The organism is Kineococcus sp. GCM10028916 (assembly GCF_042674865.1).
Lineage (GTDB): Bacteria > Actinomycetota > Actinomycetes > Actinomycetales > Kineococcaceae > Kineococcus.
Genome location: NZ_JBHTFM010000013.1, coordinates 1 through 57,671 on the forward strand (window position 1 = coordinate 1; position 57,671 = coordinate 57,671).

52 protein-coding genes and 2 pseudogenes (1 of these 54 running past the window's edge) are annotated in these 57,671 nt (G+C 71.6%); 23 read left to right on the forward strand and 31 right to left on the reverse strand.

All coding sequences use genetic code 11. The annotated features are described in order from the left end of the window. Both ACFQ46_RS11430 and lexA read left to right on the forward strand, forming a co-directional pair. Positions 1–296, forward strand: a pseudogene (locus ACFQ46_RS11430) (methyl-accepting chemotaxis protein); the annotation flags it as partial. A gap of 236 nt (positions 297–532) precedes the next feature. After that, a complete protein-coding gene (gene lexA / locus ACFQ46_RS11435; protein ID WP_380259826.1) occupies positions 533–1,216 on the forward strand; it encodes a transcriptional repressor LexA in 684 nt (227 codons plus the stop codon). On the opposite strand, the gene ACFQ46_RS11440 is transcribed toward lexA, so the two are convergent. From ACFQ46_RS11440 to hflX, 3 genes are all read right to left on the reverse strand, one after another. After that, a complete protein-coding gene (locus tag ACFQ46_RS11440) occupies positions 1,191–1,874 on the reverse strand; it encodes an aspartate/glutamate racemase family protein (RefSeq protein WP_380259617.1) in 684 nt (227 codons plus the stop codon). The genes lexA and ACFQ46_RS11440 overlap by 26 nt on opposite strands. 31 nt (positions 1,875–1,905) lie before the next feature. After that, complete coding sequence (locus tag ACFQ46_RS11445; RefSeq protein ID WP_380259618.1) at positions 1,906–3,981, reverse strand: ATP-dependent DNA helicase; 2,076 nt, start codon at positions 3,979–3,981, stop codon at positions 1,906–1,908. Positions 3,982–4,077: 96 nt separating this feature from the next. Further along, positions 4,078–5,631 (reverse strand): GTPase HflX, encoded by a 1,554-nt coding sequence (gene hflX / locus ACFQ46_RS11450; RefSeq protein ID WP_380259619.1) that lies wholly within the window; start codon positions 5,629–5,631, stop codon positions 4,078–4,080. Between the two features lie 107 nt (positions 5,632–5,738). On the opposite strand from hflX, the gene ACFQ46_RS11455 reads away from it, so the two are divergent. Further along, on the forward strand, positions 5,739–6,347 hold the full coding sequence (locus ACFQ46_RS11455) for a class I SAM-dependent methyltransferase (protein WP_380259620.1): 609 nt from the start codon (positions 5,739–5,741) through the stop codon (positions 6,345–6,347). On the opposite strand, the gene dapF is transcribed toward ACFQ46_RS11455, so the two are convergent. Both dapF and miaA read right to left on the reverse strand, forming a co-directional pair. Beyond that, entirely contained in the window at positions 6,331–7,254 is a 924-nt protein-coding gene (dapF, locus tag ACFQ46_RS11460; protein ID WP_380259621.1) for a diaminopimelate epimerase, read from the reverse strand. The genes ACFQ46_RS11455 and dapF overlap by 17 nt on opposite strands. Then, positions 7,251–8,204: a tRNA (adenosine(37)-N6)-dimethylallyltransferase MiaA gene (gene miaA / locus ACFQ46_RS11465; RefSeq protein WP_380259622.1), complete on the reverse strand. Its 954-nt coding sequence runs from the start codon at positions 8,202–8,204 to the stop codon at positions 7,251–7,253. The genes dapF and miaA overlap by 4 nt, the downstream gene beginning before the upstream one ends. 27 nt (positions 8,205–8,231) lie before the next feature. Between miaA and ACFQ46_RS11470 the strand changes: the two genes are divergently transcribed. After that, positions 8,232–8,561, forward strand: coding sequence for an antitoxin (locus ACFQ46_RS11470; protein ID WP_380259623.1), 330 nt, complete (start codon positions 8,232–8,234; stop codon positions 8,559–8,561). 138 nt (positions 8,562–8,699) lie between these two features. Here ACFQ46_RS11470 and miaB read toward each other — a convergent pair whose 3' ends face one another. Next, on the reverse strand, positions 8,700–10,199 hold the full coding sequence (miaB, locus tag ACFQ46_RS11475) for a tRNA (N6-isopentenyl adenosine(37)-C2)-methylthiotransferase MiaB (RefSeq protein WP_380259624.1): 1,500 nt from the start codon (positions 10,197–10,199) through the stop codon (positions 8,700–8,702). A 130-nt stretch (positions 10,200–10,329) separates the two neighbouring features. Here miaB and ACFQ46_RS11480 point away from each other — a divergent pair, with 130 nt between their 5' ends. The 4 genes from ACFQ46_RS11480 to ACFQ46_RS11495 are packed head-to-tail and all read left to right on the forward strand — an operon-like array spanning position 10,330 to position 13,613. Then, entirely contained in the window at positions 10,330–11,115 is a 786-nt protein-coding gene (locus ACFQ46_RS11480) for an amino acid ABC transporter ATP-binding protein (protein ID WP_380259625.1), read from the forward strand. A gap of 29 nt (positions 11,116–11,144) precedes the next feature. Continuing rightward, the gene (locus ACFQ46_RS11485) at positions 11,145–12,050 is read left to right on the forward strand and encodes a glutamate ABC transporter substrate-binding protein (RefSeq protein WP_380259626.1); all 906 of its coding nucleotides are present in this window, start codon (positions 11,145–11,147) and stop codon (positions 12,048–12,050) included. 28 nt (positions 12,051–12,078) lie between these two features. Further along, entirely contained in the window at positions 12,079–12,729 is a 651-nt protein-coding gene (locus ACFQ46_RS11490; RefSeq protein WP_380259627.1) for an amino acid ABC transporter permease, read from the forward strand. Further along, positions 12,726–13,613, forward strand: a complete 888-nt coding sequence (locus tag ACFQ46_RS11495) for an amino acid ABC transporter permease (RefSeq protein WP_380259628.1) — start codon at positions 12,726–12,728, stop codon at positions 13,611–13,613. Before ACFQ46_RS11490 ends, ACFQ46_RS11495 begins: the two co-directional genes overlap by 4 nt. A gap of 60 nt (positions 13,614–13,673) precedes the next feature. On the opposite strand, the gene ACFQ46_RS11500 is transcribed toward ACFQ46_RS11495, so the two are convergent. From ACFQ46_RS11500 to recA, 3 genes are read right to left on the reverse strand one after another with little or no spacing between them, the layout of a single operon-like run. Then, positions 13,674–13,967, reverse strand: a complete 294-nt coding sequence (locus ACFQ46_RS11500) for an antibiotic biosynthesis monooxygenase family protein (protein ID WP_328291980.1) — start codon at positions 13,965–13,967, stop codon at positions 13,674–13,676. Positions 13,968–13,977: 10 nt separating this feature from the next. Next, positions 13,978–14,499 carry a regulatory protein RecX gene (locus ACFQ46_RS11505; protein ID WP_380259827.1) on the reverse strand — a complete coding sequence of 174 codons (522 nt, stop codon included), beginning with the start codon at positions 14,497–14,499 and terminating at the stop codon, positions 13,978–13,980. Further along, positions 14,496–15,548, reverse strand: a complete 1,053-nt coding sequence (recA, locus tag ACFQ46_RS11510; protein ID WP_380259629.1) for a recombinase RecA — start codon at positions 15,546–15,548, stop codon at positions 14,496–14,498. Before recA ends, ACFQ46_RS11505 begins: the two co-directional genes overlap by 4 nt. A 1,190-nt stretch (positions 15,549–16,738) precedes the next feature. On the opposite strand from recA, the gene ACFQ46_RS11515 reads away from it, so the two are divergent. After that, positions 16,739–17,725, forward strand: coding sequence for an SMP-30/gluconolactonase/LRE family protein (locus ACFQ46_RS11515; protein WP_380259828.1), 987 nt, complete (start codon positions 16,739–16,741; stop codon positions 17,723–17,725). Next, entirely contained in the window at positions 17,722–18,243 is a 522-nt protein-coding gene (locus tag ACFQ46_RS11520; RefSeq protein ID WP_380259630.1) for a DinB family protein, read from the forward strand. The genes ACFQ46_RS11515 and ACFQ46_RS11520 overlap by 4 nt, the downstream gene beginning before the upstream one ends. A 1-nt stretch (position 18,244) precedes the next feature. On the opposite strand, the gene ACFQ46_RS11525 is transcribed toward ACFQ46_RS11520, so the two are convergent. Continuing rightward, a complete protein-coding gene (locus ACFQ46_RS11525; RefSeq protein ID WP_380259631.1) occupies positions 18,245–18,472 on the reverse strand; it encodes a DUF3046 domain-containing protein in 228 nt (75 codons plus the stop codon). A gap of 55 nt (positions 18,473–18,527) precedes the next feature. Here ACFQ46_RS11525 and ACFQ46_RS11530 point away from each other — a divergent pair, with 55 nt between their 5' ends. Together ACFQ46_RS11530 and ACFQ46_RS11535 are read left to right on the forward strand one after the other, a co-directional pair. Then, positions 18,528–23,279 carry an ATP-dependent helicase gene (locus ACFQ46_RS11530; RefSeq protein WP_380259632.1) on the forward strand — a complete coding sequence of 1,584 codons (4,752 nt, stop codon included), beginning with the start codon at positions 18,528–18,530 and terminating at the stop codon, positions 23,277–23,279. 3 nt (positions 23,280–23,282) lie between these two features. Continuing rightward, entirely contained in the window at positions 23,283–24,170 is an 888-nt protein-coding gene (locus ACFQ46_RS11535) for a DNA-formamidopyrimidine glycosylase family protein (RefSeq protein ID WP_380259633.1), read from the forward strand. A gap of 262 nt (positions 24,171–24,432) precedes the next feature. On the opposite strand, the pseudogene ACFQ46_RS11540 reads toward ACFQ46_RS11535, so the two are convergent. The 6 genes and pseudogenes from ACFQ46_RS11540 to ACFQ46_RS11565 all read right to left on the reverse strand — a co-directional run. Then, positions 24,433–24,666, reverse strand: a pseudogene (locus ACFQ46_RS11540) (helix-turn-helix domain-containing protein); the annotation flags it as partial. A 118-nt stretch (positions 24,667–24,784) separates the two neighbouring features. Then, positions 24,785–25,282 carry a CinA family protein gene (locus ACFQ46_RS11545; RefSeq protein ID WP_380259634.1) on the reverse strand — a complete coding sequence of 166 codons (498 nt, stop codon included), beginning with the start codon at positions 25,280–25,282 and terminating at the stop codon, positions 24,785–24,787. Next, a complete protein-coding gene (pgsA, locus tag ACFQ46_RS11550; protein WP_380259635.1) occupies positions 25,279–25,866 on the reverse strand; it encodes a CDP-diacylglycerol--glycerol-3-phosphate 3-phosphatidyltransferase in 588 nt (195 codons plus the stop codon). Before pgsA ends, ACFQ46_RS11545 begins: the two co-directional genes overlap by 4 nt. Positions 25,867–25,868: 2 nt before the next feature. Continuing rightward, a complete protein-coding gene (gene rimO, locus ACFQ46_RS11555; RefSeq protein WP_380259636.1) occupies positions 25,869–27,329 on the reverse strand; it encodes a 30S ribosomal protein S12 methylthiotransferase RimO in 1,461 nt (486 codons plus the stop codon). A 51-nt stretch (positions 27,330–27,380) separates the two neighbouring features. After that, positions 27,381–28,151, reverse strand: coding sequence for an NYN domain-containing protein (locus ACFQ46_RS11560; protein WP_380259637.1), 771 nt, complete (start codon positions 28,149–28,151; stop codon positions 27,381–27,383). Between the two features lie 78 nt (positions 28,152–28,229). Then, a complete protein-coding gene (locus tag ACFQ46_RS11565; protein WP_380259638.1) occupies positions 28,230–31,025 on the reverse strand; it encodes a DNA translocase FtsK 4TM domain-containing protein in 2,796 nt (931 codons plus the stop codon). A gap of 146 nt (positions 31,026–31,171) precedes the next feature. Here ACFQ46_RS11565 and ACFQ46_RS11570 point away from each other — a divergent pair, with 146 nt between their 5' ends. Together ACFQ46_RS11570 and ACFQ46_RS11575 are read left to right on the forward strand one after the other, a co-directional pair. Beyond that, positions 31,172–32,272, forward strand: a complete 1,101-nt coding sequence (locus tag ACFQ46_RS11570) for a heparan-alpha-glucosaminide N-acetyltransferase domain-containing protein (RefSeq protein WP_380259639.1) — start codon at positions 31,172–31,174, stop codon at positions 32,270–32,272. Then, positions 32,269–33,480: an AAA family ATPase gene (locus ACFQ46_RS11575; protein ID WP_380259640.1), complete on the forward strand. Its 1,212-nt coding sequence runs from the start codon at positions 32,269–32,271 to the stop codon at positions 33,478–33,480. Before ACFQ46_RS11570 ends, ACFQ46_RS11575 begins: the two co-directional genes overlap by 4 nt. Before the next feature lie 2 nt (positions 33,481–33,482). Here ACFQ46_RS11575 and ACFQ46_RS11580 read toward each other — a convergent pair whose 3' ends face one another. Beyond that, positions 33,483–34,190 (reverse strand): hypothetical protein, encoded by a 708-nt coding sequence (locus ACFQ46_RS11580; protein WP_380259641.1) that lies wholly within the window; start codon positions 34,188–34,190, stop codon positions 33,483–33,485. Positions 34,191–34,232: 42 nt separating this feature from the next. Here ACFQ46_RS11580 and ACFQ46_RS11585 point away from each other — a divergent pair, with 42 nt between their 5' ends. Further along, the gene (locus ACFQ46_RS11585; RefSeq protein WP_380259642.1) at positions 34,233–35,291 is read left to right on the forward strand and encodes a tetratricopeptide repeat protein; all 1,059 of its coding nucleotides are present in this window, start codon (positions 34,233–34,235) and stop codon (positions 35,289–35,291) included. A 35-nt stretch (positions 35,292–35,326) separates the two neighbouring features. Here the strand turns inward: ACFQ46_RS11585 and ACFQ46_RS11590 are convergent, their stop codons facing one another. The 3 genes from ACFQ46_RS11590 to ACFQ46_RS11600 form a co-directional block, all read right to left on the reverse strand. Further along, on the reverse strand, positions 35,327–37,012 hold the full coding sequence (locus ACFQ46_RS11590) for a ribonuclease J (protein WP_328291997.1): 1,686 nt from the start codon (positions 37,010–37,012) through the stop codon (positions 35,327–35,329). Next, positions 37,009–37,983 carry a 4-hydroxy-tetrahydrodipicolinate synthase gene (dapA, locus tag ACFQ46_RS11595; protein ID WP_380259643.1) on the reverse strand — a complete coding sequence of 325 codons (975 nt, stop codon included), beginning with the start codon at positions 37,981–37,983 and terminating at the stop codon, positions 37,009–37,011. Before dapA ends, ACFQ46_RS11590 begins: the two co-directional genes overlap by 4 nt. Before the next feature lie 102 nt (positions 37,984–38,085). Further along, positions 38,086–38,763, reverse strand: a complete 678-nt coding sequence (locus ACFQ46_RS11600) for an HAD-IA family hydrolase (protein ID WP_380259644.1) — start codon at positions 38,761–38,763, stop codon at positions 38,086–38,088. 44 nt (positions 38,764–38,807) lie between these two features. On the opposite strand from ACFQ46_RS11600, the gene ACFQ46_RS11605 reads away from it, so the two are divergent. Next, entirely contained in the window at positions 38,808–40,604 is a 1,797-nt protein-coding gene (locus tag ACFQ46_RS11605; RefSeq protein WP_380259645.1) for a TIM barrel protein, read from the forward strand. Here the strand turns inward: ACFQ46_RS11605 and ACFQ46_RS11610 are convergent. After that, positions 40,601–41,512: an NADP-dependent oxidoreductase gene (locus ACFQ46_RS11610; protein WP_380259646.1), complete on the reverse strand. Its 912-nt coding sequence runs from the start codon at positions 41,510–41,512 to the stop codon at positions 40,601–40,603. The genes ACFQ46_RS11605 and ACFQ46_RS11610 overlap by 4 nt on opposite strands. Positions 41,513–41,568: 56 nt before the next feature. Continuing rightward, entirely contained in the window at positions 41,569–42,213 is a 645-nt protein-coding gene (locus ACFQ46_RS11615; protein WP_380259647.1) for an HAD family hydrolase, read from the reverse strand. Between the two features lie 145 nt (positions 42,214–42,358). On the opposite strand from ACFQ46_RS11615, the gene ACFQ46_RS11620 reads away from it, so the two are divergent. Further along, a complete protein-coding gene (locus ACFQ46_RS11620) occupies positions 42,359–43,078 on the forward strand; it encodes an FkbM family methyltransferase (RefSeq protein WP_380259648.1) in 720 nt (239 codons plus the stop codon). Further along, positions 43,075–43,683: a hypothetical protein gene (locus ACFQ46_RS11625; RefSeq protein ID WP_380259649.1), complete on the forward strand. Its 609-nt coding sequence runs from the start codon at positions 43,075–43,077 to the stop codon at positions 43,681–43,683. The genes ACFQ46_RS11620 and ACFQ46_RS11625 overlap by 4 nt, the downstream gene beginning before the upstream one ends. A gap of 1,182 nt (positions 43,684–44,865) precedes the next feature. On the opposite strand, the gene ACFQ46_RS11630 is transcribed toward ACFQ46_RS11625, so the two are convergent. The 8 genes from ACFQ46_RS11630 to ACFQ46_RS11665 all read right to left on the reverse strand — a co-directional run bounded on the left by ACFQ46_RS11630 (position 44,866) and on the right by ACFQ46_RS11665 (position 52,306). Then, positions 44,866–45,456, reverse strand: coding sequence for an acyl-CoA thioester hydrolase/BAAT C-terminal domain-containing protein (locus ACFQ46_RS11630; protein ID WP_380259650.1), 591 nt, complete (start codon positions 45,454–45,456; stop codon positions 44,866–44,868). A gap of 84 nt (positions 45,457–45,540) precedes the next feature. Continuing rightward, positions 45,541–45,966, reverse strand: a complete 426-nt coding sequence (locus ACFQ46_RS11635; protein WP_380259651.1) for a hypothetical protein — start codon at positions 45,964–45,966, stop codon at positions 45,541–45,543. A gap of 17 nt (positions 45,967–45,983) precedes the next feature. Next, positions 45,984–46,424, reverse strand: a complete 441-nt coding sequence (locus ACFQ46_RS11640) for a hypothetical protein (RefSeq protein ID WP_380259652.1) — start codon at positions 46,422–46,424, stop codon at positions 45,984–45,986. Positions 46,425–46,426: 2 nt separating this feature from the next. Further along, a complete protein-coding gene (gene dapB, locus ACFQ46_RS11645; RefSeq protein WP_380259653.1) occupies positions 46,427–47,167 on the reverse strand; it encodes a 4-hydroxy-tetrahydrodipicolinate reductase in 741 nt (246 codons plus the stop codon). Further along, complete coding sequence (locus ACFQ46_RS11650; RefSeq protein ID WP_328292010.1) at positions 47,164–48,549, reverse strand: pitrilysin family protein; 1,386 nt, start codon at positions 48,547–48,549, stop codon at positions 47,164–47,166. Before ACFQ46_RS11650 ends, dapB begins: the two co-directional genes overlap by 4 nt. Before the next feature lies 1 nt (position 48,550). After that, positions 48,551–50,791 carry a polyribonucleotide nucleotidyltransferase gene (locus ACFQ46_RS11655; RefSeq protein ID WP_380259654.1) on the reverse strand — a complete coding sequence of 747 codons (2,241 nt, stop codon included), beginning with the start codon at positions 50,789–50,791 and terminating at the stop codon, positions 48,551–48,553. 216 nt (positions 50,792–51,007) lie between these two features. Then, on the reverse strand, positions 51,008–51,277 hold the full coding sequence (gene rpsO / locus ACFQ46_RS11660) for a 30S ribosomal protein S15 (protein WP_328292012.1): 270 nt from the start codon (positions 51,275–51,277) through the stop codon (positions 51,008–51,010). A gap of 90 nt (positions 51,278–51,367) precedes the next feature. After that, on the reverse strand, positions 51,368–52,306 hold the full coding sequence (locus ACFQ46_RS11665; protein WP_380259655.1) for a bifunctional riboflavin kinase/FAD synthetase: 939 nt from the start codon (positions 52,304–52,306) through the stop codon (positions 51,368–51,370). Between the two features lie 61 nt (positions 52,307–52,367). On the opposite strand from ACFQ46_RS11665, the gene pgi reads away from it, so the two are divergent. After that, a complete protein-coding gene (pgi, locus tag ACFQ46_RS11670; RefSeq protein WP_380259656.1) occupies positions 52,368–54,053 on the forward strand; it encodes a glucose-6-phosphate isomerase in 1,686 nt (561 codons plus the stop codon). A gap of 57 nt (positions 54,054–54,110) precedes the next feature. After that, entirely contained in the window at positions 54,111–54,257 is a 147-nt protein-coding gene (locus ACFQ46_RS11675; RefSeq protein WP_328292015.1) for a hypothetical protein, read from the forward strand. On the opposite strand, the gene ACFQ46_RS11680 is transcribed toward ACFQ46_RS11675, so the two are convergent. Continuing rightward, positions 54,241–55,164 (reverse strand): sugar-binding transcriptional regulator, encoded by a 924-nt coding sequence (locus ACFQ46_RS11680; protein ID WP_380259657.1) that lies wholly within the window; start codon positions 55,162–55,164, stop codon positions 54,241–54,243. The genes ACFQ46_RS11675 and ACFQ46_RS11680 overlap by 17 nt on opposite strands. Before the next feature lie 131 nt (positions 55,165–55,295). Between ACFQ46_RS11680 and xylB the strand changes: the two genes are divergently transcribed. The 3 genes in view from xylB to ACFQ46_RS11695 are tightly spaced (at most 28 nt apart) and all read left to right on the forward strand, a layout consistent with a single transcriptional unit that may run on beyond the window. Next, on the forward strand, positions 55,296–56,786 hold the full coding sequence (gene xylB, locus ACFQ46_RS11685) for a xylulokinase (RefSeq protein WP_380259658.1): 1,491 nt from the start codon (positions 55,296–55,298) through the stop codon (positions 56,784–56,786). Beyond that, complete coding sequence (locus ACFQ46_RS11690; RefSeq protein WP_380259659.1) at positions 56,773–57,540, forward strand: GolD/DthD family dehydrogenase; 768 nt, start codon at positions 56,773–56,775, stop codon at positions 57,538–57,540. Before xylB ends, ACFQ46_RS11690 begins: the two co-directional genes overlap by 14 nt. Positions 57,541–57,568: 28 nt before the next feature. Then, a protein-coding gene (locus ACFQ46_RS11695; RefSeq protein ID WP_380259660.1) for a zinc-binding dehydrogenase crosses the window boundary here: on the forward strand, positions 57,569–57,671 show its start. It continues 926 nt past the right edge of the window; only the first 103 of its 1,029 coding nucleotides appear in the window; the start codon lies at positions 57,569–57,571; its stop codon lies beyond the right edge, outside the window.

The window sequence follows — 57,671 nt, forward strand, 5'->3', positions numbered from 1 at the left end:
CGGCGGAGGCGGCTTCGGCGATCGCGGAGATCACCGAGGTCATCGCCCGCATCGACGGGTTGCAGGCCACGATCGCCGCGGCGGTGGAGGAGCAGTCGGCGACGACGTCGGAGATGGTGCGCAACGTCACCGAGGTGTCTTCGGGGAGTCAGGAGATCGCGTTGAACATCTCCGGCATCGCCGCTGCGGCGGATCAGACCACGGCGGGGGCGACCCACACGGCCACCACCGCCGGAGAGGTCTCGCGCACCGCCAACGAACTCAGCGAGCTCGTCAGCCACTTCACCCTCGCCTGATCCACCCCCCCTCCGGACCCACCGGCGCCGTCCCGCACCCCGCGGGGCGGCGTCGTCCGGTGGTGCCCTCGACACGCCGGTTCGAACACGTGTTTGATCCTCGCCCCCCGGGTGACTACCGTGACGTGGATCGGACCCCAGGACGGGGCCCGGTCGTACGACTCACGCGGAACGACAGGGAGAGTGACGTGGCCGACGTGCTGGACGGATCCGGCGACACCGGACAGGTGGCGCCGATGGCCTCGGTCCACCACTTCCCCGACGGTCCCTACGGCCGCGACGGACTCACCCACCGCCAGCGTCGGGTGCTCGCCGCCATCCAGGAGTGCGTCGAGCAGCGGGGTTACCCGCCGAGCATGCGAGAGATCGGTCAGGCCGTCGGCCTCACCAGCCCCAGCAGCGTCGCGCACCAGGTGAAGACCCTCGAGAAGCTGGGCTACCTGCGCAAGGACCCGCGCCGTCCGCGGACCCTCGAGGTCGTCTCGCCGGCGTCGGCCCGCGGCACCATCGACGGGTTCGAGGCCACCGCGGCCGACGGCCGCCCGCGTCCGCGCTACGTCCCGGTCGTCGGCCGGATCGCCGCCGGTGGCCCGATCCTCGCCGAGGAACTGGTGGAGGACGTCTTCGCGCTCCCCGCGCAGCTCGTCGGCGCCGGTGAGCACTTCATGCTCAAGGTGGTCGGGGAGTCGATGATCGACGCCGCCATCTGCGACGGCGACTGGGTGGTCGTGCGCCAGCAGCCGACGGCCGAGAACGGCGACGTCGTGGCCGCCATGATCGACGGCGAGGCAACGGTGAAGGTGCTGCAGCGCAAGGACGGTCACGTCCAGCTGATGCCCCGCAACCCCCTCTTCGCCCCGATCGACGGCGACGAGGCGACGATCCTCGGCAAGGTCACGGCCGTGCTGCGAAGCCTCTGAGCGAGGTCACCAGTTCGACGGCCGCCTCGATCGCCAACCGGGGCGAGGTGAGGACCGGCACGTGCAGGTCGCGCAGCAACGGCGCCGCGTCGACCATGCTCGCCTGGGCCAGGACGACGACGTCCACGGGCGGGTCGAGCGCCCGCACCTGGGTCCGGACGGCCTCCGCGACCCCGGTCGTGTAGGTCAGGACGTCGCCGGACTCGAAGGACGAGAAGGTGTCCGGGCAGCGGACCTCGATCAGCTGCACGGCCCGACCGGTGGTCTCCGCGCACTCGCGCAGCAGCGGCAACACGGTCGCCGCGGCCTCGTCCAGCGAGCTCACGACCGCGATCCGCCGCCCGGCCAGGACGGCGGCCTCGGCCATCGGGCGGTCGACCCGGACGACGCGCAGACCCATCTCGGCACCGACGGCCTTGGCCGTGGGGCCGACGGTCGAGCAGGTGCAGACGACGACGTCCGCGCCCTCCCCCACCAGTCGGCGCAGCCGGTCGGCCAAGGCCGGACGGACGCTGTCGATCCCGCGGTCCCGCGCCGTGGTGAGCAGGCCCGTGTCGACGAGGTGACGGTCGGCGACGGTGTCGTCCCGCTCGTTCAGGAGATCGCGGAAGGCGCGCACGTGGGCGTGCGCGGTGTGCAGGAAGCCGACGGTGGCCACCTCACGAGCATGCCACCCCGGACGCACGGCGTCAGCCACCGCTACCCAGACGCCGCAACGCCTCCAGCACGGTGGGGGTCGAGGTGGTGGACCAGAAGTCGGGCAGGCTGTCGCGCAGGAACCCGCCGTAGCGGGCCGTCGCGAGCCGCGAGTCGAGCACCGCGACGACACCGCGGTCACCGGTGGCCCGGATCAACCGCCCCGCCCCCTGGGCGAGGCGCACCGCGGCGTGGGCCGCCGAGACGGACACGAACCCGTTGCCGCCGGCCGCGTCGACGGCCCGCGCGCGGGCCGACATCAGCGGGTCGTCGGGTCGGGGGAAGGGGATGCGGTCGATGACGACGAGGGAACAGCTGGGTCCCGGCACGTCGACGCCCTGCCACAACGACATCGTCCCGAACAGCGAGGTCGCGGGATCGTCGGTGAAGTCCCGGACGAGCTTGGGCAACCGGTCGTCGCCCTGGCAGAGGATCGGGGTCCCCAGTCGCTTGCGCAGCGCCTCGGCGGCCTCCTCGGCTCCCTTGCGGCTGGAGAACAGCCCGAGGGTCCGTCCCCCGGCCGCCTCGACCAGCGCGGCGAGCTCGTCGTAGACGGCGTCGGTGGAACCCGCCCGGCCCGGCGGCGGCAGGTGCCGGGCGACGTAGAGGATCCCCTGCTTCGGGTAGTCGAAGGGGCTGCCCACGTCGACCCCCGTCCACGGCGTCTTCGAGCCCTTCTCCCCCTTGAGGCCGAAGGCACCCGCGACGGGGTCGAAGGAGCCACCGAGGGTCAACGTCGCCGAGGTCGCGACGACGGTGCGTTCGGCGAACAGCTTCTCCCGCAGCAGACCCGCCACCGACAGGGGCGCGATGTGCAGGGACGGCGCACGGGAGGCCGGGCCGAAACCCGCGGTCACCCAGGCGACGTCGTAGCTGTCCTGGGCGCCCCGGCCGACGTCCTCCGCGAGGCGCTCGGCGACGGAGAACACGTCCTGGACCGCCGCCCGGGCCAGGTGACGCGCCCCGCGGGACTCGGCGTCCTCCTCCTTGCCCTGCCCCTCGGAGGCGTCCTTGAGGTCGCTCAGCGCGGTCCGGGCCGCGTCCCGGACCGCGACGACGGCGTCGGCGAGCTGGTCCGGCCAGCGGTCCAGGCGCCCGGGGGGCGCGTCCTCGAGGGCGGCCTCGAGGGCGATCGCCGCGTCGTCGAGGTGTTCCGAGACGATCCCGGCGGACCGGCGCAGCCGACGCGAGGCCGCGTGCAGCACCGAGGCGGACAGTTCCGCCGTCGCGACCGCCGTCACCCGGTCGGCCAGCTCGTGGGCCTCGTCGACGACGAGGACGTCGTGCTCGGGCAGCAGCTGGCCCCCGCTCTCGAGGGCGTCGATGGCCGTCATGGCGTGGTTGGTGACGACGACGTCGACGGTGCGCGCGCGGGCCCGGACCCGTTCGGAGAAGCACTCGGCCGCAACGGGGCAGCGCTGGGACCCCAGGCACTCGCGGGCGGAGACCGAGACCTGCTTCCAGGCCCGGTCGCTGACCCCGGGGTCGAGCTCGTCGCGGTCGCCGCTCGTGGTGGTCTCCGCCCACTCGCGCAACCGGACGACCTCGCGGCCCAGCCGGCCGTCAGCTCCGGCGGAGGAGTCGGTGGTGGGCGCGGCGATGTCGAAGAGCGCGCCCTCGTCGGTGGGGAAGCCGCCGTCGATCTTGTTGCGGCAGAGGTAGTTGGACCGCCCCTTGAGGAGCTCCCAGGTGGGTTCGCGGTGCAGTTGCGGGGCGATCGCCGCGGCCAGGCGCGGCAGGTCGCGTTCCACGACCTGGGCCTGCAGGGCGAGCGTGGCCGTCGTGATGACCACGCGGCGGTCGGCGTGCACGGCGTGCGCGACGGCGGGCACGAGGTAGGCCATCGACTTGCCGGTACCGGTGCCGGCCTGGACGAGCAGGTGGCGCCGGGTGCGGATCGCGTCGGTGACCGCCTGGGCCATCCGCGCCTGCCCCTCGCGGCGCTGACCGCCGAGGGCGTCGACGACGACGTCGAGCAGGTGGGCGGCTTCGGGACCCTCGACCTCGGTGGTGGCGTCGGTGGTGGTCTCGGCGCCGGTCTCGGTGGGGGTGTCGGTCGAAGCGCTCACGGGACCATCCTCCCCCGAGCCGGACCGGGTGAGGGTCACCGTCCACAGCGCGTCGCGGTGGCGACGCGCTGTGGACGGTGCGGTGTCACACCGCGGCTAGGCGGTGCGGGACAGCTTGTACTGCTCGAGCTCGGCCGCGAGTCGCGGCCGCACCCGGGCCAGCAACCGGGTCCCCTCGGCGGTGTGCTCCTCGGAGAGCACCTGGCCGGTGGTGTGGACCCGGTTGACCAGCTCACCGCGGTCGTAGGGCACGACCACGTTCATCTCCACGTCGGGCACCGGCAGCATCGAGGAGACGCGGGCGAGGAGCTCCTCGATCCCCTCCCCGGTGCGCGCCGAGACCGCGATGGAGTTCTTCTCCTTGCGCAGCAGGCGCTGCAGGACCTCGGGGTCGGCCACGTCGGCCTTGTTGATCGCGACGAGCTCCGGGACGTCCTGCGCGTTCACGTCCGCCAGGACGCTGCGCACGGCGGCGAGCTGGCCCTCCGGGTCCGGGTGCGACCCGTCGACGACGTGCAGCACGAGGTCGGACTCCGCCACCTCCTCCAGCGTCGAGCGGAAGGCCTCGACGAGCTGGTGCGGCAGCGAACGGACGAACCCGACGGTGTCGGCCAGCGTGTACGGCCGCCCCTCGGGCGTCTGGGCCCGCCGGACCGTGGGGTCCAGCGTCGCGAACAGGGCGTTCTCGACGAGGACACCCGCTCCCGTGAGCCGGTTCAGCAGCGAGGACTTCCCCGCGTTGGTGTAGCCGGCGATGGACACCGACGGCACCGCACGGGCGTGGCGCAGCGAGCGCTTCTCGTCGCGCGCCGTCCCCATGCCCTTGATCTCGCGGCGCAGCTTGGCCATCCGGTTGCGGATGCGGCGACGGTCCAGCTCGATCTTCGTCTCACCGGGACCACGGGAACCGATCCCCGCACCACCGGCGACCCGACCACCGGCCTGGCGCGACATCGACTCACCCCAACCGCGCAGGCGCGGGAGCAGGTACTCGAGCTGGGCGAGCTCGACCTGCGCCTTGCCCTCCCGGCTCTTGGCGTGCTGGGCGAAGATGTCGAGGATGACGGCCGTCCGGTCGACGACCTTCACCTTGACGATGTCCTCGAGACCACGACGCTGCGAGGCGGACAGCTCACCGTCGCAGATGACGGTGTCGGCCCCCTCCGCGGCGACGAGGTCGGCGAGCGCCGCGGCCTTGCCGGAGCCGAGGTAGGTCGCGACGTCGGGGGTGGCCCGGCGCTGCATGACGCCCGCGAGGACGTCGGACCCGGCGGTGGCGGCGAGGGCGGAGAGTTCCTGCAGCGAGACCTCGGCCTCGGCCCGGTTGGAGTCCGCGCTGGACCAGACGCCCGCGAGGACGACCCGTTCCAGGCGCAGCTGCCGGTACTCGACCTCGGTGACGTCGGTGAGTTCGGTGGAGAGACCCGCGGCCCGGCGCAGGGCCCGGCGGTCGGCGAGGTCGAGCTGCTCGCCGTCGAAGCTGGAGTGCTCGTCCGTCTCCTCCGCCGGCGCGTCCCCGTTGTCACCGCCAGGGCCGTCGTGTCCCCGCAGGATCCGGGCGATGGCCCGGTCGAACTCGCGGTCGCGTTCGCTGGTGGTGTCTTCGGGTTCCGCGGACTCCGGTGTCGCGGAAGCGGGACGGTTGTTCATGGACCTCCTCGGTCGTTGCGTCGTGGTGCGCCACGTCGGGTGACGCACCCAGCGTGACATTCAACGGTGCGAGCGGCGAGGGTATTTCAGCCCGTACCCTCTCGGGCGTGTCCCCCGAGCACTACTTCTCCGCCCAGCCCGCGACCGCCGACGAACGGCGTGAGCTCGACGTGTGGCTGGCCGGGCGCGAGCTGAGCGTCACCACGGCGCGCGGGGTGTTCAGCGCGGACCACGTCGATCAGGGCACGTCCGTCCTGCTGCCGCTGATCGAGGACGACGACGCCCCCGGGGACGTCCTCGACCTCGGCTGCGGGTGGGGCCCGATCGCGCTGTCGCTGGCCCTGCAGCGCCCCCACCAGGTGGTGCACGCCGTGGACGTCAACGAGCGGGCCCTGGACCTGGTGCGGCTCAACGCGTCGCACCTCGGGGTGACGGTGCGGGCGAGCCTGCCCGACGACGTCGACCCGGACCTGCGGTTCACCGAGATCTGGTCGAACCCGCCGATCCGCGTCGGCAAGGAGGCGCTGCACGAGCTGCTGCTGCGCTGGTTGCCGCGCCTGGCCCCCGGTGGTGTCGCGCACCTGGTGGTGCAGAAGAACCTCGGCTCGGACTCGCTGCACGCGTGGCTGGAGTCCGGGGTGCTGCCCGGGACGAGCACGACCCGCACGACGACGTCGAAGGGGTTCCGCGTCCTGTCCGTCAGGCCGTCAGGCTGAGGGAGAGCACGCCGGTCGCGACGAGCTCGGCCGGTCCGGACAGCCAGACCGTGCCGCCGGTGAGGGTGGAGTCGGCGCCGACGGTGACGACGAGCGTTCCGCCCGGGACGTCGACGCGCCACACCGCGGGCGCCCCCTCGCCGGCCCAGGCCCGGACGGCGAGCGCCGCCGCGCAGGCGCCAGTGCCGCAGGAGCGGGTCTCCCCCGAGCCGCGTTCGTGCACGCGCATGGTGATCTCGGCGATGTCGGGCACGTCGTCGCCGGTGATGTCGAACGCGGTGAGCGGGACCACGAGTTCGACGTTGGTGCCCTGCGCCGGGACGGGCTCCACCACGGGGGCCGAGGTGAGGTCGGCGGCGGCGAGCTCGTCCTGCTCGGCGAGCGCGACGACGGTGTGCGGGTTGCCGAGGTCCACGGAGAGCGCGGGACGGGCGACCCCGTCGAGGCCGGCGATGTGGACGAGGGCGTCGGCACCGCGGTTCAGCGCCCGTTCGCCACCGGTCAGCTTCCAGGCGCCCATGTCGGCGGTCCACTGGCCGTCGAGCTCACGGCGCAGCCGCTTCACCCCCGCCCGGGTCGCGACGTCGAACCAGCGTCCGTCGCCCGCGTCGGCCGGCAGCAGACCGTTCTGCAGCAGGAACTCCGCGAAGACGCGGATCCCGTTGCCGCACATCTCCGCGATCGAGCCGTCGCTGTTGCGGTAGTCCATGAACCACGCGGCCGCCCCGGAGGGGTCGCGGACGGCCCGGATCAGGCCGTCGGCACCGATCCCGGCGCGGCGGTCGCAGATCGCGGCGACGAGGGCGGGGCTCGGGTCCCACGAACCGTCGGGGTCGGCGACCAGGACGAAGTCGTTCTCGGTGCCGTGGCCCTTGGTGAAGGCCAGTCCCTCTCGCGGTTCGCTCACGCGGGCGATGCTACGGGGAGCAGCTGCAGCACCCGGCGGGCGAGGTCGCCCGGGTCGGCCCCGTCGGGGGCCTCCAGCCAGTGCACCCGGGGGTCGCGACGGAACCAGGACTCCTGCTTGCGGGCGAAGCGGCGGGTGAGTCGTGCCGTGAGCTCGCGGGCCTCGTCCTCGGTGGTCTTCCCGTCGAAGGCGTCGAGGACCTGCGCGTAGCCCAGCGCCCGGCCGGCGGTCAGTCCCTCCCGCAACCCCCGCCCCTCCAGCGCGCGGACCTCCTCGACGAGTCCGGCGGCCCACATCCGCTCGACGCGGGCGTCGATGCGGGCGTCGAGCTGCTCCCGCGGGACGGCGAGGCCGATCTGGAGGGCGGGTTCGAGGTAGGTCTGCTCGGGCAGGGACGCGGCGAAGGGCCGGCCGGTGATCTCGCCGACCTCCAGTGCCCGCACGATCCGTCGGCCGTTGCCGGGCAGGATCTTCGCCGCGGCGTCGGGGTCGCGGTCGGCGAGGTGGGCGTGCAGGGTGTGCGGGCCGAGGGCCTCGAGCTCGGCCTCCCAGCGGGCGCGGACGACAGGGTCGGTGCCGGGGAAGCGCAGGTCGTCCAGGGCGGCCCGGACGTAGAGGCCGGAGCCGCCGACGAGCACGGGGACGTGACCGCGGTCGCGGACCTGCGCGAAGGTGTCCCGCGCCTGCCCCTGGTACGTCGCGACCTCAGCGGTCTGGGTGACGTCGAGGACGTCGAGCAGGTGGTGGCGCACACCCTGCATCTCGGCCCCGGTGAGCTTCGCGGTACCGATGTCCATCCCGCGGTAGAGCTGCATGGCGTCGGCGTTGACGACCTCCCCGCCGCCCTCCCCGCCGCCCTCGAGGAGCTGGGCCAGCGCGACCCCGACGTCGGACTTGCCCGAGGCGGTGGGACCGGTGATCGCGATCAGGGGAACGTTCGACTGGCCCACGCGGTCATGGTGTCAGAGGGTGGGTGGATGGGAACCATGGACTTCCTCAAGGGCAAGATCACCGAGGCCACCGAGCAGGCCAAGGACGTCGCCGAACAGGCGCTCCACAAGGCCGGCGGGTTCGCGGCCGAGCACTCGGGCAAGGCCGAGGGGGCCATCGGCAAGGCCGGTGAGTTCGTGAACGCCCGGACCGACGGCAAGTACGCCGACAAGGTCGGCAAGGTCAGCGACCTCGCGCGCAAGGGGGTCGACCGGGCCGCCGACCAGGCGCCGCCGTCGTCGCTGCCGGGCGGCGGCACCCCGATGAGCGGGGGGACGAGCTCGGTCGGGACCCCGATGACCGGGCCCGTGCGATGACCATCCCCACCCCGCCGCTGCCCACGCCGACCCCGCCGAGCCCGGTCCCGCAGCCGGGCGCGCCGGGGGAACCGATCCCGGACCCGGCACCGATGCCGCTGCCCGAACCGGAACCCTCGGCCCCGCCGGCGAAGTAGCTCAGTGCACCCGCAGGCTGGGAAGCCCCAGGCTGACCGGCCGCGGACCCGTCTCCTCGGGTTCCGGCCGGGCCTGGCGGGACTCCCACGCGTCCCCCGCCCGGGTGCGGCGGACGGCGAAACCACGCAGCTCGTCGGCCTCGAGGTAGTGCGGGGCACCGCGCGTGACGGTGACCGTCGCGACGTCGCCCGGTCGTGGTGCCTGCGTCCCCTCCGGCAGCGCGAAGTGCACGAGGCGGTTGTCCGGGGCGCGACCCGAGAGCCGTTGCGTCGCAGCGTCCTTGCGACCCTCACCCTCGGCGACGAGGACCTCGAGGGTGCGTCCCGCCTGGGCCTGGTTGTCCTCGTAGGTGATCCGGTCCTGCAGCGCGGTGAGGCGTTCGTAACGTTCCTGCACGACCTTCTTGGGGATCTGGTCACCCATCGTCGCGGCCGGGGTCCCCGGTCGCGGCGAGTACTGGAAGGTGAAGGCGCTGGAGAAGCGGGCCTGCTCGACGACGTGCAGCGTCTGCTCGAAGTCCTCCTCCGTCTCCCCCGGGAACCCGACGATGATGTCGGTGGTGATCGCGGCGTCGGGGATCTTGGCCCGGACCCCGTCGATGATCCCGAGGAAGCGGGACTGGCGGTAGGACCGGCGCATCGCCTTGAGCACGCGGTCGGAACCGGACTGCAGCGGCATGTGCAGGCTCGGCATGACGTTCGGCGTCTCCGCCATCGCGTCGATCACGTCGTCGGTGAAGCTCGAGGGGTGCGGGCTGGTGAACCGGACCCGCTCCAGGCCCTCGATCCCGCCCGTGGCGCGCAGCAGCTTGCCGAAGGCGAGCTTGTCGCCGAACTCGACGCCGTAGGTGTTCACGTTCTGACCCAGGAGGGTGACCTCGAGGACGCCTTCACCGACGAGGGCCTCGATCTCGGCGAGGACGTCGCCGGGGCGGCGGTCCTTCTCCTTGCCGCGCAGGGCCGGGACGATGCAGAAGGTGCAGGTGTTGTTGCAGCCCACCGAGATGCTGACCCAGGCCGCGTAGGGCGACTCGCGCCGGGTGGGCAGCGTGGAGGGGAAGACGTCGAGGGACTCCAGGATCTCGACCTGGGCCTCGGCGTTGTGGCGGGCCCGCTCCAGCAGCACCGGCAGCGCGCCGACGTTGTGGGTGCCGAAGACGACGTCGACCCAGGGCGCCTTGCGGACGATCTCGCCGCGGTCCTTCTGCGCCAGGCAGCCGCCGACCGCGATCTGCATCCCCGGGCGACGTTCCTTCACCGGGGCGAGGTGGCCGAGGTTGCCGTAGAGCTTGTTGTCCGCGTTCTCGCGCACCGCGCAGGTGTTGAAGACGACGACGTCGGGCTCGACCGGTGCAGCGCCGGCCTCGTCGAAGCGCACGTAGCCGGCGTCCTCCAGCAGCCCCGACAACCGCTCCGAGTCGTGGACGTTCATCTGACAGCCGAACGTGCGCACCTGGTACGTGCGGGCGGGGCTGGGCTGGGTTTCCGTCGTCGTGCTCATCACGCCTCAGTCTAGGTCTCCGTCCAGGTGACGCGTGGCGCGTCGACCGGGGTCACTTTCGGATCACGATGTCGCCGCCGCGGTGCGGGATCTGTGGGCAGACTGCGCGCCTCCTGTACGGTCCAGCGGCATGAGTGACCACGCGCAGGCCCCTCAACCGTCACCGCGCCCGTCCGGACGCCGCCCTCTCGTCGTCCTCGAGGGGGTGCAGAAGCACTTCGGCGCCCTGCACGTGCTGAAGAGCATCGACCTGACGGTCGCCGAGGGCGAGGTCGTCGTGGTCATCGGACCCTCCGGGTCCGGCAAGTCGACGCTGTGCCGCACGATCAACCGGCTCGAGACCGTCGACTCCGGCCGCATCACCATCGACGGCAAGGACATCCCGGCCGAGGGGAAGGACCTCGCCCGGCTGCGCGCGGACGTCGGGATGGTCTTCCAGTCCTTCAACCTCTTCGCCCACAAGACGGTGAAGGAGAACGTGACCCTCGGACCGGTGAAGGTGCGGGGGAAGTCCGCCGCCGAGGCGGGCAAGCGCGCCGACGAACTCCTCGAGCGGGTTGGCCTGGCCAGCCAGGGCCCGAAGTACCCGGCCCAGCTGTCCGGTGGCCAGCAGCAGCGCGTGGCGATCGCCCGCGCCCTGGCCATGGACCCCAAGGTCATGCTCTTCGACGAACCCACCTCGGCGCTCGACCCCGAGATGATCAACGAGGTCCTCGACGTCATGACCGGTCTGGCCAAGGACGGCATGACCATGGTCGTGGTGACCCACGAGATGGGTTTCGCCCGTCGGGCCGCGGACCGCGTGGTCTTCATGGCCGACGGCGCGATCCTCGAGGACACCGACCCCGAGACGTTCTTCACCGCGCCGAAGCACGAACGCGCCCAAGACTTCCTCTCGAAGATCCTCACCCACTGATGAGCACCACACACCAGGAGGCACCACCCATGAGGAACTTCCGCACCGCAGCCCTCGCCGGCGTGGCGACCACCCTGCTCGCGCTCACCGCCTGCGGAGGCGGTGGCGAACTCTCCGAGGAGGGGGCCGCCGACCAGCCCACGGCCGAGGCCAGCGCCAGCTTCGAGGCCGGCACCAAGATGGCCACGATCTCCGAGGCCGGGAAGATCAAGATCGGGACGAAGTTCGACCAGCCCGGTTTCGGCCTGGCGAACCTGGAGAACGTCCCCGAGGGTTTCGACGTCGACGTGGCCGAGCACATCGCCGCCAAGCTCGGGATCGCCCCGGACGCCATCACCTGGGTCCCCTCCCCCAGCGCCCAGCGCGAGGACCTGATCGCCAACGGCGAGGTCGACCTGGTCGTCGCGACGTACACGATCAACGACAAGCGCAAGGAACGCATCACCTTCGCGGGGCCGTACTACGTCGCGGGCCAGCAGATCATGGTGGCCAAGGACAACTCCACCATCACCGGTCCGGAGTCGCTCAAGGCCAACCCCGACCAGAAGATCTGCTCGGTCACCGGTTCGACGCCGGCCGAGAACATCCGTCAGTACCTGGCCGACCCGAGCCAGCTCGTCGAGTTCGCCGGTTACAGCGACTGCGCCGACCAGCTGAAGAACGGCCAGGTCGCGGCGGTCACGACGGACAACGTCATCCTCACCGGCCTGGTGGCCAAGTCCGACGACGCGTTCAAGCTCGTCGGGGAGCAGTTCACCGAGGAGCCCTACGGCATCGGCATCACCAAGGGCGACACCGCGTTCTGCGAGTTCATCAACGAGACGCTGAGCGAGATGTCCGAGTCCGGTGACTACGAGAAGGCCTGGAACGCGACGGCCGGGAAGTACGAGGGCACCGAGGTGCCGACCCTGCCCACCGCCGACGCCTGCGTCTGATCCTCGACACTCCCGGAGGGCGGTCCCCGTGGACCCCGTGATCGACAACCTCGATCTGTACGCCGCAGGGTTCCTCAGGTCCCTGGGCCTGGCCGCGTGGGCCGCGCTCGGCGCCCTCGTCCTGGGCACCGTGCTGGCCGTGTTCCGGGTGAGCCCGGTCCCCGTCCTGCGCGGCGTCGGCGCCACCTACGTGACGCTGCTGCGGAACACCCCGCTGGTCATCGTGCTGTTCTTCTTCGTGTTCGGGGTCCCCGCGCTGGGCATCAACGCCTCGAACTACACGCTCGCGGTCTGCGGTCTCATCGTCTACACCGCGTCGTTCGTCTGCGAGGCCGTCCGGTCGGGGATCTCCACCGTGCCGACCGGGCAGGCCGAGGCGGCCCGGGCCATCGGACTCCCGTTCGGCCTGAGCCTGACCCAGATCATCCTCCCGCAGGCGATGCGGGCGGTGGTCCCCCCGGTCGGCAACGTCATCATCGCGATGATCAAGAACTCCGCCGTCGCCGGCGCGATGGGCGTCGGCGGCGACCTGTTCAGCGTCTACGCCCGGCTCTCCAGCGCGCAGGGTCTGGCCCGGCTGCCCGTCATCACCGGGATGGCCATCGGCTACCTCGTCCTGACCCTGGCCGCCGCCCTGCTGCTGGCGATCGCCGAGCGACGCATGGCGGTGGCCCGGTGAGCGCCCCGACCGCGGTCCTCTTCGACACCCCCGGGCCGGTCGCGCGTCGCCGGACCCGGATCGGCAGCATCGTGGCGGGGGTCCTGCTGCTCGCGACGATCGCGCTGGTCCTGGTCCGGATGCAGCAGCAGGGGCAGCTCACCCCGGAGAAGTGGGGTCCGCTGGTCGACCCCACGAACACGGACTTCGCCCCGGTCTGGCGACTGCTGCTCCCCGCCTGGGGCGTGACCCTGCGGGTCGCGGCCGTGGCCGTCGTCGCCTCCATCGTCCTGGGCCTCGTGATCGGGGCGCTGCGGTTGCTGCTGCCCCGGGGCCCCCGCATCCCGCTGATCGCCGTGATCGAACTGCTGCGCGGGTTGCCCGTCGTGGTGACGATCCTCTACGTCGACATCCTGCTGCGGACCCTGAACGTCCACCCCGGCTCGTTCTGGGTCCTGGTCGTCGGGCTCACGCTGTACAACTGCGTGATCATCTCCGAGATCGTCCGGGCCGGGATCCAATCCCTCCCCCGGGGTCAGGTGGAGGCGGGGCTGGCCATCGGCCTGACCCGCGGCCAGGTCATGACGCAGATCCAGCTGCCGCAGGGCGTCCGGGCCATGCTGCCGGCGCTGATCAGCCAGCTCATCGTCGTGCTCAAGGACACCGCCCTCGGCAGCGTGGTCCTCGTCTCCCTGGGCGACGTCGGGGAGATCGCGGGACGACTGCGACAGGTCCTGGACAACTCGATCCAGACCTACTTCGTCGTCGGGCTGATGTTCGTCGTCGTCAACCTCCTGCTGGACCTGTTGGCCCGCCGGGTGCAACGACGGCTGTCCACGGGGCGCCGCACGGCGGCGACGGTGGAGATCGCCCAGGGACGTCAGGCTACGGGAGCCGCGTTCTGAGGACCCGGGAACGACGAAGGCCCGTCCCCACCCGGGGACGGGCCTTCGTGGTGTCTGCCGTCAGATGTCGTCGCGCACGGTGTACAGCGTGAGCTTGCGGTCCGCGACGATCGTCCCGAGCCGGGACGCACCCTCAGGGGTCTGCCGGAACGCGCGGTAGGCGTTGTCGTTCTCGACGGACTCCCAGCGCTCAACGATGGAGACGTGGGTCTCGTCGGCGTCATCGATGAGGACCTCGCAACCGAGGTTGCCCTCGAAGGCGCGGGTGGCCTCGAGGGTCTCGGTGAGGATGGCGGGAGCGTCGGCGACGTTCTCGGCCTTGATGGTCAGTTCCAGGATGGCGATGGTGGTCACGCGCCGGAGGCTACGCCTCGCCCTGGATCTCCTCACGCACGACCCGCACCACGACGTCCGAGGGGAAACCCCGCCGCGCCAGCATCCCGTACAGACGGCGTTCCCGGACTGCCCGTTCCAGCCCGCGCATCGCGCCCGCCTTGCGCTGCACCAGAGCCCGAGCGGCCTCGACCTGAGACGCGTCGTCCACGGCCTCGAGGGCCCCGGCCGCGGTCTCGTCGTCGACGCCCTTCATCCGCAGTTCCTGGGCCAGGGCTCGACGGCCCCGTCCACTGCTGCGGGAGTGCACCCAGCCCTCAGCGAAGGTCTTGTCGTCGACGAGACCGACCTCCTCGAAGCGGTCGAGCACCTCGAGCGCGACCTCGGCCGGGACCTCCTTCGCCGCGAGCTTCTCGGCGAGCTGGGCCCGGCTGCGCGGTGCCCCCGTCAGTTGCTGCAGGGCGATGGTGCGGGCGACCTCGTGCGGGTCGGCCTCCCGGTCCGGGTTCTCGTCCGGACCGGGGGGGACCTGTTCTCGGGACCGACGGCTCAGAAGTCGACCTTCTCCTCGACGGCGGCCGCGTCCTCGGCGGGCGCGTCCATGCGGGCGCCGATGCCGAGCTTCTCCTTGATGCGCTTCTCGATCTCGTCACCGAGGTCGGGGTTGTCGCGCAGGAAGGCGCGGGCGTTCTCCTTGCCCTGGCCGAGCTGGTCGCCCTCGTAGGTGTACCAGGCCCCGGACTTGCGCACGAACCCGTGCTCGACACCGAGGTCGATGAGGCCACCCTCGCGGGAGATGCCGAGGCCGTAGATGATGTCGAACTCGGCCTGCTTGAACGGCGGGCTGACCTTGTTCTTCACGACCTTGACGCGGGTGCGGTTGCCGACGGCGTTCGTCCCGTCCTTCAGCGTCTCGATGCGGCGCACGTCGAGGCGGATCGAGGCGTAGAACTTCAGCGCCTTGCCGCCCGTCGTCGTCTCGGGCGAGCCGAACATGACGCCGATCTTCTCGCGCAGCTGGTTGATGAAGATCGCGGTGGTGCCGGAGTGGTTCAGCGCACCGGTGATCTTGCGCAGCGCCTGCGACATCAGGCGGGCCTGCAGGCCGACGTGGCTGTCACCCATCTCGCCCTCGATCTCGGCCTTCGGCACGAGGGCCGCGACGGAGTCGATGACGATGATGTCGAGGGCGCCGGAGCGGATCAGCATGTCCGCGATCTCCAGCGCCTGCTCACCGGTGTCCGGCTGGGAGACCAGCAGCGCGTCGGTGTCGACGCCCAGCTTGGCCGCGTAGTCCGGGTCGAGGGCGTGCTCGGCGTCGATGAAGGCGGCGATGCCGCCGGCCTTCTGGGCGCTGGCGACGGCGTGCAGGGCGACGGTCGTCTTGCCCGACGATTCCGGGCCGTAGATCTCGACGACGCGCCCGCGGGGCAGACCGCCGATGCCGAGCGCCACGTCCAGGGCGATGGAGCCGGTCGGGATGACCTCGATCGGGGGCCGGACGTCGTCGCCCAGCCGCATGACCGAGCCCTTGCCGAAGTTCTTGTCGATCGCGGCGAGGGCGGCATCGAGGGCCTTCTCGCGGTCCGCAGGAGCGGGCATGTCTCCACCTTGTGGTCTGGGTTCCAACTGACTCGGGGAACGCTAGGACAGACCTCCGACACGACCCCCGAACGACGAGGAGGACTGTGGACGGAGGAGCCTGACGAGCCCCCTGTGGACACGTCGATGCTATCCGTACAGGTGTTCGATCCCAACTCGACGAGACCTCGGCGTGTCGGGGTGCGTCTGCCCAGAGGCCTGGAGGTGCGCGGGTGATCGCCGTGTCGGAGGTGCTCCGCAACCACGCCTCCGCCGCCGGCGCCGGGGACTGGCTGGAGGCCCTCCCGGAGCTGCTCGCCCAGCTGGAACGTCAGTGGGGCGTCACCGTCGGCCGCCCGTTCACCGGGGCCACCGAGGCCTACGTCGCGGAAGCGACCACCACCGACGGGCGACCGGTCGTGCTCAAGGTCCTCCTCCCCCTCGGGGAGAGCGAGGCCCGCCACGAGATCGGCGTGCTCCGCCTGGCCGGGGGCCGGGGGATGGTCGCCCTGCTGCGCGACGACCCCGCCGCGGGGGCGCTGCTGCTGCCGCGACTGGGCCCACCGCTGCACGCACTGGGTCTGCCCACCGCGACCCGCCACGACGTCCTCTGCGACACCGCGGCCCGGGTCTGGCGTCCGGCGCCGGGGTCCGGGCTCCCGACCGGCGCCGACCGCGCCCGCCGGCTCACCACGTCGATCACCACGGCGTGGGAAGCCCTCGGACGGCCCTGCTCGGAGCAGGCGCTCGACCACGCCCTCCGCTGCGCGCGCCGGCGCGAGGCGGCCCACGACGACGAGCGGGCCGTGCTGGTCCACGGCGACGTGCACCAGCTGAACGCGCTCCAGGACGGCCGACGGTTCACCCTCGTCGACCCCGACGGCCTGCTGGCCGAACCCGAGTGCGACCTCGGGACGGTGATGCGGGGCGATCCCGTCGACCTGCTGCACGGGGATCCGCACGAACGGGCCCGGCGCCTCGCGGCCCGGACCGGCCTGGACCCCACGGCCGTCTGGGAGTGGGGGGTGGTCGAGCGGGTGGCGAGCGGCCTGCACTGCACCGCGCTCGAACTGCAGCCGCTGGGACGCCAGACCCTGCTGGCCGCCGAGGCCGCCACCCAGCACGACCGGACGACAGGCGGTCTCCGGAGCGGGTCCGCCGGGTCCCACGCCGGTCCGGCTCCGCGAGACGGGATCACTAGGCTGCCGCTCGTGACGCAGACGTCTCCCACGATCCTCGACCCGCGCGGCGCCGACCTCGTCCCCGCGGGCGCCACCCTCGAACGCCTCGGCACGGGCAGCACGTGGGCCGAGGGCCCCGTCTGGCTGCCGGGCGAGAACGCTCTCCTCTTCAGCGACATCCCCGGTGACCGGATCATGCGCTGGGACGAGAGCGCCGGCACCGAGACCTCGGGAGGGGGCGGCCTCACCGTCCACCGGGAGGGCGTCGAGTTCACCAACGGCCGCACCCTCGACCGCGAGGGGCGGGTCGTCGCGTGCTCGCACGGCCGCCGGGCGATGGAACGCACCGAGCCCGACGGCACCACCACGATCCTGGTGGACCGCTTCGGGGACAAGCGGTTCAACTCCCCCAACGACGTCGTCGTCGCCTCCGACGGGGCGGTCTGGTTCACCGACCCGCCCTACGGGATCACCGTGGCCGTCGAGGGCCACGAGGGGTTCCGGGAGTACGGCGACAACTTCGTCTTCCGCTTCGACCCGGCGACCGGGGACCTGCGGGTCGTCGTGACCGACGTCGAGGAACCCAACGGGCTCGCCTTCTCCCCCGACGAGTCGCTGCTCTACGTCGCCGACACCTCTGCGGCCCCCACCCCCGGCAACGGCGACCACCGCCTCATCCGGGTCTACGACGTGCTCACCGGGATCACGGGTGGCCGCGGCCCGCAGGCCGTTCCCGGCGGACCCGTGGTGAAGAACGGCCGCGTGTTCGTCGAGGTCGACCGCGGTCTGGCCGACGGGTTCCGGGTCGACACCGCGGGGAACGTCTGGACCTCCAACGGTGACGCCGTGACGGTCTTCGCCCCCGACGGCACCCGGCTGCTGGAGGTCGTCGTCGGCGAGGTCGTGGCCAACGTCTGCTTCGGCGGGGCCGACGGCACCGACCTCTTCGTCGCGGCCTCGACCAGCGCCTACCGGCTGCGGACCAACGCCGTCGGCGCCGGGCTGTGGTGGCTGTGACGTACACGGCACCGCCCGCTCCGGAACGCGTCGAACCGCCGGAGATCGGCGACGAGCGCGCCACCGTCGAGGGGTTCCTGGAGTACCACCGCACCACCTTCGCCCGGAAGCTGGAGGGCCTCACCGCGGAGCAGCTGCGCCGCCGCGCCGTGGAGCCGTCGTCGCTCTCGCTGCTCGGGCTGGCCCGTCACCTCGCCGAGGTGGAGCGCACCTGGTGGCGCGACCGGGTCGCCGGCGAGGACGTGACCCCGGTGACGTACTCCGACGACAACCCCGACGGCGACTTCGACGACGTGGGCACCGCGGACCCCGAGGCGGACCTCGCCTGGCTCCTCGAGGAGCAGGACCACGCGCGGCGGATCCTCGCGCAACGCTCGCTCGAGGACGTGTGGGAGCACCCGGGACGGCCCGACAAGACCGTGCGCTGGGTGCTGACCCACGTGCTGGAGGAGTACGCCCGCCACAACGGCCACGCCGACCTCCTGCGCGAGCGGATCGACGGCTCCGTCGGCGAATGAGTCAGGTGCGGCGCTTGGTGCGGCGGTCCCGCCCCAGGCGGCGCTCCTGCGGGACGTCGAGGGCGTCGCAGAGGGCCAGCCAGATCTCCTTGGGCTCGACCCCGGCGTCCAGCGCCTCCTTCGCGGTGCGGTCCTCGAGCACCAGCAGGTGGTGGTCGGCCGCCAGCGAACGGCCGTAGGCGGCCCCGAACTCGTCCTCCACCAGGATCCAGAACTCGCTGACTCGCATGGGCGACAGGGTGCCATGAGGGGCACGTGTCGGAGGTGGGTGGTCGAATGACGAGATGAGCCCGGAGCAGCACCACGACCTCACCCCCGACGAGGTGCTGGGCCGTTTCTCCGAGGCGACCCGGGCCTGGTTCACCGGTGCGTTCGCCGCGCCGACACCGGCCCAGCTCGGGGCCTGGGACGCCGTGAGCCGCGGGCAGCACGCCCTCGTCGTCGCCCCCACCGGATCGGGCAAGACGCTGTCCGCCTTCCTCTGGGCCCTCGACGGTCTCGCCGCCGAGGCCGTCCCGGAGGACAAGGACCACCGCTGCCGCGTCCTCTACATCTCGCCGTTGAAGGCACTGGCCGTCGACGTGGAACGCAACCTGCGCTCCCCGCTGACCGGCATCCGGCAGGCCGCCCAACGCCTCGGCCTGCCCGTGCCCGACGTGCGGGTCGGGGTCCGGTCCGGGGACACGCCGGCCGAGGAACGCCGCGGGTTCACCCGCACGCCCCCGGACGTCCTCATCACGACCCCGGAGTCGCTGTTCCTGCTGCTGACCTCGAAGGCGCGCGAACAGCTGCGCGGGGTCCGCACCGTCGTGCTCGACGAGGTCCACGCGATGGCGGGATCCAAACGCGGTGCCCACCTGGCGATCTCGCTGGAACGTCTCGACGCCCTCGTCACCGCGGCCGGCGGGGAACCCACCCAGCGGGTCGGGTTGTCGGCGACGGTCCGCCCGGTCCAGGCGGTGGCCGAGTGGGTCTCCGGCGGCCGCCCGGTCACGATCGTCCAACCCCCCTCGACGAAGGAGTTCGACCTCAAGGTCGTCGTCCCCGTCGAGGACATGAGCCAGCTCGACGCCTCCGGTCGCGGTGCGGAGGACCCGGACGACCTCAGCGGCCAGGCCGCGGGGAACCCCCGCCGGGCCAGCATCTGGCCGCACGTCGAGGAACGCATCGTCGACCTCGTCGCGGGGCACCGCTCCACGCTGGTGTTCGCGAACTCGCGCCGGTTGTCCGAGCGCCTCACCGCCCGCCTCAACGAGATCTGGGACGAACGCCTGAACCCCGAGGAGGCCGAGGGGGCCACTCCGGTGGGCGTCCCCCCGGCCGAACTCATGGGCCAGGCCGGGCAGAGCGCCGGCGCCCCCGCGATCCTCGCCCGCGCCCACCACGGCTCGGTGTCGAAGGAACAGCGTTCCCTCATCGAGGAGGACCTCAAGGCGGGCCGCCTCCCCGCCGTGGTCGCCACCTCCAGCCTCGAGCTCGGCATCGACATGGGCGCCGTCGACCTCGTCGTGCAGGTGGAGTCCCCGCCCAGCGTGGCCAGCGGTCTGCAACGCGTGGGCCGCGCCGGTCACCAGGTCGGCGCGGTCTCGCGCGGGGTCCTGTTCCCCAAGTACCGCGGGGACCTGCTGCAGACCGCCGTGGTCGTCGAACGGATGCGCGACGGGCGGATCGAGGAACTGCACGTCCCCTCCAACCCGCTCGACGTCCTCGCCCAGCAGATCGTCGCGATGGTCGCGATGGACGAGTGGACCGTCCCCGACCTCCTCGCCCTGGCCCAGCGGGCCGCACCGTTCGCGACGTTGTCCCGCGCCGTGCTGGACGCCGTCCTGGACATGCTGTCCGGCCGCTACCCCAGCGACGAGTTCGCCGAGCTCCGACCCCGGCTGGTGTGGGACCGCGTGACCGAGACCCTCACGGGACGCCCCGGGGCGCAACGGCTCGCGGTCACCAGCGGCGGGACGATCCCCGACCGCGGGTTGTTCGCGGTGTTCCTGGCCACCGGCGAGGGCCCGGGGCGCCGGGTCGGGGAACTCGACGAGGAGATGGTCTACGAGTCCCGCGTCGGCGACGTCATCACCCTCGGCTCCTCGGCCTGGCGGGTCGAGGACATCACCCACGACCGCGTCCTGGTCACCCCCGCCCCCGGACAGCCGGGCCGGCTCCCGTTCTGGCACGGCGAGGCCCTGGGCCGCCCCGCGGAACTCGGGCGGGCCCTCGGCGAGTTCGTCCGCGAACTCGGCGCGCTGGACGGCGGGTTCGCCGGTGAACCCGCGAAGGACCGCGTGAAGGCCGCCGGCCTCGACGACTGGGCCACCGGCAACCTGCTCGCCTACCTGGGCGAGCAGCTCGAGGCGACCCGCCACGTCCCCGACGACCAGACGATCGTGGTGGAACGCTTCCGCGACGAGCTCGGGGACTGGCGGATCTGCATCCACTCCCCCTTCGGCGGTCAGGTCCACTCCCCCTGGGCGCTGGCGCTGGGCGCGCGGATGCGCGAGCGGTTCGGCGTCGACGTGCAGGCCATGCCCGCCGACGACGGGATCGTGCTGCGTCTGCCCGATCTCGACCTCCCCGACGGTCAGGCTCCCGACGTCGCCGACCTGGTGGCGCTGGAGGCGAACGAGGTCGCGGAACTCGTGACGGCCGAGATCGGTGGCTCGGCGTTGTTCGCCTCCCGGTTCCGGGAGTGCGCGGCCCGCGCGCTGCTGCTGCCCCGGCGCCAACCGGGCAAGCGCCAGCCGCTGTGGCAGCAGCGGCAGCGCGCCGCGTCGCTGCTGCAGGTCGCGAGCCGGTTCCCGAGCTTCCCGATCGTCCTGGAGACGGTGCGGGAGTGCCTGTCCGACGTCTTCGACGTCACGGGCCTGGAACGCCTCATGACCGACCTCGCGGCCCGCAGGGTCCGCGTCGTCGAGGTCGAGTCGAGCCAGCCCTCGCCCTTCGCCCGCGGCCTGATGTTCGGCTACGTCGCGCAGTTCCTCTACGAGGGCGACTCGCCGCTGGCGGAACGCCGCGCCGCGGCGCTCGCCCTCGACCCGAGCCTGCTCGCGGAACTGCTGGGCCGGGGCGAGGGCGCCGCGTTGCGCGACCTGCTCGACCCGGAGGCCGTGCAGCGCACCGAGGACGAACTGCAACGCCTCGTCCCCGAACGACGGTGTTCCGACGCCGAGGACGTGGCCGACCTGCTCCGCGTCCTGGGTCCGCTGACGACGGCCGAGGTGGTCGAACGCAGCGGGCGCGCCGAACCCGGGACCGAAGAACCGGTGGTGCTGCCCGACGGCGAGGTGGCCCGCTGGCTGGTCGCCCTCGAGGACGCCCGCCGGCTGATCCGGGTCCGGATCGCCGGCGAGGAGCACTGGGCCGTCATCGAGGACTCCGGCCGGTTGCGCGACGGGCTGGGCACCCCGCTGCCGGTGGGGATCCCCGAGGCCTTCACCGAACCCGTCGCCGACCCGTTGGCGGAGTTGTTCGGGCGGTTCGCCCGCACCCGCGGGCCGTTCACCGTGCTCGACGCGGCCGCGCGCTTCGGCGTGGGTCGGGCCGTGGCGCACGACGCGTTGCGCCGGTTGCAGACCAGCGGCCGCGTCGTCGAGGGCGAACTCCGCCCCGGGGGAACCGGTCTGGAGTTCTGCGACGCCGACGTCCTGCGCATCCTGCGCCGACGCTCGCTGGCCGCGTTGCGGGCCGACGTCGAACCCGTCCCGCCGCGCGACCTCGCCCGGTTCCTCCCGGCCTGGCAGGGCGTCAGCACCGGTCTGCGCTCCCGCCTGCGCGGGGTCGACGGTGTGCTGCGGGCCGTGGAGCAGCTCGCCGGTGCCGTGGTGCCCGCGAGCGCCGTGGAGCCGCTGGTGCTCTCGGCCCGGGTCGAGGGCTACCGGCCGGCGATGCTGGACGAGCTGACCGCGGCGGGTGAGGTGGTGTGGTCCGGTCACGGCAGCCTGCCCGGTGACGACGGCTGGGTGTCGCTGCACCCGGCGGACCTGGCGCCGTTGACGTTGCCGGACCCGGAGGACTCCGAGATCGAGGTCGACACCGAGGTGCACCGCGCGGTGCTGGAGGCGTTGGCCGGCGGTGGCGCGTACTTCTTCCGCGCGCTCTCGGACGCGGTGGGCTCCACCGACGACCCGGGTCTGACGAGTGCGCTGTGGGACCTGGTGTGGGCGGGACGGTTGACCAACGACACCCTGGCCCCGTTGCGGAACCGGCTCGCGGGGAAGGGGGCCCACAAGCCCCGGGCGACCGCGCCCCGCTCCCGCTACGCCCGCCCCGCACGGGGGCTGCGCGGGACCCGTGTGGAACTCCCCTCGCGCAGCGGGCCGCCCTCGGCCGCCGGCCGGTGGTCGCTGCTGCCGGAGATCGAGGCCGACGCGACGGTCCGCGCGCACGCCAGCGCCGAGGTGCTGCTGGACCGGCACGGGGTGCTGACCCGCGGCGCCGTCGCGAGCGAACGGGTCCCGGGGGGCTTCTCCGCGGTGTACCGGGTGCTGGCGGCGTTCGAGGAGGCCGGCCGGGCCCGGCGCGGGTACTTCGTCGAGGGTCTGGGTGCCTCCCAGTTCGCCACGACGGGTGCGGTGGACCGGTTGCGGGACAGCGCCCGTCCCGTCGGGGGGTCGAGCCCGTCCCAGCGTCGCGACGCGCGCAAGGACGTGGGGCCGGGGGCCGTCGTGCTGGCGGCGACGGACCCGGCGAACCCCTACGGGGCGGCGCTGCCGTGGCCGGAACGTCCGGAGGTCACCGCGGGCGTCACGGGGCACCGTCCGGGGCGGAAGGCAGGTGCGCTGGTCGTCGTCGTGGACGGTGACCTCGTCCTCTACGTCGAGCGGGGTGGTCGCTCGGTGCTGTCCTGGACCCAGGAGCTCGAGGCGTTGCAGCCCGCGGCGGACGCGCTGGCGTTGTCGGTGCGCGAGGGGGTCCTGGGGAAGTTGACGGTGGAGAAGGCCGACGGCAGCGGAGTGCTGGCCGCGGACTCCCCGCTGGGGGCCGCGCTGGAGTCGGCCGGGTTCCACGCGACCCCCCGCGGGTTGCGGATCAGGACGTGACCCGTGCCCGAGGGTGACGTCGTCTGGCGCACGGCCCGGCGCCTGCACCGGGCGCTGGCCGGGCGTGAACTCCTGGCCAGCGACCTGCGGTGGCCGAGCCTGGCGACGGTGGACCTGTCGGGTCGGCGGGTGCGAGAGGTCGCGAGCGCCGGGAAGCACATCCTGACGCGGGTGGAGGCCGGTGGTGACGACCCGCCCGTGACCCTGCACAGCCACCTGCGGATGGAGGGTTCCTGGTACGTCGAACGGACCGGTGACCCGGGCGGTCGGCGCTCGGCGTCGGGGATCCGGGCGGTGCTGACCACGTCGGAGTGGACGGCGGTCGGGCACAAGCTGGGGATGCTCGACCTGGTCCCGAGCGACCAGGAGGACGACCTCGTCGGTCACCTCGGTCCGGACCTGCTGGGGCCGGGCTGGGACGCCGCCGAGGCGGAACGCCGCTTGCTGGAGCGCCCCGACCGGGAAGTCGGCGCGGCACTGCTCGACCAGCGCGTCCTCGCGGGGGTCGGGACGTTCTACCTGGCCGAGGCCTGCTTCCTGGCGCGGGTGACCCCGTGGTCGCCGGTGTCCGCGCTGGAGGACCCCACGCAGTTCGTCGCGCTCGTGCACCGGCTGCTGGACCTCAACAAGGACCGCGCGGACCAGGTGACGACGGGTGACCTGCGCCGGGGCAGGCAGAACTTCGCGCACGCCCGTTCCGGGTTGCCGTGCCTGCGGTGCGCGGGAACCGTCCGGGTCGCCCCCATCGGCACCCCGCCGCAGGACCGCACGGCCTTCTACTGCCCGGGCTGCCAGCGCGGGCCGGCCCCGACGGACGACGGCCGACCGCAGCGCCCGTTGGGGAGCTCCGGCCGGCCGGGGTCGGCGCGCACGTACCGCACGCGTCGCTAGATCAGGCGGCGCTGACCAGACGTCGGCGCAGGATGAGTTCGAGCTCGTCGGGCAGGCCTTCGAGCTCGACGGCGAACTCGCTGCCGGACTCCTCGGTCAGTCCGCCGAGGGCGGAGTCGAGGGCGTGGTCGACGAGGGTGTCCAGCTCGCTGTCCTCGACCGGCGCGTCGGGGACGGCCTCGACGACGGGGACGGTCGGCTCGACCGCGGGGGTGGGCACGATGCCTTCGGCGGCGTAGCGGCGGGCGACCGTGGAGACGCCCTCCTCGCGGGCGATGCGACGGGTGACCTCGCCGAGCAGCTGCGAGAGCGGCACGTCGAGGGCGGTGCAGATGGAGGCCAGGAGCTCGCTGGAGGCTTCCTTCTGACCGCGTTCGACCTCGCTCAGGTAGCCCAGCGACACCCGGGCGGTGGAGGACACCTCACGCAAGGTCCGCTGCTGACCGCGCCGTTCGTCACGCAGAACATCACCGATCGTCCGGCGGAGCACGACCATGCGGCGGCCTCCCTCAGGGAGTCGAACTGGCGCGAGGTGGCTGCCAGTAGTGGAGTCACTACCGTACCCCGCCCGGGGCTTGAGGGTCGTGGTGGGAGCAGAGTTGCGCACGTCAGACTCAACTCCCGACGGGACGCGTGTGTTCCGCGAGGGCCGAGAGGATCTCGTCCAGCGCCGCGGCCACCACTCCCGCCCGCACCGCCGGCCGGTCCCCGGGGACCAGCAGCCGCACGTGCCGGGCACCACCCTCGATCCAGTCCGCGGCGATGCCCACGAAGGCCGTCCCGGCCGGGAACCCGTCCGCCGGGCCCGGACCGGCGACCCCGGTGGTGGCGATCCCGACGGCGGCCCGCAGGCGCGAGCGCGCCCCGCGGGCCATCTCCTCGGCCACGAAGCCGTCGACGGGCCCGGTGCGCGCGAGGGCGGCCGCGTCCACCCCGAGGACCTGCGCCTTCAGCTCGGTCGCGTAGGCCACGACCCCGCCGCGCACGACCGCGGAGGCCCCGGGGACGTCCACGAGCGTCGCGCAGAGCAACCCACCGGTGAGCGACTCGGCGGTGGCGATCGTCGTGCCGGCCGCGATCAGCGCGGCGACCACCTCGGGCGCGGAGGTCACCGGCGCAGCAGCTTCGCCCCGGCCACGAAGTAGGCCCAGGCGCTCCAGAGGGTCAGCACGACCGCGACCCCCATGACCGCGGTGCACAACGGGTCCCACGCGGCGGGCAGGGGCAGCACGAAGAGGCCCACGGCGATGGTCTGGACCACCGTCTTGATCTTGCCGCCCCGGGCGGCGGGGATGACCCCGCGCCGGATGACGATGAAGCGCAGCAGGGTGACCAGCAGTTCGCGGGCCAGGACGACCACGGTCATCCACCACCAGAGCCGGCCCTGCAGCGACAGGACGATCAGCCCGGCGCCGATGAGCGCCTTGTCGGCGATGGGGTCGGCGATCTTGCCGAAGTCGCTCACCACCTCCCAGCGACGGGCCAGGTGCCCGTCGTAGCGGTCGGTGATGCTGGCGGCGACGAAGACGGCCAGCGCCGCGGCGCGCCAGCGCCAGTCGGTGCCCCCGTCCATCGCCAGGAACCAGACGAAGACGGGGACGAAGACGATGCGCAGGACGGTCAGGGCGTTCGGCAGGTGCATCTTGTGCCACCCGTGGGAAGAACCGACCTGCCCCTCGACGCTCGTCTTGCTCATGGTCAGACCGTAGCCCTCACCAGCGGTTCCGCCAGCAGGTCCGCCCCGGCGACGCCGGTCACCCGGGCGGTCACCAGGTCTCCCACGTGGACGACGAACCCCGTCGGCAGCTCCAGCTCGGTCTCGCCGTCGACGTCCGGTCCCTGGTGGGCCGCGCGGCCGACGACGTGCGGGTCGCCGTCCTCGTCCACGACGCTCTCGACGAGGACCTCGACGACCTCACCGAGGCGTTCCTCGGCGCGCTGGGCGATGAGTTCCTCGACGAGGCGGCTGACCCGCTCGTAGCGGGCGGCGACGACCTCGTCGGGCAGGTGCCCGTCGAGGGTCTCGGCCTCGGTGCCGTCCTCGTCGGAGTAGGCGAAGACCCCCACGACGTCGAGGCGGGCCCGCTCCAGGAACGAGCACAGCTCGTCGACGTCCGCCTCGGTCTCACCGGGGAAGCCGACGATGACGTTGGAACGGATCCCGGCCAACGGGTTGCGTTCGCGGACCTGCTCGAGCAGCGCGAGGAAGGGTTCGGTCCCGCCGAAGCGGCGCATGCGGCGCAGCACGGCCGGCGAGGAGTGCTGGAAGGAGAGGTCGAAGTACGGCACGACCCCGGGGACCTTCGTCAGCGCGTCCAGCAGGCCGGGGCGCACCTCGGCAGGCTGGAGGTAGGACACCCGGACCCGCTGGATCCCCTCGACGGCCGCGACCCGGGGCAGCATCGCCTCGAGGGCCCGCAGGTCGCCGAGGTCCTTGCCGTAGGAGGTGGTGTTCTCGCTGACGAGGAAGACCTCCTTGACGCCCTGCTCGGCCAGCCACTGCGTCTCGGCGATCACCTCGTCGGCGGGACGGGACACGAACGACCCGCGGAAGGCCGGGATGGCGCAGAAGGTGCAGCGGCGGTCGCAACCGGCGGCGATCTTCACCGGCGCCCACGGGCCGGAGCCGAGGCGACGACGGATGACCCGGGGGCCGCTGGCCGGGGCCACGCCCTCGGGCAGGTCCGGCTCCACGATCTTGGCCTTCGCGGCCTGCCGCTCGGCCGGGGCCAGGGGCAGCAGCGTGCGGCGGTCGCGCGGCACGTGGGACTCGCGCTTCTCGCCGTTCAGGATCGCCTCGAGGTGGCTCGAGAGGTCGTTGTAGGAGTCGAAGCCGAGGATCGCGTCGGCCTCGGGCAGCGACTCGGCGAGGTCCTTGCCGTAGCGCTCGGCCATGCAGCCGACGGCCACGACGGCCTTGGTGCGCCCGGCCTCCTTGAGGTCCGCCGCGGCCAGCACGGTGTCGATGGAGTCCTTCTTGGCCTGCTCCACGAACCCGCAGGTGTTCACGACGGCGACGTCGGCACCGTCCGGGTCGTCCACGAGCGTCCAGCCGGCGTCGGCGAGGCGACCGGCCAGCTCCTCGGAGTCGACGTCGTTGCGGGCGCAGCCGAGGGTGACGAGCGCGACGGAACGCGACGGAACAGAGGTGGGGGGCACCGCACCAGGGTACGTGCCCTTGCGATCCTCAGGCGCTGCGCACCACGACCCTCAGGCGCTGCGCACCCGCTGGGCCTGCGGCACCGGGACCCGGCCCACCTCGCCGACCTCCGGGGGCTGCGGGTGCGGGCTGTCGTCCGCCTCCGCGGGGTGGGGGTGCTCCAGGGGGACGGCGTCCTCCAGCAGGGCCCGCATCGGCCGGGTCGGGCGGAACCAGCCACCGTCGGGCGGCAGCGCCGTGAGCCGGGTGCGGCCGAGGGAGACCTGGAACGCGCCGGGCACGTCCTCGAGGTCGACGAACTCGATGAGCGGGGACTCCTGGGCGTACCCGGCGACCTCCGCGAAGGACAGCACCACGCAGCGGACCCCCGCGCGGTGCAGCTCCTCCAGCGGCTGCAGGAAGTTGCGCCCGTCCCCGCTGGCGACGACGACCCGCCGCAACCGGTGGCTCGCCTGGCGGGAGGCGATGTGCTGGAGCATCGCGTCGTCGACGTCGTCCTCGGGGTGGACCTTGGGACGGGCGAAGACGGAGTACCCGAAGCTGCGCAGGGCCTCGATCCACCCGCGCAGCGAGACCGCGCTCGTGGGGTGCACGTTGGTGAAGACGGACCCCTCGACCTCGTGGTCGGCCGCCTCGGAGAGGAACCACCGCGCGATCGCGTCGAAGCGCGGTCGGTCCGAGGACGCCGGGCGCGACCCCAGGATCGAGGACAGCGTCATGTCGATGTTGGGCGCGTCCCAGATCAGCAGGTCGAGGTCGCGACGCTCCGTCGGAGTCGGCTGGTCCCGCCGGACCGGCTCGTGGGGGCGGGGCGAGTCCATGCGCACAAAGTTACACGGAGAGTCACCATTGTGCGACGTTGTGCTTGCTCTCCGTGACGTGTCGTGCGCCGCAAGGAATCAGCGCCGGTCGAGCAGCTCCCAGGCGTCCTCGCCACCCTCGTCCCCGTCCACGACCTCGAGCTCCGCCCCGACCTTCGGCTCCGGCGCCGTCGGCGGCTCGTCGCCGCGCATGAGGGCCAACGTCCCCGCCAGGTCGTCCGGACGCACCAGGACGTCGCGCGCCTTCGACCCCTCGCTCGGGCCGACCACCCCCCGGGACTCGAGGAGGTCCATGAGGCGACCCGCCTTCGCGAAGCCGACGCGCAGCTTGCGCTGCAGCATCGACGTCGAGCCGAACTGCGTCGTGACGACGAGTTCCGTCGCCTGCAGCAGCACGTCGAGGTCGTCGCCGATCTCCTCGTCCACCTGCTTCTTCTGCGCCGTGACCACGACGTCGTCGCGGTAGGTCGGCTGCAGCTGCGACTTCACGTGCGAGACGATCGCCTCGATCTCGCTCTCGGTGACCCACGCCCCCTGCACGCGCATGGGCTTCGACGCGCCCATCGGCAGGAACAGCGCGTCGCCCTGACCGACGAGCTTCTCGGCCCCCGGCTGGTCCAGCACGACCCGGGAGTCCGCGAGCGAACTCGTCGCGAACGCCAGCCGCGACGGCACGTTGGCCTTGATGAGCCCCGTCACGACGTCGACGGAGGGGCGCTGGGTCGCGAGCACCAGGTGGATGCCGGCGGCCCGGGCGAGCTGGGTGATGCGCTGGATCGAGGCCTCGACGTCGCGCGGGGCGACCATCATCAGGTCGGCGAGCTCGTCGACGACCACCAGCAGGTACGGGTAGGGCTGGATGACCCGCTTCGAGCCCTCCGGCGGGTGGACCTTGCCCGCCTTCACGGCCTTGTTGAAGTCGTCGAGGTGCTTGAACCCGTACTGGGCGAGGTCGTCGTAGCGCAGGTCCATCTCGCGCACGACCCACTCGAGGGCCTCGGCGGCCTTCTTCGGGTTCGTGATGATCGGGGTGATGAGGTGCGGGATGCCCTCGTAGATCGTGAGCTCGACGCGCTTGGGGTCGACGAGCACCATGCGGACCTCGTCGGGGGTCGCGCGCATGAGGATCGAGGTGATCATCGAGTTGACGAAGCTCGACTTGCCGGCGCCGGTCGCCCCGGCGACCAGGAGGTGCGGCATCTTCGCCAGGTTCGCGATGACGAAACCGCCCTCGACGTCCTTGCCGACCCCCATGACCATCGGGTGCTCGGTGCGGGTCGCGACGTTGCTGCGCAGCACGTCACCCAGCGAGACCGTCTCGCGGTCGGAGTTCGGGATCTCGATGCCGATCGCGGACTTCCCCGGGATCGGCGACAGGATGCGGACGTCGGCGCTCGCGACGGCGTAGGCGATGTTCTTGCTGAGCGCCGTGACGCGTTCGACCTTCGTCCCGCGGCCCAGTTCGACCTCGTAGCGGGTGACCGTCGGTCCGCGGGAGAACCCGGTGACGGCGGCGTCGATGTCGAACTGGTTGAGGACCTCGCTCAGCGCCTCGACCACGCGGTCGTTGGCGGCGCTGCGTTCCTTGGGGACCGTGCCCGGGACCAGCGCGGCCGGCTCGGGGAGCGTGTAGGTGACGTCGCCGGCGAGCGCGAGCTGCTCGATCCGCGGCGGCATCGGCGTGTGCGGCGGGGCGGGCAGGTCCTTCGGCGCGCTCGCCGGGACGGAGGCCCCGTCGACGATCGGCGTGTCCCGGGCCTCCAGCGACTCGCGGACGGACGGCGGGTCGGAGGGGACGACGCGTCGCTGCCCCGGTCGGGGCCGGGAGGCGGCCTCCTCCTCGGCGGCCGCCAGCTCCGCCTCGGTGATCGCGGCACGGTCGAAGGCCTCGTCGCCGACGCGCGCCTCGTCCTTCTTCGGACGGCGGCGCTTCGGCTTCTCCCCGGCGGTGTCCTCGGTGGTGTCCCCGGACTCCGGGCCCTCGAGCGCCCGGGCCGCCCGCTGGCGGGCCAGCGCCGTCGCCGGCAGGTCCCGGCGGGCCGCCCGCTCCGCGTCGCGCGCGGCGCGCTCGGGGTGGTGGGTGAGCCGTTCGTAGGCCTCGTGCACGCGGGTCGGGATGGCGTGCACCGGCGTCGCGGTGAGGACGAGGACCCCGAAGAACCCGAGCAGCACGAGGATGGGGACCATCACGTACGGCGTCAGCGCGGTCGTCAGGGGCCCTGCGACGAGGAAGCCGAGCATCCCGCCCGCGTCGGTGACGACGCCCGCGCCCTCCGGACCGGTCGGCGAGGGTGCCCCGGTCGCGAGGTGGACCAGACCGGCCGCGGACAGCGTCAGCGCGATCGACCCGACGACGGCCCGCGAAGTGGCCTGGGTCTGGTCGGGGTGACGCAGCAGGTGCACGGCCAGCCCGACGAGCACGACGGGCAGGGCCAGCGCGACCTCACCGAAGGTGCCGGCGACGACGGTGTGGATGACCCGACCCGCCGTTCCGGGCAGTCCCCACCACTCCCGGGCGGCGACGACGATGGCCAGGGCGAGCAGGAAGAAGCCGGCCCCGTCCCGACGCAGCTCGGGGTCGAGGTCACGAGCGCCGTCACCGACGCGACGAGCCGTGCCGCCCACGAGGTGCGCGCACCCCATCCAGACGGCGGAGACGGCGCGGACCGGCCACGACGGACCGGAACGCACCGGGACGGCAGCGGGTCGCTTGGCGACCGCCCTGGCCGGGGCGCGGTTGGCCGCCGGCCGGCTCGTGCCGCTGCGTGCGGGTGCCTTGGCGCCCGCCTTCGTGCCACCCCGTGTTCCGCCGGTCGCCACCTTGGTGGAACCTCCCCTACCGCTGGTCGTGCGCGCGTTCGTCGGGGAGGCCATGCGATCACGGTACCGATGACACGCTGGTCCAGCCCGCGGCGGGCGCGACTGCTCCGACCGAGCGGACGCCCAGCCGGTCCTCAGCGTCCCCCGGCCCGCGGGCGGACCGACGCCGACACGCCGCGCGCACCCGACACACTGGGGCGGTGGGCAGCGCGCGGATCGTCGGAGTGGACCTCGCCCGGGCGATCGCCATCGTCGGGATGATGGCGATCCACGTCTTCCCCGGCGAGGAGACCCCGGGAGCCGGTGGCGTCCTCTACACCGTGGCCCACGGCCGGGCCTCGGCCCTGTTCGGCGTCCTGGCCGGGCTCTCCCTCGGCCTCTCGACGCGAGGACGCGGCGACCGGCGCGCCGCGGCCCGGACCTCGGTCGTGGTCCGTGGTGTGCTCGTCGCCCTGCTCGGGTTGCTGCTCGTGGACGCGGGGAGCCGCATCGCGATCATCCTCCCGTACTACGGCGTGGCCTTCGTGGTCGTGCTGCCCTTCCTCTGGTGGCCGGCCCGACGCCTCGCGGTCCTGGCCGGTGGGTGGCTCGTCCTCGCGCCGGTGGCCTCCTTCGCGCTGCGCGCCGTCTACGAACTGCCGGCCCGCTACGAGCAACCGACCTTGGGCTGGCTGTCCCGGCCGGGGGACCTGCTGGAGACCCTCACCCTCACCGGCTACTACCCGGTCATCGGCTGGGCGGGGTACTTGCTGCTCGGCCTGGCCGTCTCGAAGCTCGACCTGCGGAGCACCGTGGTGGGCACGCGGCTCCTCGGAGCGGGCGCCCTGACCGCCGGCGGGTCCTGGATCGCGAGCGCCCTCCTGCTCGGTCCGCTCGGCGGGCGCACCGCGCTGAGCCAGGTCCAGGACTTCTACGGCACCGTCCCCACCGACACCCGGTGGTGGCTCGCGATCGCGGCCCCGCACTCCGGAACCCCCTTCGACCTGCTGCACACGGCGGGGACGGCGCTGACCGTCGTGGGAGCCCTGTGCCTCCTCCCGGCGGCGGTCACCCGCTTCCTCCAGCCGGTCGCGGCCTTCGGCGCCATGCCGCTGACGATCTACACCGCCCACGTGATCGCCCTGGCCGCCTGGCCGGCGGAGACGACGACCGTGCTCGTCGTCCACGTGTTCGTCGGTGTCGTGTCCGCGACGGGCTGGCGGTTGGCCGTGGGGCGGGGGCCGCTGGAGATCGTCGTCGGCCGGGCGGCGTCCGGGGCCGCGGCGCTGGTGCGGTCGCCGCGCCTACCCTGGACGGCGTGAGCACCCCCGGCGATCCCGGCCCGTTGTTGCGCAGCCTGCTCGCCGCGCTGGAGGCCACCCCCGACGACGCTCCCCTGCGCCTGCACGTCGCCGAACTCCTGCTGAGCGCCGGTGACGCGGACGCCGCCCTGGCCCACGCCTCGCGCGTCCTCGCCCAGGACCCCACGTCGGGGCCGGCCCGCGACCTCGTGCAGCGCTCGCTGAGCCTCCCCGCCCCTCCCCCGGCGCCCCCGGCCAAGCACGCCTTCGACTGGGCCAGCGCCGAGGCCGACCTCGGCCCCCTCGACACCAGCGGGCTCACGGCCCACGACGACGAGGTCGACCCCGGGACGACGGCCGAGGTCCAACGCCCCCGCGTCACCCTCGCCGACGTCGCCGGGATGGCCGAGGTCAAGGAGCGCCTCGACCTCGCGTTCCTCGGCCCCCTGCGCAACCCGGAACTGCGGGCCCTCTACGGCAAGAGCCTGCGCGGGGGTCTGCTGCTCTACGGCCCTCCCGGGTGCGGCAAGACGTTCATCGCCCGGGCCGTCGCGGGCGAGATGGGCGCGCACTTCCTCTCCGTGGGGTTGTCCGACGTCCTGGACATGTGGATCGGGAACAGCGAGAAGAACCTGCACGCCCTCTTCGAGGAGGCCCGTCGCCACGCTCCGTGCGTGCTGTTCTTCGACGAGGTCGACGGACTCGGCATGTCCCGCACCGGCAACCGGTCCTCGGGGATGCGGACGACCGTGCAGCAGTTCCTCGGGGAACTCGACGGCATGGACGGCGACAACGAGGGCGTGTTCGTGCTGGCGGCCACCAACGCCCCGTGGGACGTGGACCCGGCCTTGCGCCGGCCGGGACGCTTCGACCGGATGCTCCTCGTCCTGCCCCCGGACGAGGCCGCCCGGATCGCGGTGCTGGAACACCACCTCCGCGACCGCCCCACGCAGGACCTGGACCTCGCCGGGGTCGCCGCCCGCACGGACGGTTTCTCCGGGGCCGACCTCGCCCACGTCGCGGACACCGCCGCGGAACACGCCCTGCGCGACTCGATGCGTTCCGGCACGGTCCGGCCCATCACCACCGCGGACCTCCGGCAGGCCCTGACCCAGGTGCGCCCCTCGACCGGTCCGTGGTTCGACTCCGCCCGCAACGTCGCGACCTACGCCAACGCCGACGGCAGCTGGGACGAACTCCAGGCCTACCTGCGGCGCCGTCGGCGCTGAACTCAGCCGGCGCCGGGCCGCTCGCCGCGTCCGACGGTGATCTCGACCTCCGCCTGGTCCGGCGCCGGGGTCGCGACCTCGGCGGTGACCGTCACCGGCTCGGGCAACGGGATCCGCACGCTCGTCGAGCCCGTGGGCACGTCCCACCCCGGGGGCAGGTCCGGCAGCGGAACGGTCTCGTGCAGCAGCACGCGCCCCGGCCCGGGTTCCGGCGCCGTGCGCGCGGTCGGTGGTGGGGTCCGGCTCGTCGCCGGCGCGGGATCGGGATCGGGGGTGACGACGGGCGCCGCGCTCGGCACCGACGTGGTCGTCGACGGGACGGCCGGGGCGGGGGCCGCTGACCGGGCCGGTGCGGAGACCAACGGGGTCGAGGTCGTCCGTGTCGGGACCGGTTGCGCCGCAGAGCTTCCCGACGGGACCACCGTGGCGAGGACACGCGGCGCCACGGAGGCGGTCACCGTCGCGGTTCCCGTCACGGGCGGGGTGGTGGTCGCGACGACGGCCGCGGGCGGCGCGCTGCTCACCGCGGACGGCATCACCTGGACCTGCCCGGGGCGGTCGTGTCCTCCGGGCCACACCACCCCGACGACACCGGCGGCCACCACCGCTCCGGCGGCGACGACCCGCACGGAACGGCTGCCGAAGATCCCGCCGGTGGAGTGCTTCGGGGAGTAGGGACCGTCGCCGCGCGAGGGGCGGCGGATCGGCACAGCAGGAAACCTAGCACCGCGCCCGCGACGTACCCTGCTCGAGTGACCGACTGGACCCCCGACGTCCGGTTGCGTCGGGCCGAGGCCCTCGCCGACGCGGGACGCTGGGAGCAGTCGTTGCGGGCCGTGCACGACGTCCTCGCGAGCGACCCGCACCACGGCGAGGCCCTGCGGTTGGCGGCCATGGCCGAACTCCAGCTCGACCGCCCGGAAGCCGCCGCGCAGGCCGCCACCGCGGCGATCGCCGCGGAACCCCAGCACGAGCACGGCCACCGGCTGCTCAGCGTCGCGCTGCAACGCCTCGGCCACCACGACGCCGCGCTGCAGGCGGCGCGCGACGGCGTACGCGGCAACCCGCACCACCCCTACGCCCTGGCCCAGCTCGCCACCGTCCTCAGCGACCGCCGCAGCACCCGCCGCGAGGCCGTCACCACGGCCGAGCGGGCCGTGGCCGCAGGACCGGGGATGGCGCACCCGTTGTTCGTCCTGGGTCTCGCCCTGCAGCAGCGCGGCCGCCGGGGCCGCGCCCGCAGGGCCTACGCCGCAGCGCTGGAACTGGACCCGCAGCACCCCGAGGCGCTGAACAACCTGGGCGTCATCGCGCTGAACTCCCACCGCCTCGGGGGCGCGGCCAGGTTCCTCGGGGACTCGCTGCTGGCCGACCCGCACAACGCGACGGCGCGCTTCAACGTCGACGTGCTCGCGCTCGCCTTCGCGCGCCGGATCTGGATCGGGAGCGCGCTCGCCGTCCTCGCGCTGCTGGTCGGCGGAGCGGTCGAGAACGGGACGGGCACGGGCTTCCCGGTGCGCCTGGTGGTGCTGCTCGTCGCCTTCGCCGGTCTCGGCGCCTGGACGGCGAGCGCCTGGCGGAACACCCCGACGGCGGTGCGGGCCGCGGTGCTCCAGCGTTCCCGGCAGCGTCCGTTGCTGGTGAGCGCCTGGGTCATCGCCGCGCTGCTGCTGCTCGCCTGCGTCGGGATCGCCGTCGCCCCGCTGGAGACCGTCGCCGGTCCGGGCGCGTTCGAGGTCTTCCGGGTGCTGTTCCTGGTGAACGTCGTGTTCGGGTTCGTGGTGCGACGCAGCCGCCCGCGCCGGGACTGAACCCGGCGGGACGGCTGCGAGGGACGTACCCGGACTCAGGCGGTGACGACGACCGGCACGATCATCGGCCGGCGACGGTGCGCCTGCGACACCCAGGTGCCGACCGTGCGGCGCACGATCTGCTGGAGCTGGTGGACGTCCACCGGTCCGGTCGAGGCGTCGTTGAGGGCCTTCTCGACGCGGGTCTTGATGGCCGCGAATCGGTTCGGGTCCTCGCCCATGAAGCCGCGGGCGTTGAACTCCGGCCCGGACACGACCTTGCCGGTGACGGAGTCGACGGCGACGAAGATGGAGATGAAACCCTCTTCGCCGAGGATCCGGCGGTCCTTCAGGTCGGCCTCGGTGATCTCGCCGACGGTGGAGCCGTCGACGTAGACGTAGCCGACGGGCACGTTGCCGACGATGCTCGCCTTGCCGTCCACGAGGTCGACGACGACGCCGTCCTCGGCGATGACGACGCGTTCGCGCGGAACCCCCGTCTTGACGGCGAGTTCGGCGTTGGCGAGCAGGTGCCGGATCTCGCCGTGCACCGGCATCACGTTGCGCGGCTTGAGGATGTTGTAGCAGTAGAGCAGTTCCCCGGCGCTGGCGTGCCCGGAGACGTGGATCTTCGCGCTCTGCTGGTGCACGACCGTCGCCCCGAGCCGGGCGAGACCGTTGACGACGCGGTAGACGGCGTTCTCGTTGCCCGGGATGAGCGAGCTGGCGAGGATGACGGTGTCCCCGGCGTCGACGGAGATGCGGTGGTCGCGGTTGGCCATCCGCGACAGCGCGGCCATCGGTTCACCCTGCGACCCGGTGCACATGAGCACGACGCGGTCGTCGGGCAGGTCGTCGACCTGCTTGAGGTCGATGAGGATGTTCTTCGGCACCTGCAGGTACCCGAGCTCGGCGGCGATCCCCATGTTGCGGACCATCGAGCGGCCGACGAGGGCGACCTTGCGGCCGTGGGCGTCCGCCGCGTTCAGGACCTGCTGGACGCGGTGCACGTGGGAGGCGAAGGACGCCACGATGATGCGGTGCTCGGCGCGGCCGAACAACTGCTCCAGCACCGGGCCGATGTCACGTTCCGGGGCGGTGAAACCCGGGACCTCGGCGTTGGTGGAGTCGACGCAGAACAGGTCGACGCCCTCGTCCCCGAGACGCGCGAACGCGTTGAGGTCGGTGATGCGGTTGTCCAGCGGCAACTGGTCCATCTTGAAGTCACCGGTGTGCAGGACGAGCCCCGCGTCGGTGCGGATCGCGACGGCCAGCGCGTCGGGGATCGAGTGGTTCACCGCGATGAACTCGCAGCTGAACGGCCCGAGCTGTTCGACCTGGCCCTCGCGCACACCCAGCGTGTAGGGCTTGATGCGGTGTTCCTTCAGCTTCGCCTCGACGAGGGCGAGGGTCAGCTGCGAACCCAGCAACGGGATGTCTCCGCGCAGTCTGAGCAGGTACGGGACCGCCCCGATGTGGTCCTCGTGCCCGTGGGTCAGCACGACCGCGACGATGTCGTCGAGGCGGTCGGCGATCGAGGAGAAGTCCGGCAGGATCAGGTCCACGCCGGGCTGGTGGTCCTCGGGGAACAGCACGCCGCAGTCGACGACGAGCAGCTTCCCCTGGAACTCGAAGACGGTCATGTTGCGCCCGACCTCGCCGAGCCCACCGAGACCGACGACGCGCAGGGCGCCGTCGGCCAACGGTGGGGGGCTGGTGAGTTCGGGGTGGGGGTGGCTCATGCGGCTCCTCCTGCGGCCTGGGCGGCCGCTGCCGTGGGGTTGGGTCGAGCTGAGTTCTCGGGGGTGTCGAGCCCGGCGAGGGACAGGTCGGCGGCGATGGCGTCGACCTCCTCGGGGGTGGCCGCCAGCAACGGCTGGCGGACGGCGCGTCCGGTGAGGACACCGGTCAGTTCCAGGGCGGCCTTGACGGCCACCGCACCCTGGGTGCGGGTCATGATCCCGCGCACGGCGGGCAGCAGCTCGGTGTGGATCGTCCGGGCCGTCACGAGGTCCCCCGCGTCCAGCGCCGCGATCATCGCGGCGTACTCACGGCCCGCGACGTGGCTGACGACGGAGACGATCCCGCAGGCACCCTGCGCCAGCAGCGGCAGGTTCACGGCGTCGTCACCGGAGTAGTACGCGAGGTCGGTGCGGGCCAGGACCCACGAGGTCGCCATTGAGTCGCCCTTGGCGTCCTTCACGGCGACGATCCGCTCGTGCGCGGCGACCGCCACCAGGGTCTCGGTGTCGATGGGGACACCCGAGCGGCCGGGGATGTCGTAGAGCATCACCGGCAGGCCGCTCGCGTCGGCCACCGTGGTGAAGTGCTGGGCGAGAGCGGCCTGCGGCGGCTTGTTGTAGTACGGGGTGACGACGAGCAGCCCGTGGGCGCCGGCCTTCTCGGCGGAGCGGGCCAGCTCCACCGTGTGCGCGGTGTCGTTGGTGCCGACCCCCGCGACGACGCGGGCGCGGTCACCGACGGCGTCGAGGACGGCACGCAGCAGGCGGTCCTTCTCGTCGTCGCTGGTCGTGGGCGACTCCCCCGTCGTCCCGCTGACGACCAGACCGTCGTGACCGTGCTCCACGAGGTGCACGGCGAGCGCGGCGGCCGCGTCGAGGTCCAGGGCACCCGTCGCGGTGAACGGGGTCACCATCGCCGACAGCACCGTCCCGAAGGGACGGTGGGGCGCTGCTGCGGTGGCGGTCGACATGCTCCTGAGGTTACCGCCACGGGAAGGACCCGGTCGCTGCCCGCTCGGGGGTCCGGGCAGCGACCGGGTCCTGAGGTGTCATCGGGGCGGCGCGGGCGAGCGTTACACCCGCTCGAGGGTCAGCCTCAGACCACCGTCACCGGGGGTGATCCGCACCCCGCTGAGCAGCGGGACGACGAGGTCGGCGTCCAGCGGTCCCTCCGGGTGGGTCGTGCGCACGGCGAGGGTCGCGCAGCCCGCGGCCCGGGCCGCGGCGAGACCCGCGGGGGCGTCCTCGACGACCAGGCAGTCGGCCGGGTCCACCCCGAGGCGGGCGGCGCCGAGCAGGAAGCAGTCCGGCGCGGGCTTGCCGTTCTCGACGTCGTCGAAGGTGACCAGCACCCGCGGGTCGGGCAGCCCCGCGGCCCCGCGGCGCGCGTCGGCCAACGGCGTCGAGCACGACGTCACGATCGCCCACGCCTGCGGGGGCAACCCGGCGAGCAGGTCCGCCACCCCGGGCAGCTGCACGACACCGTCGACGTCGAGGATCTCGAGCTCGGTGATGCGCGCGGAGGCGGCGGCGAAGCGGTCGGGCCCGACGAGGTCGGCGACGATCTCCGGGGCGGGGCGCCCGTGCCCGTGCGCCCCGACGAGCTGCTCGACGGTGATCCCGTGCTCGACCGCCCACGTCGTCCAGCACCGGTTGATGGCGGCCGTGGAGTCGACGAGCGTGCCGTCCATGTCGAAGAGGACTGCTGCGAACGGGCGGTCCAGGACGGGATCGAGCACGGGGACGGTCACGAACGCACCCTACGAGCCGGGGTGGGCGTGCGACCGTGGGGGTTGTGCAGACGTCGATCGCCACCGTGAGCCTGGCCGGGTCGTTGCCGGAGAAGCTGCGGGCCGCGGCGGTCGCCGGGTTCGACGCCGTCGAGGTGTTCGAACCCGACCTGGTCGCCTCCCCGCTGGCCCCGAAGGACGTCCGGGCGCTCGCCGCGGACCTCGGGGTCCGCATCTCGCTGTTCCAGCCGTTCCGCGACCCCGACCACGTCGACGCGACGGTGCAGGCCCGCACCGCGCAGCGGCTGCACCGCAAGTGCGAGGTGGTGCGCGAGCTCGGCTGCGACCTGCTGCTCGTGTGCTCCTCGGTCCACCCCGGCGCCGTCCGGGACGACGGGGAGCTCGCGGACCAGCTGCGGACCCTCGCCGAGGTCGCCGCCGGCCACGGTGTCCGGCTGGCCTACGAGGCGCTCGCCTGGGGCACCCACGTGTCCGACTACCGGCACGGCGCGCGGATCGTCGCGGCCGCCGACCACCCCTCGCTGGGAACCTGCGTCGACTCCTTCCACGTCCTCTCCCGCGGTGACGACCCGGCGGCGATCGCGGGACTGGAGAAGCTGTTCTTCTACCAGGTGGCGGACGCCCCGCCGCTGGGCATGGACGTCCTCCCGTTGAGCCGGCACCACCGCCTGTTCCCCGGTCAGGGGGGTTTCGACCTGACGGGTTTCCACCGCGCCGTCCTCGCCAACCCCTACGACGGACCGGTGTCGCTGGAGGTGTTCAACGACGTCTACCGCCAGGCCGACCCGGGCCGCACGGCGGTCGACGCGCTCCGCTCGCTGCGCCACCTGGCCGACCTCGCCACGCCCGGGACCCTGCCGCAGGCCCCGACCCCCACCGGCTGGGCGTTCGTCGAGGTCGCAGCCTCGGACGGCGCCTCCGACGTCGCGGACCTGCTGCACGCGTTGGGTTTCCGGCGCACCGGGACCCACCGCCGCGGCGAGGTCGACCTCTGGGGCAACGCCGGGGTCCGGGTGGTCGTGAACCGCCGGCCGACCAGCGAACGGGCCCGGTTGTCCGCCCTGGGGCTGCAGGCCGCCGCACCGCACGCGTTGGCCGAGCGGTCCCGGGAACTCCTCGCGGCCGTCGTGCACCGTCCCGTCGGCACCGACGAGGCGGAGATCCCGTCGCTGGTCGCACCGGACGGGACCTGGGTGCAGTTCTGCGGCGAGGACCCGGACTGGCTCGACGACTTCGTGCCCGTCGAGCCCCTGCCCGCCGAAGAACTTCCAGGGGGAACCGACCTGATCGAGATCGACCACGTCGCCCTCCCCCAGCCGTTCGCGGGTTTCGACTCCACGGGGTTGTTCCTCACCGCCGTCCTCGGGTTGCGCGGCGGGGAACTCAGCGAGGTCGCCGCACCCGACGGGCTGGTGCGTTCCCGGGCGCACTCCTCCGCCGACGCGGCGATCCGGATCGCCCTCAACGTCGGCCCCACGTCCGCGCACCTCAAGGGGCGGCCGTTCGCCTCGGGTCACGTCGCGTTCCGGACCGCCGACGTCCTCGGCGCCGCGGCCGCGTTCGTCGCCGCCGGAGGTCAGCCGCTGGACGTCCCGCAGAACTACTACGACGACCTCGACGCCCGGTTCGGCCTGGCCCCGGAGTTCCTGGACCGGTTGCGCGCCCACGGGGTGCTCTACGACCGCGACGAGGACGGCGGGGAACTGCTGCAGTTCTTCACCCGCGCCCTCAGCCGGGAGTTCTTCGTCGAGGTGCTGGAACGCCGCGGCGGGTACCACGGGTTCGGGGCGGTCAACACACCCGTGCGCCTCGCAGCGCAACGGCGCCACCCCGAGGCTTAGGGCAGCAGGACGATCCGGCCCTGCGGGTGCGGCCGTTCCGCCATCGCGAACGCGTCCTGCACCTGCGCCAACGGGAACGAACCGGCGATGGGGACGTGCAGGCGGTCCGCGGCGACGAGCTCGGCGAGTTCGGTGAGGACCTCCGGTCGACGCGCCTGGTCCACGCCGAACTCCAGGTCGGCCTCGAGCGGCAGCGCCGCGGCGCACCGCGCGACGTCCACCCCGAAGGCCCGGGCGAGGGCGTCCACCTCGAAACCCGTGGTGTCGACGATCGCGTCCACGGCCACCCCGCGCCGGCGCAGCGTCCGGGCCAGACCGTCCGCGTCCTCGGCGGGGACGACGGCGTCCGCGCCGTGGGCGTGCAACCAGTCGTGGTGGACGAGGTCGGCGACGCCCACGACGGTCGCACCGCAGAGCCGGGCTAGCTGGACGGTCAACGTGCCGACGTCGCTCGTCGCACCCAGGACGAGGACGACGTCGCCGTCACGCACCCCCGTGCTCTCGACGCAGGAGTAGGCGGTGACCCCGGCGACGTAGAGGGCTCCGGCGACCTCCCAGGAGACGCCCGCCGGTTTGGGGACCACGGCCTCGGCCGGGACCACGACGATGTCCGCGTGCCCGCCCCGGTCCGGGCTCCAGCCCAGGACCTCCTCGCCGACGGTGACGCCGCTGACGCCGGGACCGGTGTCGGTGACCACGCCCGCGAACTCGGCGCCGGTGCCGGCGGGGAACGCCGTCGGGTAGAGCTGGGCCAGCGCGCCCTCGCGGGCCGCGGACTCCCCCGCGGTGATGCCGGCGGCGCGCACGGTGACCCGCACCTCCCCGGCTCCGGGGGCCGCGGTCGGCACGTCGACGACGTGCAGGACGTCAGGTCCACCCCACCGCTCGAACCGCACCGCTCTGCTCATCCCGTGAGACTGACGCGTACGCCGTACGCTTGCAAGTCTAGCGGTGGTCTTGAGTCTTACTTCAGGCGGGGTTTACTTCTAAGCTCAGCTCGAATAGTTATTTCGACCTGTTCGATTTCGCCTTCCAGCCATGACGACAAATGTATTGCGCGGAACCCAAGGTTGTGAGCACGTTGAATATTGTGCGGTCTGTCATCAACGAAGACGACTTCCTCGGGCGATAAAACCTCGGCAGCCACCTCAAGGAGGCCTCGATTTTTGCTTCCTTTCCCGACACCCAACTCACAGGAGAGGAACCGCAAAGTCGGATCCACCCATGAGTTGAGCTCTAACTGTTTCGACTGCCGAGCATAGAAGAAAGTAGTATTGTCGGACAAAATGCCAACGCGCCCACGAGTAGCAACTTTTGCGACGTCAAGAAGCCGATGCGCGAAGGGGTTTATCTGAAGCGTCCGGCCCGCGACCGCAGTAATTAAGTCCCGCGGGAACTGCACGCCGACTGCGGCGGAGAAATCTTGCCAGTACAGCCACTCTTCGGTTGGCGCGAGGCTGAATCTGTCCCATAGGGCCAGCCCAGCAGCCTCTACCAACGACCGAGGAAGCCCCAGGCTGTCAGCGAGGCCAACCACAGGCGTTAGGCAGATAGTCTCCCAAGGGTCTGAACAGAGGACCCCGCCGAGGTCGAAGAGAACCGTGAGCACTGCTCGAGGGTACTGCCCCGCGTAACAGCACGCCTAGCGTCGCCAAAGTATACCTAAAAGCCCTGCGACTTCGTCGTTCGGCCCACAAGCGCCCTACCCAAGCAGTACCGTCGCGCAACAAGCTCATCCGACTGAGAGGAACTTCGTGTCAGAGCCCGTAGCCCACGATGCATGGACCGAGCTGTACGCCAATTTTCTCGAACACACACTCAAATTACACCCAATCGACATAGTAATCGATGCAGGTGCCCATGAGGGGCAGTTTGCCAAGAAACTGCGACAGATTGGATTTACGGGACAAATTCATTCATTTGAACCTTCACCAGGACCGTTTCAGCAATGTCTCGAATCTTCTCTATCAGACCCAAATTGGAGCGTATACGAGATTGCTCTGGGAGACTTTGATGGTAGGGCCACCTTGAACATCTCTCCGGGCACCGGCAGCTCCTTCATGGCAGCCAGCGAATTCGGACGCCGCCTTTTTCCAGACCTTACTTCAGCAAACGCCAGTGACGTGCGCATCAGTCGCCTCGACTCGTTCCTCAGCTCAGAATACAAGCTATCGACGCAGCCCCGGATTTTCGTGAAGCTCGATACTCAAGGTCATGATTTATACGTCATGAAAGGTCTCGGGCAATGGAACTCTTGCGTCCAAATTGTTCAAGCTGAGCTGTCCGTAATTCCGATCTACGAAAACATGCAATTTATCGGTAGCTCGCTAAACTCATTCAATTCTATAGGGTACCAGCCCATAGGGTTTTTCCCTGTATCAACCCTGAAGAGCAGTGGACGAGTTTTAGAATTTGATGCCCTCATGCTTCACAACATCACTGGATTTACGCGAGAGGAAGCCTGGTCGCTATGAGTCGAGAACCTTCAGCAGTCAGTGCGGCGCGATTGGAAGCGACCGCAGCCGCCATGATTTCCGAATGGAATAGCATTCGCGCCGAAAGTATCGGCGCGATCGCGAACCGCATGGCAATAGCAAACTTCTCTTTTGGTGCTCTTGCATTAATGGTTGCGGGTTTGATCAATAAAGACCATCCCAGTCTCGTGGTGGGCTGGGTTGGAATCCTCTTCATTCCGACCATCGCCAAGTGCTGCGTCCTTATGTGGCTCGGAGAATACCAGCGCTCTCAGCGCGCAGGCCGAGGCCTAGTGAAAGCCGAGGTCAAGATCAATTCTGAATTGAGGCAATCGGCAGCAGTCACTTGGGAGAGCGAGCTCCACAGCCCGAACACGCACATGGGTTATCCCTACGTGGCAACCATAGGTGCGCTACTGGCAACCGGCTGGGCCGCTTGGATCGTAGGCGTCCAATACAACAGCCATTGGCTGCGGGGCGTTCTACCTTGGTGGCAGGGTGACGGTTTGGTGTGGTCAATCGTCGCCGCCCTCGTCTCGATCGAGGCCATATTCATAGTTTCAATTAAAAAGAAATGGAATACCATTCGACTAGGATATCGCTGATGGTCATTTTGCAGTCAAGACAGTAAACTTCGAAGAACGCAGGCGGCGACGACACCATCGAGACCGTTGCGGAGATGAACTCTGACCTCACGATGCAGGCCTTGACGGCCTGACCGCAGAGAGCATCACGCGGCGAAAGTTGTACACCACCTTACTGGACTTGACCGAACAACCAGGCCGTTCCCGGCGATTTGATTCATGGGATATAAATAAGTTTGGCGACATCCCCAACGGCGGCGACTCGTGCTTCGTAGGCCCCCTTTGCGGCAAGCGGAACTGGGCCAGTATGTTCGATGTGGCCAAGAACGAGTTTGGTCGAGAAAAGGCGGGCACAGCCCTTACACAGACCATCCCCGATCATCACTCGTGCCTGGCCTGGGCCAAAATCCACGACGAGGCGGCTGTCACAGCCATTCTGTGCCGCGGCGAACAATGAGCTGGTTCGCTGATCGAGGGTGACCATCCAACGGCTCCTGCGGAAGAATGGCTTCGCGCATCGATCCCGCGCCTTGCGCGACGCCTGCGCCGAGCTCGCCATTGCGCACCAGCGGACCCGGCCCTACTGGCTGCAGACGAGCGATAAGGTCCAGCGCCTCCGCCAGACGACGAACGGGAAATAGGCTTATACTTGTCCCTACTGTTTTGACCTACGACGACGTGGCGCATTAGTTGGGTGGCTGCACCTATACACCACCACTGATTGCACTCGGGATCGACATGTGGCCCATATCACTCGTTAGACCAAATCCCTTAGGAATACATCCAGTAACTCGAGCACTAGTCACTGGGCGCGGCCTTTTGATTTCCGTACTCCTTGGGCCTATGCGCTAATAGCGTTCAGAAGAATGTGTAACGCAAAGTCGGCCAACCGTTCACGTACCGAAGAAATTTAAAGACAACAGCCGCAATTGCTTCTAAGTGGAATCATGCTTCTACAAGACTATGAACACTGTCAATTCCTCCATCAAGATGGACAGCATCTATACGCCATAGCGTGCCTTGTGGACGCGTGATCCAACTCGACGGTTGGGTCCATTAAAGACCGTAAGACTTACTGCGACTCTCTTACCATCGGCGCAGCGGAGCTAGTCAACGCCACCGTCGGTGAGTTGCATAGCACGAGCAGCTCCGCCAACCTGCGCCCCGAGTTCGGCGCCCGCGGCCGCGGGATCAAACGGGCCATCACCATCTCCTCCCGACGGGGTCAATTGTCCGGGAAACAGCACGCGGTCGCCGGCGGCAGCGGAGCCGAGGGAGATCGTCGCGACCGTGGGCCGCTCGGCGGGCGACGATGTCGGCGGCGAAGCGGTGCGAGGGCCAGACCCGGTCGTCACCGCCGGCGCTCAGCAGTACCTGCCCTCGGATCTGCTCCACCGGGATGGTTGCCGCCGCAACGGCTCCCGGGAACGCGGTGAGGCTCTGCTCGTAGAGGGACCGGAAGGCGGGCGGTTCCTCCTGACCGGTCCAGGTCGGGTCGTAGGGGACGAAGGGCAACGGAGTTCCCGCGGAAGTCCAGCTGGAACGGGGGCCTCCGGTGCTGCCCACGCTCTCCCAGACCACCGAGGTCGGGGACAGGGCGACCACCGTCCGGATCCGGGGATCGCGAACGGCCAGCAGCAACGCCGCCTCGGCACCCTTCGACGTCCCCAGGACGACGAGGTGGTCGCTCAACCCGGCGAGGTGGTCCAGGGCAGGGGTGAACGTCTCGAGCGGCACCTCGCAGATGCCCGGAGGCTGACCCACGTCGCCGAACCAACGGATCGACAGCGCCATCGCACCATGGTCGATCAGCAGCCGGACGCGCTCGTGCTCCACCCGACCGCTGGAACCCGACAGCACGAGGACCGCCGCCGGCGGTCATGCGGGGTGGACGCGCAGGTCCATCGCCGCGTAGGGCGGGATCTCGTCGTCGAGGGCGACGTTCTCCATCCGGACGAGCAACTCCTCGGCGTCCGAGGTGTCGACGACGATGCGCCAGCGCCACTGACCGGGGACGTAGTCGTAGCCGACGCTCCAGACGCCGGGCTCGACGGACCCGGCGAGCACCTGCGCCTCCGGGGTCTGGTGCCAGGAGTCACCCCACAGGGCCAGCGCAGAGCCGTCGGGGCCGGGGCCGAGGACCAGCAGCCCGTCCTGGGCGCCGTCGTCGGGGTGCAACCAGGTGTAGGCGAGGGAGACCAGGTTCCCGCCGGCGCCTTCCGTCACCTCCGCGGTGGCCACGGCGTCGTGGGCCGCGTCGGTGGGCATCAACCGGAAGGCGTTCGATCCCGTCCACGTCGTCATGGCGCAGGATCGTAGGGTCAGCGGCCTCGGTGCAGCTTGACCGCGTGCCGTGCGGCGGCCCGGCCGCGCTTGCGGTCACCGGCCGCGTCGTAGCCGATCGCCAGCCGGTACCAGGCGCCCGCGTCGTCGGGGCTGGCCTCCACCTCGTCCTTCGCGGCCTGCCACAGGACGGAACCGGCCTCGCGGTCGATGCGCCCGGCCACGGTGCGGGCCAGGTCGTCCTCGGGCAGTTCCCCGCGCGCGGCGAGTTCGCGACCGAGGCGTTCCGTCGCGAGCCCGAACATGAGCTCCCGCACGACGGCCCACAAACCGACGACGGGCAGCAGGAACAGCGCGATGCCGAGCAGGATGCCGGCCCACTCACCGGTCGCGGCCAGCTGGTAGCCCAGCCGGCCGAGGAACACGAAGTAGAACAGCAGGGCCGCGACGCTGACCGCGACGATGATCTTGACGCGCACGGTCAGTCCAGGTCCAGGTAGTGCTCGAGGCCGACGGTGACCCCGGGACGGTCGGCGACCTGACGCACACCCACCAGCAGACCCGGCATGTACGCGGCGCGGTCGTAGGTGTCGTCGCGGATCGTCAGGGTCTCCCCCGGCCCGCCCAGGATGACCTCCTGGTGGGCGGTCAGCCCGCGCATCCGGACGGCGTGCACGTGGATCCCGTCGACGACGGCGCCGCGGGCTCCGGGGAGTTCCGTGGTCGTCGCGTCGGGCGACGGGCCGAGGCCCGCCTCGGCCCGTGCGGCCGCGATGAGGCGGGCCGTGCGGATCGCGGAACCGCTCGGCGCGTCGACCTTCGCGGGGTGGTGGAGTTCGACGACCTCGACGGACTCGAAGAACTTCGCGGCCTTCGCCGCGAGCTGCATGACCAGCACCGCCCCGATGCCGAAGTTCGTCGCGACGAGGACGTTGCGACCGGCGGCCGAGGCCCAGGCCTCGACCTGGGCGATCCGCTCGGCGGTGAAGCCGGTGGTGCCCGTCACGACGTGCATCCCGTGCGCCAGGGCCCACTCGACGTTGGCCATCACCTGGTCGGGGACGGTCAGGTCGACCACGACGTCGGCCCCGGTGGCCGCGTCGAGGGAGTCACCGCGACCGAGGGCCGCGACGAGTTCCAGGTCGGCGGCGGCCTCGAGAACCGCCACCGCCTGCGAACCCATGCGGCCCCCGGCCCCGAGGACCGCGACGCGGATCGTCACTGGACGACGCCGGTGAATCCGCTGTCGTCGCTGAACGGTCCGACGACGGTCACCGAACGCGGCCGGGAGAGCAGGTCCGCCGCCAGGACGCGGACGTCCTCGGCGGTGACGGACCGCACGTTGGCCAGCACACCGTCGACGTCGAGGAACTGCCCGTGGGTGAGTTCGGACTTGCCGAGCCGGTTCATCCGCGACCCGGAGTCCTCGAGCCCCAGCACGAGACCACCGGTCAGCTGACCGACGCCGCGCGCGAGCTCCTCGGACTCCATCGGGGTGGAGGCGAGCTTCGCCAGCTCGGCCAGCATCAGGTCGGCGACCTGGGCGGCCTTGGCCGGTGAGCAGCCCGCGTACAGCCCGACGTAGCCGGAGTCGGCGTAGTTGGCGTTGAACGAGTACACCGAGTACGCCAGGCCCCGCTTCTCGCGGACCTCCTGGAACAACCGGCTGCTCATCCCGCCCCCGAGGACGGCGTTGAGCACCGACATCGTGAACCGGCGGTCGTCCGTGGCGGTGATCCCGGTCATCCCGAGCAGCACGTGGGCCTGCTCGGTCTGGCGGTCCACCACGAGCGAGCGACCCTTCTCCAGCCCGCCGCCGACCTCACCGCTGATGCGGCGCGGACGGGGAGCGGCCTGACCGAGGTCGCCCGCGGCGCGGTCCAGCTCACGCTGGACGCAGGCGACGACCTCGTCGTGGTCGAGACCACCGGCAGCGGTGAAGACCAGCGAGGAGGGCTGGTAGTGCTCGCGGTAGTGCGCCCAGACGTCGTCGCGCCCGACGGCGCGGATCGTGTCGGGGGTGCCGCCGATGGGCCGGGCCAGCGGGTGCCGGCCCAGGACGAGCTCGGCGAACTTCTCGTGCGCGACGTCGCCCGGGTCGTCGTCGTTCATCGCCAGCTCCTCGAGGATGACCTCGCGTTCGCTGGTGAAGTCGTCGTCGTCGAGGACGGCCGAGGTGACCATGTCGGTGACGACGTCGATCGCCATCGGCAGGTCCGCGTCGAGGACGCGCGCGTAGTAGGTCGTGTGCTCCTTGCCGGTGGCGGCGTTCGCCTCACCCCCGACGGCGTCGAACGCGGAGGCGATGTCCATCGCGTCCCGACGTTCGGTGCCCTTGAAGAGCAGGTGCTCGAGGAAGTGCGTCGAGCCGAAGTGACCCTTCGTCTCGTCGCGCGAGCCGACACCCACCCAGCACCCGATGCTCGCGGAGCGCTGACCGGGCATGGCCTCGGTCAGGACGCGGGCACCGCAGGGCAGGACGGTCCGCTTGACGATCGACCCCTGCTCCACCTGGGCGGGGGTGGACAGGACGGTGGTAGCGGGAACCCCGCCGGCTGCCACGACGGGCAGCTCGACGGGGTTCCCGGGAAGCGTGGACGACACGTCAGGCGTCGGTCGTCTCCGTCGCGGGTGCCTCCTCGGAGGCCTCCTCCGCGACGACGGGGACGAGGGACAGCTTGCCGCGCGGGTCGATCTCGGCGATCTCGACCTGCACCTTCTGGCCCACCGAGACGACGTCCTCGACGTTGTCGACGCGCTTGCCGCCGGAGAGCTTGCGCAGCTGCGAGATGTGCAGCAGGCCGTCCTTGCCCGGCATGAGCGAGACGAACGCACCGAAGGTGGTCGTCTTCACGACGGTGCCGAGGTAGCGCTCGCCGACCTCGGGCATCGTCGGGTTGGCGATGGCGTTGACCGCTGCGCGGGCCGCCTCCGCCGAGGGGCCGTCGACGGCCCCGATGAACACCGTGCCGTCGTCCTCGATGGAGATGTCGGCGCCGGTGTCCTCCTGGATCTGGTTGATCATCTTGCCCTTGGGCCCGATGACCTCGCCGATCTTGTCCACGGGGACCTTCACGGTGATGATCCGCGGCGCGGTCGGCGACATCTCGTCCGGGGCGTCGATGGCCTCGGCCATGACGTCGAGGATGTAGAGACGCGCGTCGCGGGCCTGGGTCAGCGCGCCGGCGAGCACCGAGGCGGGGATCCCGTCGAGCTTGGTGTCGAGCTGGATCGCGGTGACGAACTCCTTGGTCCCGGCGACCTTGAAGTCCATGTCACCGAAGGCGTCCTCGGCCCCGAGGATGTCGGTCAGCGCCGCGTAGCGGGTCTCACCGTCGACGGTGTCGGAGATGAGGCCCATCGCGATGCCGGCGACGGCCGCGCGCAGCGGGACACCGGCGTTGAGCAGGGACAGCGTCGAGGCGCAGACCGAACCCATCGAGGTGGAACCGTTGGAGCCCAGCGCCTCGGAGACCTGACGGATCGCGTAGGGGAAGTCCTCGCGGGCCGGCAGCACCGGCACGAGCGCGCGCTCGGCGAGGGCGCCGTGCCCGATCTCGCGACGCTTCGGCGAACCCACGCGGCCGGTCTCACCGGTCGAGTAGGGCGGGAAGTTGTAGTTGTGCATGTAGCGCTTGCGCGTCACCGGCGACAACGTGTCGAGCTGCTGCTCCATGCGGAGCATGTTCAGCGTGGTGACCCCCAGGATCTGGGTCTCGCCGCGCTCGAAGAGCGCCGAACCGTGCACGCGGGGCAGGACCTCGACCTCGGCGGACAGCGTCCGGATGTCGGCCAGACCGCGGCCGTCGATGCGGACCCCGTCCTTGAGGACGCGCTGGCGGATGAGGGTCTTCTGCACCGAGCGGTACGCGGCGGAGACCTCCTTCTCGCGCCCGGCGAAGCCCGCGGCGAGCTCGCCCTTGACGCGGTCCTTGATCTCGTCGATCCGGGACTCGCGCTCCTGCTTGCCGGCGATCTGCAGCGCGACGACCAGCTCGGTCGCGGCGGAGTCGAAGACGGCCTGGTAGACGTCGTCCTGGTAGTCCGGGAACGTCGGGAAGGCGGCGGTCGGCTTGGCGGCGGTGGCGGCCACCTCGGCCTGCGCGCGCACCAGCTCCGCGATGAACGGCTTGGCCGCCTCGAGGCCCTGGGCCACGATCTCCTCGGTCGGGGCGGTGGCGCCCTGTTCCTTGATGAGGTTCCAGGAACCCTCGGTCGCCTCGGCCTCGACCATCATGATCGCGACGTCCTGCGAACCGTCGGCTGCGGTGACGACACGGCCGGCGACGACCATGTCGAAGACGGCGCGCTCGAGCTCGGAGTAGCGCGGGAACGCGACCCACTGGCCGTCGATGAGCGCGACGCGCACGCCACCGACCGGGCCGGAGAAGGGCAGACCCGAGAGCTGGGTGGACAGCGACGCGGCGTTGATGGCCACGACGTCGTAGGCGTCGTCGGGGTGCAGCGCCATGATCGAGACGACGACCTGGACCTCGTTGCGCAGGCCCTTGACGAAGCTCGGGCGCAACGGACGGTCGATGAGACGGCAGGCCAGGATCGCCTCGGTGGAGGGGCGACCCTCACGACGGAAGAACGAACCGGGGATCTTGCCGGCGGCGTAGCTGCGCTCTTCGACGTCGATCGTCAACGGGAAGAAGTCGAACTGGTCCTTCGGGGTCTTGCCGGCGGTGGTGGCGCTCAGCAGGAAGGACTCGCCATCGAGGTAGACCGCGGCGGAACCGGCGGCCTGCTTGGCGAGGCGACCCGTTTCGAAGCGGACGGTGCGGGTGCCGAACGAACCGTTGTCGATGACGGCTTCGGCGGCAGTGATTTCGGGACCCTCCAAGGGTTCCTCCTCCAGGTTGCGGTGCGGATGTGCGACACCCGCGCGCCCCGGCCTTCGATCGAGGCCCACGGAAGCCGGAGCTTCCGGAGGCCACTACCGAGGACCGGTGCGACGCTGCGCGGTGTCACGGTGAGTCTGCCGCGAGTGCGGCTGGAACGTGCGACAGGGGTGGTCCCGAGAGTCGGGACCACCCCTGTCGTCAGGCCCCTGACCAGGTCAGCGGCGGATGCCGAGACGCTCGATGATCGAGCGGTAACGGTTGATGTCCTTCTTGGCCATGTACTTCAGCAGGTTGCGGCGCTGGCCCACGAGGAGCAGCAGGCCACGACGGCTGTGGTGGTCGTGCTGGTGCATCTTGAGGTGTTCGGTCAGGTCACGGATGCGCTGCGTCAGCATCGCGACCTGGACCTCCGGCGAGCCGGTGTCACCCTCGGTGAGGGCGTACTCGGTCATGATCTTCTTCTTGACGTCTGCGTCGAGGGGCACTCGTGTCTCCTGAACCTCGTTGCGCGGTGCCACGGGGCTTGTCCACCCGGGCTCTCTGGATCCGCGGCCGATCGAACGGCAACACCCAGACTACAGCAGGATCTCGCGGCACCTCGCGACGTCGCGCTCCATCTGCTGCACGAGGGGCTCGATCCCCTCGAAGCGCTGGGTGGGCCGCAGGTGGGCCACGAAGTCGAGGTCGACGCGCTCCCCGTAGAGGTCCAGGCCCTGCTGGTCGATGCAGAACGCCTCGAGCTGACGACGCACCCCGTCGAAGGTCGGGTTGGTGCCGATCGAGACGGCCGCGGGCAGCCGGTCGCCGTCGCGGCGGGTCAACCAGCCCGCGTACACGCCGTCGGCCGGGACCAGCCCGTCGGCGTGCACGGTGTCCAGGTTGGCCGTCGGGTAGCCGAGCTCGCGGCCGCGGTGGTCACCGTGCACGACGGTGGAGCTGACCCGGTGCCGGTGGCCGAGGATCGCCGCCGCCCGCTCGACGTCACCGGCGGCCAGGGCCTCGCGCACGGCCGTGGAGGACCACCGGGAGGAGTCGCCCTGGCCGCCGAGGTCGGCGAGCACGACGACCTCGAACCCGAACCGGGCGCCGAGCTCCTGCATGGTGGCGAGGTCGCCGGCGTTGGCCTCGCCGAAGCGCACGTCGTGGCCGACGACGACGACGGCGGCGTGCAGCGCGTCGACGAAGACCTCCTCCACGAAGCGCTGCGGGCTCCAGCTCGCGAGCTCGCGGGTGAAGGGCATCACCAGGACCGCGTCCAGGCCGGTCTCCTGCAGCAGGTCGAGGCGGCGGGTGAGGCCGGTGAGCAGCCCGGGGGCGCGCTCGGGGTGCAGGACCTGCAGCGGGTGCGGGTCGAAGGTCACCGCGGCGGAGACCAGGCCACGGGCGCGGGCCAGGCCGACGACCTCGCCGAGCACGGCCGCGTGCCCGCGGTGCACCCCGTCGAAGTTGCCGATGGTGACCACCGACGGGCCGAACCCGGGTCCGACGTCTGACAGGTCATCCCACCGCTGCACGCGAACACTGTGCCAGCAGCCGGTCGCGCGCTCCGCACACGGGCTGACTAGCGTCACCCTCATGAGCACTGGACCTGTGGACCCGACCACCACCGCGGCGTGGTCGTCGCTGACCGAGCACCGGTCGGGCAGCACCCCCGACCTGCGGGGCTGGTTCGCCGCCGACCCCGAGCGCGCGCGGTCGCTGACCTTCGACGTCGCCGACCTGCACGTGGACCTCTCCAAGAACCTCGTCACCTCCGACACGCTCGCCCTGCTCCTGCAGCTGGCCGAGGAGACCGGTGTCCTCGCCCGCCGCGACGCGATGTTCGCCGGCGAGCACATCAACGTCACCGAGGACCGCGCCGTCCTGCACACCGCGCTGCGCCGACCGGCCGGAGCCGCACCGGCCCTGAGCGTGGACGGGCAGGACGTCGACGCCGACGTGCAGGGTGAGCTCGAGAAGGTCTTCGCCTTCGCCGAGGCCGTCCGCTCCGGTGAGTGGAAGGGCGTCACCGGGAAGCCGATCGCGACCGTCGTGAACATCGGCATCGGCGGTTCCGACCTCGGTCCGGTGATGGCTTACGAAGCCCTCAAGCCGTTCGTGCAGGCCGGGCTGGAGTGCCGCTTCGTCTCCAACATCGACCCCACCGACGTGGCCGAGACGACGAAGGACCTCGACCCCGAGACGACCCTGTTCATCGTCGCGTCCAAGACGTTCGGGACCCTGGAGACCCTCACCAACGCGCGGCTGTCGCGGAAGTGGTTGTGGGAGCGGCTGTCCGCAGCCGGAGTCCTCGCCGACGACGACACCGCCCGCGCGGACGCCGTCGCCAAGCACTTCGTCGCGGTGTCGACCGCGCTGGACAAGGTCGCCGCGTTCGGCATCGACCCGGCCAACGCGTTCGGGTTCTGGGACTGGGTGGGTGGTCGCTACTCCGTCGACTCCGCGATCGGCACCTCGCTGGCCGTCGCCGTCGGGCCGGACCACTTCCGCAGCTTCCTGTCCGGTTTCCACACCGTGGACGAGCACTTCCGCACCACCGCGCCCGAGCAGAACGTCCCGCTCCTCATGGGTCTGCTCAACGTCTGGTACGTGAACTTCCTGGACGCCCACACCCACGCGGTGCTGCCGTACTCGCAGTACCTGCACCGCTTCGCGGCGTACCTGCAGCAGCTCACGATGGAGTCCAACGGGAAGTCCGTCCGCTACGACGGCGAGGCCGTCACGACGCACACGGGCGAGGTGTTCTGGGGTGAACCCGGCACCAACGGCCAGCACGCGTTCTACCAGCTGATCCACCAGGGCACGCGGATCATCCCCGCCGACTTCGTCGCCTTCGCGACCCCGACGCACCCGCTGGTGGACGGCGACGCCGACGTGCACGCGCTGTTCATGGCGAACTTCTTCGCCCAGACCAAGGCGCTCGCGTTCGGCAAGACGGCGGAGGAGGTGCGGGCCGAGGGCACCGCCGAGGAGGTCGTCGCGGCCCGGGTGTTCTCCGGCAACCGGCCGACCACCTCGATCATGGCGCCCTCGCTGACCCCGGCGGTGCTCGGTCAGCTCATCGCGCTCTACGAGCACATCACCTTCGTCGAAGGTGCCGTCTGGGGCATCGACAGCTTCGACCAGTGGGGTGTGGAACTCGGCAAGAAGCTGGCCCTGGAGATCGCGCCGGCGCTCACGGGTGACACCGACGCGCTGCTGGCGCAGGACGCCTCCACGGGTGACCTGATCCGGTACTACCTGTCCCACCGCACGAACTGACGCCGCGGGCACCGCCGGGATGAGGGCAACCTCACCCGGCGGTGTTACGTTGCGCGCGTGAGCAAGAAGCGGGACCTGCCGAAGTCCAAGTGCTGCGAGTCCAAGGACAGGTGCCGCCGCTGCCCGATCCGCATGCTCAAGGAGGGCACCCTGCCCGCCGGCTACACCGTGAAGAAGCGCCGGCTCGTCAAGACCGGCGACTGAGCAGTCGCCGGGCGAGGTGGACGTCGGTCACGATCGAGTTCAGCAACCCGGACCGCAGGATCGCGTGGACGGCGGCCGTCTTGCCCCGACCACCCCCGACCCCGACCACGTCCGGGACGGCACGCAACTGCGCCTCGTTGATCGCGATGCGCCGGGTGTCGAGACCGAGGATCCGCCGGCCTTCCGCATCGACGAGCAGTGCCCCCGTCTCGCCGACGACACCGGCGGCGGCGAGCCGCGCGGTCTCCTCGTCCCCGATGAGCGCGGGGATCTGCGACAGCTCCTGCGACCAGGCCCCGATCGCGACGACGGCCTTCGTGACGCGCCCGTAGGCCGCGAACGTCGAGCGGAACGCCCGGTGCGAACGCATCGCCTCGGCCGTGCGTGAGTCCGCCACGACGATCGGCGCGAACAACGAGAACACCCGTCCGCCGCTGGCCTCGCTGACGACCCGGGTGATGTCGGTCGCGGTGTCGCCCAGGGCGCCACCCATCCCGGTGATCTGCACGACGTCGCAGCCGGCGATCCCGCCGAGGTGGCCGGTCATCTCCCGCAAGGTCCGGCCGCAGTCGATCCCGAGCAGGTCGTCGGCCGTGACGATCTCGCGCAGGAGTTCGCCGGCGACCTGTCCGAGGGGTTCTCGCACGCGTCGTTCGTCGGCGGTCTGCACGGCCAGCGCCCGGCGCAACCCGTAGCGCAGCCGAAGTTCCTCGGAGAGTTCGTAGTCGATCCCCGCGGGGGCCCGGACCTCGATGCGCACGATCCCCGCCTCCAGCGCGGCCTGCAGGATCCGGCCGACCTTGAACCGGGACAACCCCCGCTCGCTGGCGATGTCGACGCGGGACACACCGTCGACGTAGTGCCGGCGCGCGATCGCGACCAGTTCGGTCAGTTCTTCCGGACCCACGCGCTCATCCGAGCAGATGACACCCCAGGAGCGCACACCGGGTGCTCACATGAGCAGCTGAGTTGACCGGGCGAGCAGCCGGCCGCAAGATTCCCGCCGGAGGAGACGTTTCGCGACGGAGCGGAGGGCGCATGGGTCTGGTGCTGGGGATCGATTCCTCGACCCAGTCGTGCAAGGCAGAACTGCGGGACGTCGACAGCGGCGAACTGCGCGGTACGGGGCGTGCCCCGCACCCACCGGCGACGGGTCCGGTCAGCGAACAGGACCCGCAGGAGTGGTGGTCGGCGCTCGGGACCGCCTGCGCGGCAGCCCTGTCCGCGGCGAACGTCGACCCGAGCGACGTCGTCGCGGTGTCCGTCGCGGCGCAGTGCCACGGACTCGTGGCCCTCGACTCCGCCGGTGCCGTGATCCGGCCCGCGAAGTTGTGGAACGACACCACCTCCATCGACGAGGTGGCCCGTCTGCGGGAACTCCTGCCCGACGCCGACTGGGCCCGCCGCACCGGTTCCGTCCCCACGGCCGCGTTCACCATCGGCAAGGTCGCCTGGCTCGCCCGGTACGAACCGGAGAACCTGCGCCGCACCACCACCGTGCTCCTCCCCCACGACTACCTCACGTTCCGGCTCAGCGGCGAACGGGTCACCGACCGGTCCGAGGCCAGCGGGACGGGGTACTTCGACGCCTCCGCGGACGGTGGCCGGGGCCGGTACCTGCCGGACCTGCTGGAACTGGTGGATCCGCAGATCGACTGGAGTTCGACCTTCCCGCGGGTCGCCGGGCCGTCCGAGGTCGCGGGCGAGCTCACCACCGAGGCCGCGGAGTTCCTCGGGGGCCACCCGGGAACCCTCGTGGCCGCCGGCGGAGGTGATCAGCACGCCGCCGCCCTGGGCCTCGGAGTCGCTCCCGGGGACGTGACCTTCTCGCTCGGGACGAGCGGCGTCGTGTTCACCCCGAGCACCACCGCGGTCCACGACGCGAGCGGAACCGTCGACGGCGTCGCGGACTGCACCGGTGGGTACCTGCCCCTGGTGTCCACGCTCAACGCCGCCCGCGTCACCGACCAGTTCGCCCGGTTGCTGGGGGTGGACGCCGCGGAGTTCGCAGAACTCGCCCTCGCCGCGGGGACGGACACCGGACCCGTGCTGATCGCCCACCTCGACGGGGAACGCAAACCCGACCTCCCACGGGCCCGGGGTACGCTCACCGGCATCACCTCGGCCACCACCCGCAAGGAGATCGCCCGGGCCGCCCACGAGGGCGTCCTGCTCGGTCTGGTGCGCGGACTGGAGCACCTGCAGCGCAACGGGGTGGACACCGGTGGCCGGGTCCTCGTCGTGGGCGGGGGAGCACGCTCCCCCGCCCACCGCCACCTCCTGGCCGACCTCCTGCAGCGCGAGGTCGAACTCCCCGACGCCGACGAGGCCACCGCCCGCGGAGCGTGCGTCCAGGCCGCGGCCGTCGCGACCGGCGCCGACGTGCGCACGGTGCGCGACGCCTGGCGGCCCGGAACCCTGCTGCGCACCCCACCACGCCCGGTCCACCGCGACCCCCGGGCCCACTACGCCAGGGCCGCGAAGGCCACCGAAGACCTCTGGAACGGAGACCACCGTGTCGAACCCTGAACCGACCGACGCCGACGTCGACCTGTCCTTCCGCCTCGGCGGACGCACCGCCCTCATCACCGGTGCCGCCTCGGGCATCGGCAGCGCCATCGCCGGGGCCTTCGCCGCCGCGGGAGCACGCATCGTGCTCGTCGACCTGAACGAGGAGGCGGCGCTCGCCCGCGCCGCGGAACTCGGGGACGGACACGTGGGCCTGGCCGGGAACGTCGCCGACCCGGACTCCGTCGCGGCGTTCGCCGCGTCCGCCGGACCCGTCGACGTCCTCGTCACCTGCGCGGGGATCGTCGACCTCGCCCCGGCCGAGGAACTCGACCCGGCGGTCTTCGTCCGGACACTGTCGATCAACCTGACCGGGACGTTCCTCACCGCCCAGGCCGTCGGGCGCGGCATGCTGGAACGCGGCCGCGGCAAGGTCATCACGATGGCCTCGCAGGCCGCCTCGGTGGCCCTCGACGGGCACGCGGCGTACTGCGCCTCCAAGGCGGGGGTGGTCGGACTGACCCGGGTCCTCGCCTCGGAGTGGGCCGGTCGCGGGGTCACGGCGAACTCCATCTCCCCCACCGTCGTGCTCACCGACCTCGGCCGGAAGGCCTGGGACGGACCGAAGGGCGAGGCCGCCAAGGCCGCGATCCCGACCGGACGCTTCGCCCTCCCCCGCGAGATCGCCGGAGCCGCGCTGTTCCTGGCCTCCGGCGCCTCGGACATGGTCAACGGCACCGACCTCGTGGTCGACGGCGGCTACACCATCCGCTGAGGACCGAAGAACCCAGGAGCAGAACCTCATGACCCCAGTTCGACAGGTCGTCGTGAACTCCCTCGACGACGTGCAGTTCGAACTCACCGCCCGCCCGGTCCCCGGACCGGGTGAGGTCCTGGTCGAACCCA

Excerpts from the sequence above, each read along its gene's own strand:
- lexA (WP_380259826.1), top strand. The coding sequence starts at position 533 with ATGGCCTCGGTCCACCACTTCCCCGACGGTCCCTACGGCCGCGACGGA.
- hflX (WP_380259619.1), bottom strand. The coding sequence starts at position 5,631 with ATGAACAACCGTCCCGCTTCCGCGACACCGGAGTCCGCGGAACCCGAA.
- ACFQ46_RS11470 (WP_380259623.1), top strand. The coding sequence starts at position 8,232 with ATGGGAACCATGGACTTCCTCAAGGGCAAGATCACCGAGGCCACCGAG.
- miaB (WP_380259624.1), bottom strand. The coding sequence starts at position 10,199 with ATGAGCACGACGACGGAAACCCAGCCCAGCCCCGCCCGCACGTACCAG.
- ACFQ46_RS11480 (WP_380259625.1), top strand. The coding sequence starts at position 10,330 with ATGAGTGACCACGCGCAGGCCCCTCAACCGTCACCGCGCCCGTCCGGA.
- ACFQ46_RS11485 (WP_380259626.1), top strand. The coding sequence starts at position 11,145 with ATGAGGAACTTCCGCACCGCAGCCCTCGCCGGCGTGGCGACCACCCTG.
- recA (WP_380259629.1), bottom strand. The coding sequence starts at position 15,548 with ATGCCCGCTCCTGCGGACCGCGAGAAGGCCCTCGATGCCGCCCTCGCC.
- ACFQ46_RS11525 (WP_380259631.1), bottom strand. The coding sequence starts at position 18,472 with ATGCGAGTCAGCGAGTTCTGGATCCTGGTGGAGGACGAGTTCGGGGCC.
- ACFQ46_RS11530 (WP_380259632.1), top strand. The coding sequence starts at position 18,528 with ATGAGCCCGGAGCAGCACCACGACCTCACCCCCGACGAGGTGCTGGGC.
- pgsA (WP_380259635.1), bottom strand. The coding sequence starts at position 25,866 with ATGAGCAAGACGAGCGTCGAGGGGCAGGTCGGTTCTTCCCACGGGTGG.
- ACFQ46_RS11560 (WP_380259637.1), bottom strand. The coding sequence starts at position 28,151 with ATGGACTCGCCCCGCCCCCACGAGCCGGTCCGGCGGGACCAGCCGACT.
- ACFQ46_RS11565 (WP_380259638.1), bottom strand. The coding sequence starts at position 31,025 with ATGGCCTCCCCGACGAACGCGCGCACGACCAGCGGTAGGGGAGGTTCC.
- ACFQ46_RS11590 (WP_328291997.1), bottom strand. The coding sequence starts at position 37,012 with ATGAGCCACCCCCACCCCGAACTCACCAGCCCCCCACCGTTGGCCGAC.
- dapA (WP_380259643.1), bottom strand. The coding sequence starts at position 37,983 with ATGTCGACCGCCACCGCAGCAGCGCCCCACCGTCCCTTCGGGACGGTG.
- ACFQ46_RS11610 (WP_380259646.1), bottom strand. The coding sequence starts at position 41,512 with ATGAGCAGAGCGGTGCGGTTCGAGCGGTGGGGTGGACCTGACGTCCTG.
- ACFQ46_RS11625 (WP_380259649.1), top strand. The coding sequence starts at position 43,075 with ATGAGTCGAGAACCTTCAGCAGTCAGTGCGGCGCGATTGGAAGCGACC.
- ACFQ46_RS11630 (WP_380259650.1), bottom strand. The coding sequence starts at position 45,456 with ATGGCGCTGTCGATCCGTTGGTTCGGCGACGTGGGTCAGCCTCCGGGC.
- ACFQ46_RS11635 (WP_380259651.1), bottom strand. The coding sequence starts at position 45,966 with ATGACGACGTGGACGGGATCGAACGCCTTCCGGTTGATGCCCACCGAC.
- pgi (WP_380259656.1), top strand. The coding sequence starts at position 52,368 with ATGAGCACTGGACCTGTGGACCCGACCACCACCGCGGCGTGGTCGTCG.
- xylB (WP_380259658.1), top strand. The coding sequence starts at position 55,296 with ATGGGTCTGGTGCTGGGGATCGATTCCTCGACCCAGTCGTGCAAGGCA.